Source organism: Rickettsia rickettsii, from assembly GCF_001951015.1.
Lineage (GTDB): Bacteria > Pseudomonadota > Alphaproteobacteria > Rickettsiales > Rickettsiaceae > Rickettsia > Rickettsia rickettsii.
The window spans coordinates 346028-403698 of the sequence record NZ_CP018914.1 but is presented as its reverse complement, the minus strand read 5'-3'; the positions used below and the strand labels follow the sequence as shown (position 1 = coordinate 403698).

The window sequence follows — 57671 nt, the reverse complement described above, 5'->3', positions numbered from 1 at the left end:
ATGCGAGTTTAGCAGTGCCTGCGTGGATCAGTTTTTTCATCATTGCAAGGAAAAACTGCAAGTTTTGACAAAGCAATCTCAGGATTTTGTTATTATTTCATGAGATTACCACGCAGCCTACTGCTGCTTGCAATGACAATCTAGTATCTATGCAACCTTGCCTCCCTTTCCAACCAATATTTACTACAGGCAAAAAAATTAGGATTAGCGAAACTTTCTTTACCGTAAGTAATTTCTTGTCCATGCGTATCTAAAATATTACCACCGCCGGCTTTAATTAAAGCATGACCTGCCGCTATGTCCCATTCCATAGTTTGACCGAATTTTGGATATATATCAGCTGCTCCTTCAGCAATTAAGCATAGTTTCATTGAACTGCCTATTGCATTTATTTGACCGAATGAATACTTACTTAAAAATTCTTTAGTAGCTTTATTTGAATTATAAAAACCTATTACCGCATGAAGCTCTTCATGTTTAGGTTCATTATTAACAAATATTTCTTTAGAATTCTGTTCGATTTTTAACCGACCGTTTACATCAGTATAATATAGCTTTGCTGTTTCAGGGTGATATATCAAGCCGATGGTTGGAAAACCGTTTTCAATAAGCCCTATATTGACCGTATATGTACTTTTACCGTTTACATAGCTCCATGTCCCATCAATAGGATCGATTAACCAAAAAGTATCACTGCTGAATATAGGTAGCGGCTGCTCTTCACATACTATAGCTATTTGAGAGGTTAAGGTTTGTAGAGTTTGATAAATTATTTTACTAATTTCCTTATCGGCATTAGTGACTACTGACCCATCTGATTTAATATCAGTCAACATTCCTGCCTTTTTTATATCTAGTGCAATCTTGCCGGTATTAATAATTAAATCTTTTAAAGCATTAATTAAATTGTCATTCATAATTATTTATTTAACATCTTTGCAGCTGTATCATCTTCTAACCACTGACCGGTATTTAAAAACGTAGATTGCTGCAACTCAGCGATTTGATGATCAGGTGACCCCGGTAACATTTGCCACCCCAAATATTCAATTCCATAATATCCTATATCAACCATACTTAAATAAGAGTCCATATTTTCTAAATCTTTTTTATTATTTGCAAAAATTACTATTTTTTTAGGTTGTTTCGGTATAATTTTTAAGAACTCTATAAGAGCTTTTACTCTATTTATATTACCGGTAAATATTATACCTAAATAAAAAATAGGGGATTCAGCATCGCTTGGATTAAATCTAAATACATCTTTATCATTCACTTTATTAGTAAAATTAATATTGAGTCCGTAAAGTAAGGTATATAACCATCCTTCATAATTTTCAATTAAATTACATGGGGCCGTTATTTCCTGAAGACCTAAAACCGTTGCACCTTGCTGTTTCATCTTATTAATTAAATCTACCCATTTAGATTCAACAAGCATCATCTGACGCTGCACTATCAATTTTGCAATAGTTTTATTAACTGATGCGTTATCCGCTGCAAGACTATATAAATATTTAGTAAAATTTATATAAGAATTATCCTGATATCGAAATAATTTGGATTTCGGTGTTATGATAGTATTATCTATATTTATAAGTACCAGCGTATCTGCATCTATCTTCGGTAATAAGTTTTTCATTGTTACTGAATCTACGGAGTAAGTAGGAATAATTTGACCGTAGCCCGCATACGAAATAGCTAAGCAAAGTAAACTCAATAAAACTTTATTTATTCGTGTCATAAGGATTTTTACCTTTTGCATTATTATTCTTTAAAGGTGGATTATTTCTTTTTAGCTTATTTATTTGAGATATTAAATCATTAATCAGTTTAGTATAATATGCAACATCTTTATTTTTCTGAGTATTTTTATTATTATAATGATAACCAATAAATAATATATTAGAACTATAACTACTAAGTTGCAATTCCATTGAGCTTAGTAATTCTAAGCTACTACTAATCATTATAAAGCATTTCGGTATAAAATTCACTTGAATAAGGAAATTGAGTATCATTTCCGCTTCTGATATATTATTACTCGTCAATATACCCTTATAAAATACCGGATAAGTATTAGCAAAACTGTCGAAATTATTAAAAATAATATAATTATTGTTTGGAAAACTATTTGAAAAATCAATATCAAAATTTTTCTTTAAATAATCGGCAAACCATATCTCAAATTTAGGAATATTATTAAAATTACCGGTAAACCCATCATTTACTGCTATTATGGGGATTTTACTATTACTCATTTCATTTACAAAATTTGGAAAATCAGATTCTTGTAATTCTTTCTTATAACTATCATTAGTTAAAACCAATTGCTTTATATAAATAGCTTTTGAATTTTTATTAATATTAAGTAAAAGAGGAGTTAGTGTAAGATAAATGTCTTTATCAAGCTGTGTAACGATAGGCACTAAAGACTTAAACAAAAAATCATCTAGAACCGTTACTACTAATAAATCCTGAGGTACATAATTTTTATTATAATTTTCTTTAAAATCTTGTTTTATTTTATTTAAACTATCCACTTCTATAATTTCTGCACGAGCTATAGAAGCAATAAATAATATTAGAATAAATATATATTTTTTAAACATTTATGATTTCCATTTTTTTAAAGGCAGCATATCACCCTGTGATTTTCTATGTAATTCCTGCGAAAGCGGGAATCCAGAAAAAATAACCTTAATAATTGGTACATGTTTGACAAAATAAACATATAAAAGCTTGTTTTTTTATATGTTTTCCTAGATTCCCGCTTTCGCAGGAATTACATATATTAGTGTTATCACATCATACTGCTAATATCAATCCATATTAAATTATAATATGGTAAATATGTTTGGAAGTTTTTTTAGTTCGCTTGGCGGTACTGTTAGAAATGCATTTGGCGGCGGCATATTTTCAAGCGTGGGAAGATTTGTCGGCAAAATGCTTGGTGAGTATTTAGATCAACTAAATCACGAACCGATAGAATATGACAATATTAAAAATTTCAAAGAAAGTTTTAAATATGTAACAGTTAATTACGGTGAACCTATACCGCTAATTTTCGGTACTGCAAGAGTTAACAGACAAATAATTTCAAATCAAAATAAGCAACTAAATTGTTATGTGCTATAACCAGTTCCGTAACAAGAGCCGGTAGTAAGTAAATCTCTTTAGGGTACAAGTCTAGAGCTGATAAAATATAACTATTACCGCATAATAATTTGCTTGCAATTAGCTCACTAACAAAATCCGCTCCGGCTTTTTTGGGATTCGGTTTTTTTAGTAAATAATGCACCGGATAGTCTAAATATTACTGCTCCGGTTTTACTTTTAAGCACTTTCCACGGAACATGTCCCGCCGATTGTGCAATTAAATTAATACATCTATATACTATAACATTTTCGCGATAAGCTTCTATGTCGACTCTGATTAAATTACCATATGCAATGTCGTTTAGTTCAATAAAATTTTGTGATTTGGTAGTACTATTCTTCCAAAACTTTTTCCAATAATTTTTTATCATATATCCTAATATATTTATTGTTTTCAGGATTATATAATGATTTGGGAGGTAGACTAAGAGAGCTTAATTAAGATGTTCATGTTCGTTAATGTAATTAAAATTATTTCTTTACAAATAGAAAGATATACTATTTATTATAAAACATATTACCATGAAATATAGCAACTTGATAGGATATAAAACATGTCTTTACCATCTGAATATTATTCACAATGACCCATAACAGCTTTGAATAAGCTAATAAAATTTTATAAAAACTAAAAAATATGACGAAATAAAATCAATTTTAGCCTCTAAGAACAGCTATAATTTGTTAGGGTTACATCATGCCATTACGTCATTTGATCTAGAAGCATATACACTTATTCTTTCTTATGCTAACCCTAGCCACTTTACTTCTGCTGAATACGATAGATATATACATAACATCGATGATACATCTATGCTTGATGTAGCAGCATTTATAAATTTTGATACTATACAATATAGAGATACAAAAAGCAGCATGTTGCAAGAGTTGATTAAGTTTAAGAAGAGAACGATTGAGTAGCACAATAACAATGCAATTAGTGAATTTAAAATAGAAGGATTTGAATTAAAAAATTAGCTAGTTATTTAAGTTTTCAAGAGTTTAAAAGCTTTATTGAATATAATAAAATTGAGATAAATATTGAAGAACTTAATATTGCAAAATTTAAAATAGAAAAATTATCACCGATTGCATATAGCGAAAACTCTGATATTACTATTTTAATGACAAGGACTTACAATGTAAGCGATTTAAATGACAATATAATTCTTCATAACTATACAAAGCTTTTGCAATAGGGGCCTACAAATAAGTTATTAGCCTATAATAGCAGCGGTTAATATTAAAGTGCAAGATAGCCTAAAAATAATATTTGATAATAAATCATTTTCTCATTACGATTGAGACAATAACCTAATATGTATAGGCGCAGAAAAATTAAATTTAGAATCAATAATAGCACATAAATTTGGACATTATGCAATAGAGAAAACTTTGTACAATGCAAGTATCCCACTAAATAATAGTTTTCAAATTTTAAAAACAGATTTCGTAAAAAATGTACCATATCAAAATGATGATAAAATATTTTTGCCTAAAAATTTTGACAGCTTAAAGCGTTTAATTAATAGTTCATATTAATATAGTAGAGCGGCAAAACCAATACTTGATTTAACGGCACATTTAATATTTAACACCAGAGGAAAAAAATGAAATTAGTAGTAAATATAACAATAGTAAAGCATTGATTAAATATTTAAAAAACGAGACTATATTACCTATATTTTACTTTAATAATTATAGACCGGAACAGATACAAGAGCATTAGAGGAAGTTATAAAAACTAATTCTCATACCCATATTATGTGACCAATTTAATTATTAATTTACTAAAATTACTTTGTGTAAAAGAACAGGATTATTATGAATAATTTGCAACTGATCAAAAAGTTCAATTGCAATGTATATTAACCAAGATTCTACCACAAATAATAAAAGATAAAGATCTTACTAGCGAGCAAGTTTACTACTTAGAAAGAATTGGAAATCTTATACACAGAGAATCAGATGATAGCGCTGCAGAATTCATAGTTAGGTATCTAGAAATTAGTATAGATAATTTATTGCATCCCATCGAAGACTTACTTATTATTAATGCAATGCAACTTTTGGTAGATTTTTGGGCGGAACACATAGTTCCTAAAATGGAATCTACTATTATAGGATGTACAAAGGAATATAATTGTGACACATTTGATGGAGCGTAATTAATTTAGCTATTGTTGTGTGGCGCTTTTTATGTCATACCTACGCAAGCAGGAATCCAGTACTTTAAAGCTTTTTAAAGATTTTACTTTAAAAGTGAAACAATATAATAAAAAAATCTTTGCAATCAAGATTTTTTTAACCTGTATCCCTGCTTTCGCAGGTATGACATCATTGGCTTTTCGAAAACTATCCAGCACTATAACAAAAAAACCCTAATCACTAAAATTATACCTAATATTTTTTCTAGCAGAACTTATATCTTTTAAACGTTCACAAACCTTTTCAAAGACTTGTTTAGGCAAGATATTTGAAGCATTAATTTGTAAAAATTTATCGTCTTTTAATTTAATCGAAAAAGAAGGCTCTTGAAATTCTGGCCCATCAATTTCTCTAGCAATTTTTATATAATAACCGATTATATGACTGTTGTAATAATCACTTTTACTAATCATTTTCTTAGCTATTTTATTAATATGCATGTCAGTTTTAGCAGTATAAGTAACCGTAAGGGCAATACCTAGCATAAGACGCTGTCTATGACTAAAAGGAATGTCTGAAGATAATATAAATTCCGAAACAAAATTTGCTCTAAGCGTTTTATCAATATTTTTATTATATTGTGCTAGCATTATAGCGAGTTCAATAATAATAAGAGTCGTGGCATCGGCATTAATTAAAAGATATTGTACTGCTTCAATATATTTTTCAATTTTACATATATTTCTATCAAATTTTACTAATCTCTTCACCCTCTCATAAATAATATCTTTTTCTGTTTCATGAGACGGCAACGAGTCAAATCTTACTCCTTCTTTTAAACCGTAATTTGAGATAATAATTTTTTCCGGTGAAAATACCTTAATCATTGCTTTTATTACTAAAACTGCATTATAATTTATGACTTTCTGCTCGTAATAACTCAGTTTTAATTTATCGATTTGCGATAATTTCTCTAAATATAACTCAAACTCTACACGATTTATTTCAAAATTATGTAAATTTTTAAGGGGATAATTTATAGACTCCATGTATATACGGCTCATTAGACGTAATGCACCGCCAATTAAATATAAATTAGGATAATGTGCAGCTCCAAATTCTTCCTCTAGCATTTTAGTAATCAGCCCGACATCACCAAAATTGCTACTAACAATAATTTTTGTACCAAGCGGCAATGATTTTAATTTACCGACTTTTTTATTTCCAATCTGTGCAAGCTCAAGACTTCCACCTCCAAGATCAGCTACAATACCGAAAGCATCACTAATACCGGAGATTAATCCGGCAGCAGTTAAATAAGCTTCACGTTCACCTGAGATAATTTCAATATCAATATTGAATCTCTTTTTAATTATAGCTTTGAATTCATCTGCTTTAGGATGCCCCCTAAGTATAGCTGTTGCAACACATCGAATATTAGTAACAGACAGTTTGGTAAAAATATGAATAAGATATTGTAGAGATAAATATGTTTGATGTTTTACGTCTAAATTATCTAAATTAAGTAAATTTGTAAGATAATTTCTAAATTTATAATTAAAAATTTCCGGCGCTCCAAGCTCATCACTTTCATAAACTACAGCTCTTAAAGCATTTGAACCGATATCAATAATAGCTGAACGCATTTTACTCATTATTTTCCGGAACAGTTATTGTTTCGGTCTCTTCCGAAGCCTCATTATTATTTGCCCTAGGGTCAAAAGGTACTTGAGTAGGTACAAAAGTCGGCGGTAATAATCTACTAGTAAAAAACTTATCTTCATAATACTTAATTTTACGCGATTTTATAGGCGGAAAGGATTCTATTAAAACAATTTGCTCATCTCTCGGTAACTGTATTACTTCTTGAGGTAAAAGTAAAGCTCTTTGAACCTGAGAAACGTTTTGGGTTCTAGTAGCAATATTAAGATCAAAAAATAAAGGTTTACTAAATGATCTTTGTTCTACCGTCTTATTACCGACAAGCTGCGATATTAAATTTGCCGTTTCATAGTTATTAGCGGCAAAAGTAATACGATATGTTGCATTAGATAAGAAAGAATTCATCCCGGCATCTTCATATGTTCCTTTTAACTGCTGTGTATCTTGGATAATTAAAAATAAACGAACTCTATAACCTCTAAAATAAGCTATACCGGCTTTAAAAGTATCCATCTTCCCGAGCGTCGGGAACTCGTCAAGTAAGAACATTACTCCATACGGCTCTTCCTTTAAATCCGGCATTTTGCGGCTTAAAAATTCTGTCGCCTGCTGATAAAACACCTGCATTAATTTTTGTAAACGCTGTATATTATCGGGTGTTAACCCTACATATACGGTTGTTTTGACTTTTTTAAATTCTTGTATATTGAAATCAGAAGATGCTGTAGCTGAATCAATAAGTGGATTTGCCCATAATTCAAGCGATGAGTTCATTGTAGATATTACGCCGGAACGCTCTTTATCGGCTTTTTGCAAAAATGCAGCAATATTCATATATGCAACAGGATGTATTACACCACCAAGCGTATCGAGTACGACCGCTAGATTATAAACTACGTCGTCACTCCTCATAGTACGCACTACTTCACCGAAAGATTTAGTTTTAGTAGGATCGGCTATTAAATATAGAGTTACGCCTAAAAATAAGCTTCGTGCCTCATTATTCCAAAAATCCTTTTCCGGCATTATAAGATTTGAAATTTTTTGAACGTCATCAACCATTTGCCCAGGCTTAGTACTAACCCAATCAATCGGATTATAACAATGAGTAACACCATCAGGATTAGAAGGCTCCCATACAAAAACTTTCTGCCCTTGCTTCTCACGCCAACCACTTGTCAACCCGTGATTTTCAAGTTTTATGTCATGCACTACTACCGAATCACTCCAAAATAACAAGTTAGGTATCACAAACCCTACACCTTTACCTGAACCGGTAGGAGCAAATAATAAAGCATGCTGGAACCCGTCTGCAACAAAATATCCACCGGCATCAACACCGATCAGCATACCTTTCTTAGATCTAAGACCTGCAGCCTCTATATCTGACGGATTAGCCCAGCTTGCATCTCCATATACTTTTTCATCTTGTTTGAAAAATTGTAATGATTTTATTCTTTCAAAATTTTTAATGTAAAATATTATAACAATAATAGCCGGACTGAGAAAAGAGGCAAGTAGCTTCAATTTTAAATAATTATAGTCGGAAATTTTTAACTGCCCCCAAACGTTAATAAGCCAATAAGCCCACTTATAAGCAATATTTATAGCATTTATATTTACACCTAAAGCTCCAACCTCATTAGTAAAAATTGCAACAAATGCACCGCTTATCCAAATGGTACAAAAAATAACAACCGGATGAATTATAGCATGACCGAATATATTTCTAGTAACTTTAAGTATCTTATGCCATTCCATGAATTGATATTCCTAGTTTATGCTTATATATTAGTTTTTGCGTGGAGTAATTTTTACGTCATTGCGCGCAACTAAAAGGAGCGTGGCCTGAGATTGTGCTTAGTCAATTACTTCTTTCCTCGCAATGACGTTTTTAAACCATCCCCTCAGCGTTCTTGTTCTTCTTATAATATACTTCCGAAACATATCTTTTCCCGCCGCTACCGCGTTTTAACTGCACAACGATATCTACAACGGTTAAAATATACTTCTTTACTTCTTCAGGCGGCATACCAAGATCTGCTTGCATAACCATAAGCTTTAACTGCTCAATAGCCATAGCGGGACTATCAGCATGCAGTGTGGATATTGAACCGGGATGACCTGTATTAATAGCACGCAAAAAACTAAAAGCTTCCTTACCTCGAAGCTCACCTACTATAATCCTATCTGGTCTTAAACGCAAACAGGCCTCTATTAAATCTTGAGTAGTAACATTTGCACGCCCCTGTCCTCCTTTGGAAGCCAGCAAATGCACTCTGTTAGGATGACGTGATAGCACAACCTCACGAGCATCTTCTACAGTAATTAATCTTTCTATTGAAGGTATTTCAGTGAGTGCCGCATTAGTAAAAGTAGTTTTACCGGTTGAAGTACCGCCGCTAATTATGATATTTTTCTTTGAAACAACTGCATGTCTAATAAATTCTTTAATCTTTTTTTCAGCTAAGAAATTATTTAAAATTACTGCATCTTCATCTACTAAACTCTCTGTTGCAGTATCATCAAATGCCCCCATTTTAGCATATTCATCTAAAGTTAGATTCATACCGTTAGGCTTTCTTATAGCATAAATGATTTGTCCTATCTCACAAGCAGGAGGAAATACTATTTGAATACGGTAGCCATTCGGCAAAGTTGCCGAAAGAAGCGGTTTTTCTTCTGAAATCATCTGTTCGGTAGATTGAGCGACTAAACTCCCTAATGCAAGTAGATGTTCGCTATCCAGTTCCGGTATTTGCTTAGAATATATATCGCCTTTTTTTTCAACCCATACTTCTCCAGGCTTATTAACCATAATTTCGTTAATACCGTCTTCAGCAAATAAATTTTTAAAAGGAAGTAAAAACGTCTCTAAGGCTGCAAATTCTTCACTCATTTCATTACCTTCGATTTTAATAAAACGGCTTTTGGGAATTTATAATCCTTATTAACGTATATTCTAACCGGCGTACCTTGATTAACCGTTGTCGTCGGCTTAAACTGCTCCTGAGTTATCATATTTTTTACAACATGCGTTACATCCGTAAAAGCTTGAGTAGAAGCTTGTTGTGCTTGCGTCGGAGTTGATGCTATAGAGGTAGTAGTAAGCAAACTTGAAGCTGCCGTATTAACTGCCTGTACTAAGGTTTGAAGTCTCTGCTCAGCAGTATTCGCTGAAGAAGCAGTTTGTGCGGTTGTACATGCTTGAGTCATAGTAGTATAAGCAGTCGAAGTTTTATCAGTAATAGCAGCAAGTATATTAGTACAAATTGTAACTATCCTAGTATTTGCATCCATAGCGGTATTAGACGCAATAGTTTGAGCAGTATTTAACAATTGTTTTGCCGTAGCACTATTGGTAGCCGCTGCCTGAGACGCTATAGGAGGCGGCACTAACTTATCAAGGACTTTAGCAAGCCCTATATTAAAGCCGGATTGTAATACGGCATTTGCAAATTGTTCTTTATATTTATTATCAACTCTTCCTTGTAATCCCGGTCTACCTAAATTATCAACTGCAGGTGAGTCGAATTCTATAGTATAACCGCTCGTTAAATCGATTCTATCCCATATTATAGAAACTCTACCATAACTATTGGACGAAGTTGAGGTTGCATATTTACCGAATATTTTTGACCCTTTCGGTATCAATATCACTTTATCTTTCTCAGAAAATACGTCTCTACTAATAATGGCTCTTATTTCACCGCCGAGCTCACTATTTATTGCCGTCTCAAGGACTGCATCAATTAATTTACCGCGTCCGAGAACCAAAGACATATCACCGCGATCTTTAAAGGTCGTTTCTGCTGTAATCTGTTCCGGTGTTTTTTTAGGCTCTACACCACCAATTAACACTATAGCTGATTTTCTTTTTGCTTCACGACGTTGCTTCTCTGCATCGCTCTCAACTAACGTTCCTGAAGTCGAAGGCAACGAAACCGGCGGCAATGGAAGCGTTTTGTCTTTATTCTCTTCTACAGGAGTAGTAGGAGGTAAGACCGGCGGAACTTTTACTACCGGAGGGAGAGGCGGTGGAGGCGCGGTGGGCGTCTCAAGCTTAGGCGGATCAGGTAACTTTGGAATCTCCGGAATATTATCATCAACCTCCATAACAGGTTTTACAATATTACTCGGTATCTGAGTCTCCGGTATTTCTTCTTTTTCAGTACCGAAAAAAAGAGTATAAAAAATATATATAAAAATACCACAAATTACGACTACTATCGCAATACTCTTATTAAAGCTAACCGCAACTTTTGATAATTCTCTTTGTACTTCAGGAGAATCTGCTCCTGATAAAGCACCGGTATTATGATTGTTATTTTGCTCTTCAGCCATATCTAAATTATATTAGTTAAAGTGTTTATTGTCATTGTTGCGTGGATCGATTTTTCCGTCATTGCAAGGAATTTGCATAGCAATTGTACGTCCGCAATCTCAGGAGTTTGTATTATTTCATAAGATTGCCACGCAGCCTACGGCTTGCTCGCAATGACATATCCACGCAGAAATGACATCGATTAAAATCTTGCCATGTAATTACTATTTTTCTTAGGGTAGTAAAATTTAATTACATATACTAAATCCCTTTCGTTACCCATCATAAGTTCCGTAGAAGCGATATCAAATTCATATATTCTTTTATTAGTTATAATAGTCATATTTGTACGAATATCTTTTTCAAGAGGCTTAATAAATAATCTATTTGCCAAAGGAGTTATTTTCCAAGCATAAGCATCCCCAAGAATTATATTTTGGACTTCTTCGTTTTTAGCAAATTCTATATGTGATTGAAAGCCAAAATGCAAAACTAATAAATAAACTTCATTTGGATTATATATATAAGTTTTTATCCTATTATCTTTAGTTATAGATAAATCATCTACATAATTATTACTACTATTACATGGAGCATCTACAAGTGGACATTCTCGTTGTACTGTAAAACCGCTTAATAATATAAAAACTAAAAAATAAAATCTAACTATTGTCATCGTCTACCCTATATCCGTTCACTTGAAACCCTACCGGATTTACATCAAGTTCTGAATCTGTTAATTGCATAGGCACATAAGCATAACTTACTACCGCTATTTTATTATAAACTAATTGGTTTCCTGATGTTTCATTTACGGAAAATCTAACTATATATTTATCTGCTGCGATTTTTGACCATGATTTTATTACTAAAAATGTAGTATTTGCTTCTTTATATTTTAAAGTAGGATCAAAATCTTTATTTCTTATATAGCCAAGATAATTGTAATAAACACTGCTTGTTGAAAATAATCTTATTGTCGTACGAGCTATCGTTGCAAAATCAACCGGATTATATGTTTCCCGTGCCGTTATGTATTTCTTTATAAAATACCTTGTAAGAGACTCATCCGCCGTTAACACTGGTGATGAAATAGGTTCTACCACTGAGGCACGTCCGGTATTACTATTAAGCTGAATAACAAAAGGCTCAAACTGTTTAGATTTCACTACAAAGGCTATTACTAAAGTTGCTATAACCATAAAAATGGTTAGTAGTATTATTAATATGATAAGCAAGTTACGTTGAACAAGTAACTTATCAGATCGCTCTTCATACCAATTCTGAGTCATTTTTAAAGGATTAGCCGATTTAATACTTTCTTGCGTTTGTGTATCTCCTGAACCGCTTTGCGAGTTATTACTTGATTTAAAGAAGCCAAATATATTATTCATATCAAAGGTATTTTTCTTATTACATTGTTATTGTGTAAAACTATTACTTTTATACTATATTTACTGAATTAACAGGTCTTCTTATACAAGGATTTACGCTTACACTCGAACCATCATCTATATCAGCAGAAACGCACGGGCTTTTAATTTCATAAGGAGCTGAAGGGGTACATGACAACAATTGAGCAAGCATAATTAATACTAATAGAAGCTTTAATGATTTTAACATTCTAATTATACATTATTAAATTATCTTGTTACTATTTTAAAATTACCTTACTATACAATAGTTCACAAGCATTTTTTAAAAAAATCTATTTATAAATATAAAAAAATATTAAAAAGATTGTAAACGATTATACTCTGAAGTAAATAAATAGTAGTTATACGAAGTTCAGCTTAGGAGAAGAGCGTATACTTAATACGTGGCTACCTGCGGACTTATAAAGACATTGTCGCCAATTTTTCAAGTGGGATGAGTATAACATAATAACTACCATCAATAATTGTTATTGTATAATTTTAATTTATAATTTATTTATTTTAATTTTAAAGTTAAACAATATTTGGTATTGTAGCAACAATATAAACTTATTTTATAGCTTAAATAACATTAAATTCAATCATAATCATATTATAATAATTATGATAGAGTGTTAAAACAGAATAAAATGAGATATTAATCTAGTAATTATGGACCCATTAACCAACGCAATACAAGAATATATAAAATCCGGCGAATATTTTATTGATGCAAGAAAATGGTATAATTTTAAGTATATCTTACCGTTCAGTCATAGAAGTCTTCTGCTTTTAATATGCACGATTTTTACCTTATTATTAACCTTAGTTTGTATAAATATCAACATATTGCTTCCTATAAATAAAAAAGTAAATTATTTAATAAAAGATGATGCCGAAAAACAAGCTGCCATTACTAATACTAAACATTCAACATTAGTAAAGCCTTATACCTCTATTGCAAATATTATGCTTCAGAATTATGTAAACCAACGAGAAGAATACAATTACGATATATTAAAAGAACAATTTACCTTTATCAAAAATGCTTCTACGCGTATTGTGTATATGCAATTTGCTAATTTTATGAATATTGATAACCCATTATCACCGGTCATAAGATATCAAAAACTATATAGACGCTCAATTAATATATTATCAATTAAAAATATAAACGATAACGAGGCAGTTGTTACTTTTGAATCACTGGCAAAAAATAGTACGGGTGCAATTTTAGAAAATATGGTATGGGAAGCAAGAATCGGATTTATAATGGATTCTATCAGTACCAATACATCACCTGATATGCCGTTCAATTTTACCGTTACTAGTTACAAGCTAAAGTTATTAAGGAATAAAAATCAGAAATAATATGAAGCAACTAATAATATTTTGTACTTTTATAATACTTACATTAGATGTATTGGCTCTTACTGTATCACGACCTCTAGGTCGAGACCCACGTCTCAGAGTTATGACTTATAACCCTGACGATGTTTTCAAATTCACAGGATATTACGGCTATCAAGCAAGTATAGAACTAGCAAGAGACGAGGAAATAGTAAGTATTTCTATGGGAGATACTACTTCATGGCAAATAGTACCTGCCGGTCATAGGATTTTTATTAAACCGATGGAACCGGATGCTACTACTAATATGACTTTAATTACTAATAAACGGACGTACTTCTTTGAACTATATGCCGCCGAAACTCTTGATATGCGTGATCCTGAAATGGTCTTTAACGTAAAGTTTCTTTATCCGGATGACGAAAATGACAATATGAGCGGTCATATGCAAACTTTTTCTGCTACCCTAGCAAGTCCCGACCTGACTCATCCTGAAAAATATAACTTTAATTACTATATTAGCGGCAGCGAAGAAATAGCTCCTATTAAAATTTTTGATGACGGCGAGTTTACTTATCTGCAATTTAGAGATAAAAACGCTGAAATTTCCGGTATTTTTGCTGTAGATGATTCACTTCGAGAATCTTTAGTAAATTATCGCCTTGCTCAAGATAATCCTAATATGGTGATCCTTGAACAGGTTTTTCCTAAGCTCGCTATACGTAAGGGCAAAAAAGTCACATGCGTATTTAATCAGTCTTTCAAAGCGTATTAATGTCTACCAACGTCACTGCGGCAATGATGATGAAACTGATTCACGTAACAATACTTTTCTTACAATAACAATATAATTATGCATAATTTAATATATTTCTTTGCCTTGATCTTACTCACTAGCGGCTTATTTATAATGCTTACAAGTCGTAATTATATTCATAAAATTATCGGGCTTGGAATCTTTCAAAGTTCGGTGTTAGTATTGTATGTAAGTATCGGAAAAATTAAAACAGGCGGTGTACCTATTTTCCAAGAGGGCATCACTACTTACACTAGCCCTTTGCCTCATGTATTAATGCTAACTGCTATAGTAGTTGGGTTTGCTACTCTTAGCGTAGCTTTAAGTTTAATATATCAAATTTATAAACATTGTGGTACAATATCAGAAAATGAAATTAATTTTGATAAATGATTCTAGCTCACCATGTCCCTATCATACAAATATTATTCCCTTTATTTGGGGCTTTACTCTCAATAATATCTTTTCGCTTTATTACCTTTGCACGAATAATTACTACGATTTGTATTTTATCTAGCCTTTTGGTCAGTGTTTATGGATATAGCATTATACAAAATACGGAGCTATCTTACACCATGGGAGGATGGACTTCAAAAATAGGAATAGAATATCGGCTAAATGCACTAAACCAAGCTATTATTGTTTATCTTAACTTGGTTTTATTATTCTTTTTAGTTTTTTGTCATAAGATTACTAATCAAACTATCTTAAAATATATAAACAATAATAGAAAATCTTTATTTTACGGTATATTATTATTCGCTCATACGGGCTATTTAGGGATGATGGCTACTCACGATTTTTTTAATCTATATATATTTATAGAGATTTCGGCACTTAGTAGCTATGTACTGATAGCCTCAGGTAATAATCCAAAATCTTTAATCGGAGCGTTTGATTATTTGATAATAGGTAGTATTGGTGCAACTCTTATTCTTATATCTATAGGATTTTTGCTAAGCATTACGGGTAGTTTGAATATGGCAGAAATTGCAGCGTATTTACAAGCACATACTAATTCCCGTATAATCACTATAGCTATCGGTTTTTTCTTAATAGGTGCTATTTTAAAAACAGCTTTTTTCCCTATGCATTTTTGGATGATGAGAGCTTATAATAACACGGCTTCAGTTATTTTAGTATATTTAGCAGGGATTTCTACTATAATAGGAATATATATAATATATAAATTTACTTATATTATTATAGGCTATGAGACAATTAAAACGGCTATTACAAATTTTATAAAACCTATCGCTTTAGCTACTCTTATTATAGCTCCATATTTTGCTTACCAAACAAAAGATTTCAAGAATATTATAATTTATTCATGTTGCACTCAAATAGGTTACGTATTTTTATTATACGTAACCGAAAACGGTATAATAGTTTTACCAAGTTTATTACTTGCGGATAGTATAAATAAAATAGCTCTTTTCTTGATAGATGCTTATAATGGAAGCTATAAAAGAGAGCCTAACAAAGTTTTAATAATAATTGCTATTATGTGCAGCTGTGGCTTACCTATCAGTCCATTATTTTTTATCAAAGTAAATATTCTTGAATTATTATTAACACAAAATCTACTATTAGATTTTATTATAATTTTACTTAGCTCCGTAGGATCGTTATTTTACCATTATAAAATGGTACTATTGTCATTCCCGCGAAAGCGGGAATCCAGTAATTAAAAAATATAAACACAGTAAGTTTTTAAAACTAAAAGCACGATTTATCTCGCTTTTTCTGGATTTCCCCACTTTTAGCTAGGCATGACATAGAAAACCATACAGGTAATGCTTTAACCATACTATCAAAAAAAGTATAACAGCTTATCATGATTACACAATTTACTACTCCGAGTCTTTTGATTCTATCAACTTTGCTAGTTGGTGCATTAAACTTAACTAGCCCGTATGCCACTCAAAAAGATAGCTTTATACGTAATTTTTTACTTATTACTATCGCTATTTTTTTCTTCGGTAATATTTTAATTATAGACGGGTTGTTTTTAAAAGGTATTAGAGCAGGGTTTGAATTTAATATATGCGGTAATTACTCTATAGGATTCCATCTTGAACCTTTAGGGCTTATTTTCTTAAGTTTAATAGGCTTTTTATGGATTTGTGCTTTACTTTACACTCCTAAATATCTTGCTATTAATAATATAGACTATTCTTCTAGATTCTTATTTTTCTTTAACTTCACTATTCTAATCGGTGTTTTAATTGCTTTATCTAGCAACTTATTCACGATGTTTATTTGCTATGAGCTTTTAACTATTTCTACAGCGTTTTTAATAGGACATACCAAAAATAATATAGTACTTAGAGGGTTATATAAATATCTAAAAATTCTGATGATTTCTGCCACAATATTATTTTTACCGGCAGTGATAATTATTTATACTAAAACCGGTAACGGAGATTTTGCAAGTGGGAGTTTAGTAGAAAATTATTTTTCCAAAAACCAGTCAATTATTTTATTGTTAATGTTTATTTGCGGTATTGCTAAAACTGCAATTTTTCCGGTGCATTCATGGCTTCCTGCTGCAATGGTTGCACATTACCCCATTAGTAGTTTGCTGCATGCCGTAATAGTGGTTAAAACCGGATTATTTTGTATTTACAAAATCCTATTATATATATTCGGTTTATCGTATTTACAAATGATATTTGCCGAGTTTAACTGGTTAATTTTTATACCGATAGTAAGCATATTTTATAGCTCAATCAAAGCCCTAGACACGGATAATATCAAAAAAATACTCGCCTACTCCACTATGAACCAATTAAGCCTTGCATTGCTTAGTGCTTTCATGTTAACACCTAAGGCACTTGGAGCCGCAATACTCCATTTAGTTTCACATTCTTTTACAAAAATCTGCTTATTTTATAGTATGGGCAGTATTTACAGTTTAAAGAAAGCCGATCAAGTACAGAATTTACATGGTACATCCAAAGAATTTCCTTTAATTTCTTTTATTATATCTATTGCTTCATTATCATTAATCGGTATGCCTATCTTTAGCGGATTTATTAGCAAATTCTCAATATTACTTGCCGCAAGCGAACAAAATCAAATCATTGTTATGATTGTCGTAATAGCTAGTAGTATATTCTCAAGCCTTTACCTGCTCAAAATATTAAGCTCTATTTATAAACCTTCTTTAGTAGAATCTAACGTAACAAAACCACTCCCCTACTCTATGCAAATTAGTATAATAATGTGCTGCTGTGCCATAACTCTTTTCTATTTTATTCAAATCTTAATCAGAGAATTTTTAGCTTATATTACATAAACATATTTACATAATCTACACATAATCATATAATATGTATACCGTAGATACTTCAAAAGTTGGAAGTCAAATAAGCAGTGCACCTACACAGCGTACAATAGTGAGCACAGGCAAATCCCGAAATTTGACGTACCAAATCTTGAAGTATCAAAGGTATAAATATGGTAATTATTTTTGAGGATAAATATGGCACAAATTATTAGAGCAACAGAATTTGTACGATCTTTTTCAGATATTATGAATAGAGTTTACTATAAAGGCGAAAGCTTTGACGTTCAAAAAGGTAATCATATCGTAGCAAGGATTACGCCTGCAGAAATCAAGCCTTCTGTAGCAGTAAGAGACTTAGAGGAAGCTTTTAAAAATGGTCCACATCTTGATCCTGAAGATGCTGATCAATTCATGAAAAATCGCGAAGAAATAAGACACAATACTAAACAAGATATTAAAAAATTGGTTGAAAGATGGGATTAATTATTGATACTGCTATAATCATAGCTTTAGAAAGAGAAAAGGTAAGTACTAAGCAATGGTCACCTTACGGTCAGACTTATATTAGCCCTATTGTGTTAACTGAACTATTAATAGGAGTAGATAGAGTCAAGAATGAGAATAAACGTATAAAATGTTTAGCTTTTATAGAATACGTAAAAAGTCTGTTTACTATATTACCTTTCGGTATTGAAGAAGTATATACATATGCACGTATTACTCATGATTTATACACACAACGTATAACTATAGGAACTCATGATATGCTTATTGCAGCAACGGCTATTACAAAAGGTTTTCTGATATTAACTCTAAATGTAAAAGACTTTAAAAGAATCCAGGAACTAGAGGTTTTAACAGTTTCTTCTAAGGATTAAAATGTTTATTCAAAATACCAAGTGTACATTTCCGCTTACTAATTTTGAGCTTATTTTTGATTTTCACCCACAAAATCAGCTAATAGCTCTAGCATTTCTAATTGTTACTGCTATCTTAAATCTTTATACAATTTCCCAAAATAGAAAATTAGAATGCTTAATCGGTAGTTTATACTGTTTATCCTCTATTATATGCGTATTTGCAGCTGATTTTATTTCCATGATAATCTCGCTTGAATTCATGACGATTTTTGCCTGCATAATTATTTTTTGTGACCAATTAAAGATAAAACCGGCACGTCAATATTTCCTCACTCATTTATTCAGCAGCGGGCTAATCTTAATCGGTATGACTCTTCTAATCCAAACAACAAGTAATACGACTTTTACTTCTTTAACGGCATCAGTAAATAATTTTGAGTTACCAGCAATATTCATACTTGCAGGTTGTTTAATTAATGCCTCGGCTATTTTTGTAAACGGCTGGGTGGTTCATTGCTATCCTATAGCTTCAAGTAGCGGTATTGTATATTTAATTAGTTTTACTACTAAAGTTATTTTAATTATCATTTTAAAATTATTTAGCGGTCTTGAGATATTAAAGTTTTTTGGGATATCAATGATCATTTACGGATTAGTATTGTCTCTAATTGAAAAAAAACTTAAACGATTAATATGTTATCTTACCGTATCACAGCTTGGTTTTATATTAACGGCTATTAGCATAAACTCTCCAAATATAGCTTATCTTATTACAAGCTTTATATTCATACATATATTATATAACGGATTATTTGCTTTATATTTCGCTTATATAGAAGATGAGTATGATATTAAAAATTACCAAGATCTTCAGAATACTCAAATTAATTTTATTTTATTAAGCGGATTTGTTATTAGTATATTGATCTATACATCTATACTGCCTATTAGTTCTTCTTATATTAAAGATGAAATAGCTAATATTTTAAACGAGAATAGTGTAATGCTATTTTCCAAGATAGCGACTTGTACCATATTATTTGGGTTGTTGATGGAGAGTTCTAAGTCATTCCCATCTCGCTTTATGTCATTCCTGCGAAAGCGGGAATCCAGAAATATTATAAAGCTTTTATTTTTAAGGTTTTTACTGGATTCCTGCTTTCGCAGGAATGACATAAGAACTATAACCTACCTCTCTTTCTGCATCATAACTTTATGCATATGTTTATTCTACCCTATTCAAATATCACATACTGCTAACTTTAAGCTAGTGATCCTTGCCATCTCACTGTTATTGGCTTTAATATTTAGAAAAATACCACGCATTTCGACAGAAAACATAAACCTTGACCTATACCAATATATTGAAAAATTTATATATTTCAGTATCGATAAATATAAAGAAACAGCAGACAATAACGAAGATGCGGCAGAATATCTTAATTTTAAGGTTATTTGGGATAATATTTTCAGTAAAATATCTGCTTGGCATAATCAACAAACTGCTATATTGATTGTATTATTCCTATTAATTAGTTTGATTTTAACACTACAATAATTCGATGTCATTGTTGTATAGATACCAAAATCGTCATTGCGAGAAGAAACTGTAAGTTTCAACGAAGCAATCTAGTAAACAATTCTGATTACAGAATTTTTGTATTATTTTACTAGATTGCCGCGTCGCCTACGGCTCCGCGCAATGACGATTTTAGGCATAACAACACAAAAAAATAAAAAAACATGAAACCACCAATAACAGACAAACAAAATTACAGCTTTGAAGTTCACGAAGCAACAATAAACGATGATTATCACTGGCTGCGTGATCCTAAGTGGCCAAATGTAGAAGACTCTAAAATTTTAGATTATTTAAAAGCTGAGAATCAATATACCGAAAATTTCTTTGCCGATCTGCAAAATGATAAGGAAAAGATTTTTGAAGAATTAAAAGGACGGGTTAAATTAGACGATGAATCGGTTTATGTTAAGAACAAAGATTATTACTATTACCATAGAGTAGAGGAGAATAAAAATTATCCGATATATTGCAGAAAGCATAATAATATGGATTCAGCAGAAGAAGTAATATTAGATGTCAACCTTCTTGCTCCAAATAGCAGTTTTACTGATGTTGCTACAGTTGCAATGTCACCTGATCACAATTTAATGGCTTATAGTGTTAATTTTACAGGTAATGAACAATACAATATCAAAATATATAACCTTAAAGAACAAAAATACTTACATGATGAATTAGGCAATGTACAGCTAAATCTCGATCGCTTCAGACAAGATGAATTTCAGGACAAGCCTGCGGAACGTACAAATGTACGTGAGCCTAGGCGAATGCCGCAAAATTCGCTTGTATCAAGCGATCGAGATTTAGCTGTAGCTCCTACTATAATTTGGCATGAACACTTAAACGGCTTTTTCTATATTACTATTAATGAGAATCAACGCTGGGATAAGGTAATGTTTCACCGTATAGGTGAAGAGGTCACTCAGGATAAATTAATATTCGAGGTCAAAAACCCTCTTCATTTTATCAGCTGCAAGAAATCAGCAAGTCATGAATATATTTTTATAAATTCAGGCGATCATAATGAAAATGAAATTTACGTAATTTCTATGCAGGATGATAGTTTTACGCCTAAATTAGTACGAGCTGCAGAAAACAAAATATTCTATGAAATAGAATATAATGGCGATTATTTTTATATTAAAACTAATTATAAAGCTAAAAATTTCCATGTTATAAAACTGCCGGTAAATAATTTTGAAAATACTAGCTGGGATGATATTTATATTAAGGAAGAACAAGACAAATATTTAAAAAGCTTTAATGTTACAAATAATTATTTAATCTTAAACTATCGTGACCAAGGTTTACCGCTAATTAAAATAAAGCGATTTAAAGATTTACAAGAAAATACAATTCATTTTCCCGACGAAAGTTTCCAAGCAAGTAGTTTTTCTACAAACTTTGAGGAAGACGATATCAGAATAGAGTACTCTTCTCTAGCAAGACCCAATACCACTTATAGCTACGATTTTAATAGCGATAAATTAACGATATTAAAGAGCCACGAAATACCTTCAGGCTTTAACCCGGAGGAGTATAAAGTAGAGAGAATATTTGCAGATAATGAAGATGTAAAAGTACCTATAACCTTGTTTTATAAAAAATCTTTATTTAAAAAAGACGGTTCAAATCCTTTATATCTAATGGGTTACGGTGCTTATGGCATCGCTATGCCCGTCAATTTTAGAAATACAGCAGTAACACTTGCCGATCGCGGTTTTATTTACGCAGTTGCGCATATTAGAGGTGGCGATGATCTAGGTCATGATTGGTATGAAGCTGCTAAGTTTTTAACCAAAAAAAGAACATTTGAAGACTTCATAGCCTGTAGTAGAGCTTTAATTAACAAGCAATATACAAGTAACAACAATATAGTAATAATGGGCGGTAGTGCCGGCGGTATGTTAATCGGTTACATACTCAACGAAAAACCGGAAATCTATAGAGCAGCAATCGCGCATGTACCGTTTGTTGATGTTTTGAGTACCATGCTTGACGAAAGCTTACCGTTAACTCTCTTGGAATATAATGAGTGGGGTAATCCGAAAGAGAAAGAATATTTTGAATATATTAAATCATATTCCCCTTATGATAACGTAAAAGCACAAAACTACCCTGCTCTATTCGTTACTTGCGGTATATCCGACCCACGTGTAGGTTACTGGGAACCTGCTAAATGGGTAGCAAAATTACGAGCACTAAAAATGGACAATAATCCCTTATTATTAAAAACAAATATGGATACGGGACATAAAGGTTCTGCCGGTCGTTTTGATTATCTGAAAGAGATAGCTGACGAATTAGTATTTATTTTTAAGGTGTTTGATGTTGAGGTTTAGTTAGCAGATTTGTGGCTGGAATCCTGTTATGTCATTCCTGCGAAAGCAGGAAGCCAGGAACAAGCGCAATAAATTGAGATTTTAAAAAGCTTTAAAGTACTGGATTCCTGCTTTTGCAGGAATGACATACAACACCTCTACTGAATACAAAAACAATGCATAAAAATTATCTAGAACAATTACAAAAATTACCGATTACTTTAATTTTACTAATTAGCTTAATTTGCTGTATTGGTTTCATTGTGCTTTATTCTGCAGCAAATAGTAATTTGCAGCCCTGGGCTTACAAACAAATTATAAATTTTTGTATATTCTTGCCTTTAGCTATTATTATTGCATTAATTGATTTACGCATAATATTTAGGTTATCGTATATCTTTTATTTGTGCGTACTCGCTTTACTAGTAGCCGTGGAGCTTTGTGGCTCAACTGCCATGGGCGGTAAAAGATGGATTGATATCGGTATAGTTAAGCTTCAACCTTCCGAACCGATAAAAATCGCCGTTGTAGTAATGCTTGCTAGATATTTCCATTCACTAACAATTGATGATCTTACAAAATTTCATAAAGTTATTATACCGATTATAGGAGTTTTAATACCGGCTTTTCTAATAATTAGAGAACCAGATTTAGGTACGGGAATGATTGTTTTAATTGTTTCGGCAATTATATTTTTTGCGGCAGGTCTTAGAATAAAATATTTTATAATACTAGGTCTTGCTGCTCTTATTAGCCTACCTATTGCTTGGAATATGATGTATGATTATCAAAAAAAACGGGTAATGGTTTTTTTAGATCCCGAACATGATCCGCTCGGTGCTAGTTATAATATTATTCAGTCTAAAATCGCTATAGGTTCAGGTAGCCTATTTGGACGCGGTTTAAATCAAGGTAGCCAAAGCCATTTGGATTTTCTTCCCGAACATCAAACTGACTTTATCTTTGCTACCTTCGCTGAAGAGTTCGGCTTTATAGGAGGAATGTTTTTACTAATATTATATTTTGCACTTATAACTATTTCTTTATTAATTGCCGTAAATTGCCGAGAGATTTTTAGTAAATTAATAGTAATAGGTATTACTTCAATCTTATTTACTCACGTATTTATTAATATAGCTATGGTTATGGGCTTGCTTCCCGTAGTAGGCGTACCGCTACCGTTTATTTCTTACGGCGGAACAATGATCGCATCCATGCTAATCGGCTTTGGGCTTGTGATGAATGCTCAGGTACACAGACATACCGCTTTAAACTAGTGCAATTATATTGACAAAATGGATAACATAAATTAATAATAAGTTGCACTTCACTTTCTGGTTTTCGTATAAAGCGAAATTTCCTATTGACTTTTATATAAAACAGTATAGATTTCTTTACAATTTAATTTTTTATAAAGAATTTATGCTCGGCTATGAGAAAGCACAAACAAGTTTAAATAGAGAACCAAAACAAGCATGAGATATTTTGTCTATTGGCACTTTTCTTGAATATTTTGATTTATATTTATATGTACATATGGCAGCAGTGCTTCTCAACGAGCTTTTCCTCAAGTTGATCCTCAGACTGCTCTAATCTATGAAGAAGCTGCATTATGTTCAACATATGTATTTAGACCGATAGGAGCATTAATCTCTGGTTGGCTTGGTGATAATATAGGAAGAAAATCAACTATAATAATAACTACTTTGCTTATGACTATAGCTTGTTTTATTATGGCAAATCTTCAGCTTATGATGAAATAGGAATTGTAGCCACATGGGTTATGATAGCATGCCTTATGGCACAAGGCATGTCCTCAATGGGGAAAGTAATAGGAGCAGATGTATATTTAACTAAATTTATTAAACCACCTGTACAATATCCAACTGTAGCAACTTTAGATAGTTTTTGTATATTAGGTGGTTTTGGAGCATTATGCTTAGCTTCTTTAGTTACTTCATTTGGTTTTAGTTGGCGTATAGCTTTTTTAATCTGTGCTGGAATCACTATAGTAGGAGTCATCGGGAGAACTTCGCTTAGAGAGACACCGGAGTTTGTGGATGCTAAACGATATTTAAGAAAAACTTTAGAACAAGCTAATATTGATCCTAAGAAGATAAAAGTAATATTAAAACTATTATAGCGTTTTTTTTATTAGATTGTACAGGTCCTGTAGCATTTTATGTATCATATATTTATTGTTAATATATTAAAAATACTGTTAATTATAGCCCTGCAGAAATTATTCATCAAAATTTATTTGTAGCACAGTTTAATTAATTGTTGTTTTATTTCATGTGCCTCTATATACACAGCAATTTTTACAACACTAATTAAACTTTCCGTATTTTTTCAGGTGATTTAGCACCTCAAGTTTGTAAATTATACATTCTGTCAAAGAACTTTATTAAAAAAGTATCATATCTTTTTTGTCTAACTAGCACATTCAGACCTTTCTCACTACTTATTTTTCCGTAAGGTTTTATTCTAGTTAAACCCTCTACGTGCTTTGCTACTTCTGGTCCAATAGTTATTACTTCTTCAGTCAGTGCTATATCTTCAATAGTATCATGCAGTAAAGCAGCTTGCAGCATAATAGCATTATAAAGCTTAGGAGCTTCTTCGGCTACAAACTCTGCAAGCATAATCGCTACTTCAATCGGGTGAAAATAATAAGGATCACCTAATTGACGTATTTGTAAGTCGTGATATTTGCGAGCGTAGTAGATACCTTTTGTAACTTCTTCTATATCAACAGGATTTTTTACTTTAGCATTTAAATATTCGATGTTGTCTAATAGTTTTTTAGCGTAAACGCAAGTTTCAAACTTTTCTTTCCAAGAGCTTAAATCTTCTATAAAAGTCATTTCTTATTTTTATTAATAATAGTTGATTACAATTAAAAATTGTAGTAATAAATTACTTTTTAAGCCTAAAGAAGCATAATAATTTTAACCTTTTGGTATTGAAGCAACTTCATTATGTTTTATTAGTGCTGTTATTGCTTATCCCGTATAAAGCTTATCTGCCAAAAACTTTCTTCTTTATATTATCTTCTTCTAAAAAATATATCACTTTTTTCATTCAATATATCATCACTGTTTGTATATAAAGATTCAATAAATAAAATAGAGTCCTTTAAAGCTAGTTGCACAGCTATATTATCCTGATCATGTCTTTCTATAGTTTTAGAAAAGCCCAAATTCTTTAACTACATTACCTAATTCTTTTATATTAGCTCGAAATCTAGTAGAATCAGAATGTGACATAGGTGTTTTTGAGAGCTTTATTATTTCGTTTCTACGTTCTTGTGTTTTAATAATAACTATTTTCTTTAAGTTATCGTCTAAATCTTCCATTCCAATTTTATTGCGAATAATATCGTTTATACTAATTACTTTATTTCCATGCTTTCTCTCATGCGTTGCTGCTACTATACTGCAAGCCAAATCTGTTAATATATCTATTAAGAAACTTTGCGTTATTAAACCTATACCTTTTACTAAAATTTTTATTATACCCTCTTGCTCATTAATATTATTTTTATAGTTTCAGCAATACAGCAAGCATTTATGATATTTTTATATTCCAATAAAATGCATTACAGTAATCGTATAATAATGGGCTTTCTTGTGCTAAACTTTCAATTTCTCAAAGATTTCTGCTTTTTGTATTGTTCCACTATAGTATTTTATTGTGGCTATCTATCTTAATTGCATAGGCATCTAATCTTTTATTTGCCCCAGCATCTAGTAATTTAAAATTACTGGTTTTCAACCTTATTTTTGCATCTTATTATCTGTTAACTGATTTTTTAAATAACATGCGGCTAAAAATTCTTGAATAGTTGCCCTCTTAGTTCTGTGTTAATTTCTGCTGGATAAATAGTGGCTATTTTCTTTAAATTATCCTCACCAAATTTATATAGGTTTATTTTATATTGTTCTGCTAACGGATCGTCTGTTTCTGCAAGTAATTTAGTTATAAACTCCTCTAAACTTACTATTTTGCTTGCTGAATTATCGGTTGTAAATATTTCATAGTTTCTATCTTCAAATATTATCTTGCCTTCTATTCCTGATGCTTTACTAACCGATACCGTAAAAGTAAAATTATATTTCTTTATACCATTTAAAATAAACTTACACTCAACTCATTTATCACACCGCTTTTTAATATGCTTTTACATACTTCTTTTAAAAAGATTTGTGTTTCGCTTATATTCGGTAATTCGTTAAAACTCGCAATAAACCATTCTATTACTTCAGGATTTTTACTTTTTTCATATTCTTGAGTGATGTAATCGGTTATTGTGTGTAGAGGGTTTGGGCGTCTATTTCTAAATATAAATCCTTAGCAAAATTTTGAGTTCTATGTAGATCAATTATTTTTATTAACCTATTAACTTGTTTATAACTAGCTTTATCAAATGATCTTAAATTTATTATATTAATTAAACTTACAGCAACTGCATACTTAGCATATCTGTCAACATAAGGGTCACTGAGTATATCTTTGAACACTTTAAATGCTTCTTCTACCGGTTTTACCTTTCCTAATTCAACTAAACTTAAAGCAGACTCCGACTTGTCAGAATTACTAAATAAATTTTTCAGTATTGTAGATGCGTCATGTGATATATTGGGGTTTATTTGTATTATCCAACCTAGGATTTTGGCGATTGTGAATTCAATATAATTACTAGGGTTATTAATTAGTGTATTCAATATTTTTAATGTCTCTTGGGCTAAACTAGGATTTATACGTACTGGTTCAGTTAAGCTCCAAATAACTACAATTTTGACTTCGTTGCCGGAATCGTTTAATACTTCTTTCAATATACTAAATATTGCTAATGTTAAACTTGGTACAATATATATTAACTATAAACTTACAACAGCCGTAACCTTAATATAAATATTAGAATCATTTAGTAGATCTTGCAGTGTATTTAAAGCTTATTGTTCATATATTACACTTAGCATTTCAGTTAAGCTTCTCAAGTAGCTTTATATAAAATTTCATTATTAGGGTTACCAAATAGTTATTCTGATTTTAAACATCGCACAGTATCAAATTTGACATAATTAGGCATTACGGATTAGTGTTTTCAATATGTTCAATGCTTCTTTTACTAAACTAGACTTTGCCTTTACTATTTCAACTAAAACTGAAACTGCCTCGTACTTGAAATTTTCTATAGGATCATTAAATAATGCTTGCAGTGCATTAAATTGCCTTGGGTGCTATATTAGGTGTTGTATTTACTATCTTAACTAAGCTTTTAGTAACTAAGTATTTGTTGTATAATTTTTTTTACCTGATTTAATATTTTTATATCTAAATTAGGCATAATATTAATTATTTCAATCAATATTATATTTATATATTCATTTAATACCTTTTTATTTAATAACTGTATTATTTTTTTAAACTTTCCTGTAATACTGTCTTATCTAATATTTGGGCTAATTTTTGTAATTGTTCATCTTTAATTTCTAATAGGCTTGTTAACTTCTTATAAATTTTTGTTTTACTGCCCCATTCATTTCTTATTTGCTAATCCTGTGATGATTCCTATAACTTTTTTCAATTCTTGAGGTTACTGTTTTAACAATCGCTTCCGATAAATAACCACTGTCTATTATATGTTGTTCCCAACCTGTAATATCTTTTAGCACAACTTCATCTATTAAATATTGTATTTGTTTTAAATTCGGTATTCTACTATCAAATTTTCCGTTAATGTTGCTTTGAGCTAATAAATGCATTAATAGTATAATCTTTCTTTCAATCCCTAACTCTAATATCCTATCCACATTACATGTTACAGCTTTCCAAAATATTGCTATTAACTCTTGATTATTTTCATTACTTACCATCCCTGCTAGACACTTCAGAGTCATTAGATATTTCGGATCGTTTCGATGCGCACCTATAAAATTTGCTGCTGTATATTTTGTGTTGTTATCTGCTAACTGATTTTTTAAATAACATGCAGCTAGATATTCTTGAAATGTTAAATGAATAAATTGAAAATTTTGCCCTTCTATTCTTAATAGCCCTTGTTCCGTCTATATCTATATATCTTTCTTGCTTTCGACTACTTTGTTCTCTACTCACTTCCCTGTTGCAACAAATGACTCATAAGCTATTTGCTCTAAAAAACTCATTTTGTTTTTTAAGTGATTATTAGCTTCAGTTTGATTTTAATATAAGTCGTTTATATAGTGAAATAATAATTTGTTTTTTTCTAAATGCCTATTATTAAGCCAGTTTATTATTTCACTATATAAACGACTTATATTAAAATCTTGATTACTGTTTTTTTTGAAATTTATCCCTTATTGCTTGAGCGCTCCAAACCAAACATATTAATGCAGTATTGATAGGAACTGCACATATTTCTTTTATTTGGCCATGAGTATCCAAAAAGATTTTTAATGGTGTTCCAAGCTCTTTATCATACTCAAAATTTTTATGTACATATTGCTCTATTCCCTCACTATAACCGCATTAGGACTAGAACTCATTACGACATTTTTATACTGAAATACCGAATCCATAATATCTCGGTAATCACGATTACTCTGTGATAAAAACGCTACCTCATCATAACCATCCAGTATTAATAATATCCTATCTTTATCTTGTATGCTTTTTATATCTTCAAGTTTTATATCGTTAGAATCTAAACAATAATGGACAAAACAACTTAGTATATCGTCATCTATATTAGTACCATAACGTACTATCCAGCTTAACCATTCCTTTAACCTGATTCTAAATACATAATCAAATTTGTTGTTCCATAGTTTTTCTTTTCCCCATTTATAAGATAGATAATGCATTAACGTGGTTTTACCTATTCCTGCACTACCGAATCACAATACTTTACCTATATCAACTTGCATTCTGTTTATTTTCTCAACTATATTTTTTATTTCTGAGGTACTTTTATTAGTTAGATTTCTGCGAAGTATCGCAAACTTATTTTCTTCATTTAGTGACTTAACTATATTATCAATTTTTTCTTCTTGAACTTGATAATTTTTATCAAACAACTCCCTTATCTTTTCTTCCGTATCTATGGCTTTAAAAATATTCTCTATTTCTGCCGGTGATGAGACAGCAGTAGATTTCGGTACGTGGGCTAGTCCTTTTGTCGGCAATAGTCCTCAAAAGGCACAAAATAATCTAAGCGGTTATAAATCTAACTCAACCAGCAGTACTGTCGGTTTTGATAGTTGAATAGGCGATGATTTCTTACTTAGCGTTGCTAGTGCATGGCAAACGAACTCTTACTACTGATATGGCACTGAGATTAGGTAAATATTTTCACACTTCAGCCCAGTTATGGATTAATTTACAAGCAAGATATGATTTAAAATTAACCTAGCGTAATGAATGGCCTCATATTAAAATCGTATTCGTACTATGGAAACAGCAAGAAAAGCTAGTTGATCATTTCCTAGCAACGGCAAAAGATTCAGGATGTCTTATGGCAATATCGATATCCTACATAAATCTTATTCTTATACTGTCGCTTGTACCAAGTGCATAAGGGTTAACTAACACATCTAATACGCCCCATTGCCTGACATAAAATATTAAATAATACTTTTTATCACGGAGTAATACATTATAAAAAAGGCAACAAATACTACCCTCATATTTACACGCCTATTGTTACTCAAGAATTATAGAACAAATAGAAAAAGTTTTTGCATCAATGTATATTGAGCCTGATTTATTGAGCAAAATAATTAAAAGTGTTAAAGAATCGGCAAAATATGAAAAAGATTATTATAACACAAGAATAACAGAATGAAATAAAGAGCTTATCAGTGTAAAAAATAGCCTTGATAAGCTTAGAAGTAAACTTTTAGACGGTATATTTACAAATGAAGAATACGAAGAAGATAAATATAAATTAACAACACGTCGTGATAAAGTAATGTTAGAGATAGCAGAGCATAATAAAGGTTATGATTGTTTTACGGACAAAATGATAGATGTACTAAATTTAGTTGCCAATGCACATCAATATTGTGTTTTGTCGAATGCTGAGGGAAAAAGATGCCTAATAAAAACTGTGTTTTCAATTAAATTAACAGGCAAAAAGCTTCACTTTATGCTGCATTCGCCGTTTGATTCATTCGTAAAGTTGTCAAAAATTGAGGGATGGCTCCCCGGGCCGGACTCGAACCAGCGACCGAACGGTTAACAGCCGTTTGCTCTACCACTAAGCTACCGAGGAACATTAGAAGCATCTGGAAGATTCAGATACTTCCTTATAACAAATCTTTATTATAACGTCTAGCGTTTTCTTTATATAAAATAAAAAAGTTTTATTCATCACCTATTTTTAAAGCTGCAATAAACGCAGATTGCGGAATTTCGATATTACCGTACTGTCTCATTCTCTTTTTACCTGCTTTTTGTTTCTCAAGTAATTTACGTTTACGACTTATATCACCACCGTAACATTTAGATAACACATCTTTACGTAGGGCTTTAATAGTCTCACGAGCGATAATACGACTACCTATACTTGCTTGAATTGCTATATCAATCTGCTGTCTCGGTATTAAATCCTTTAACCTTACGCATAATGCCCTCCCCCTTTGCTCGGCACGTGAGCGGTGTACGATTGTGGATAGTGCATCAACCACCTCTGCGTTAACCAAAATCCCAAGCTTAACAAGTTCGGAAGGTTCATAAACATCCATTTGCCATTCAAAACTTGCATAACCTTTAGAACAGCTTTTTAAACGATCGTAGAAATCGTAAACTATCTCATTTAGCGGTAATTTATAAATTATTTTAGCCCTATTTGCTATATAGCTATGATCAAGCTGCATCCCTCTCTTTTCCGTACAAAGCGATAGTACCGCACCTAAAAACTCATCAGGTACCATTATAGTTGCCTTAATCCAAGGCTCTTCCATTGATTCGATTTTTTGTAAATCAGGCAAATCTGCTGGGTTATGTATCTCTAAGTTCTCACCGTCCCGCATATGAATTTTATACACCACGCTTGGAGCGGTAGTGATTAAATCTAAATTGAATTCCCTACTTAAACGTTCTTGGATTATCTCTAAATGTAACAGCCCTAAAAAGCCGCATCTAAAACCTACTCCGAGTGCCGAAGAACTTTCCATTTCATACTCAAAACTAGCATCATTAAGGCGTAATTTAGCCAGTGAATCCTTTAGATGCTCAAATTCCGAGCTATCCGTTGGATAAAGACCACAAAACACTACGGGTAATTGTGGTTTAAAACCCGGTAGAGCTTGCTCACAAGGCTTTTTTTCATCAGTGATAGTATCCCCAACTTTACAATCCGCTACTTGCTTTATAGCCGCAGTAAAGAAGCCGATTTCGCCTGCATGCAGAACATCCGAAATATGTTTTTTCGGAGTAAAATAGCCAACATTTTCAACGGTATAAACTGAGTTAGTAGCCATCATTTTAATACGCATATTCTTACGTAGGTAGCCATCAATAACACGTACTAAAATAACCACGCCAAGATATGGGTCATACCAACTATCAACAAGCAAAGCTTTCAAAATATCAGAACTACTTTCTTTTGGCGGAGGTAATTTACTTACTATAGCCTCTAAAACTAAATCAATCCCTATACCACTTTTAGCAGAGATTAGCACAGCCTCACTTGTATCGATTCCGATTATATCCTCTATTTGCTGCTTAACCTGTTCAGGTTCTGACGCCGGTAGGTCAAGCTTATTAAGCACCAGTACAATCTCATGATCATTCTCGATTGCTTGGTAAACATTGGCAAGCGTTTGTGCTTCTACTCCTTGCGTACTATCAACTACCAATAACGAGCCTTCACAAGCAGCAAGTGACCTACTAACTTCATAAGCAAAATCGACATGCCCGGGAGTGTCCATTAGATTCAAATAGTAGGTGTTACCGTCTTTAGCTTTATATACAAGCCGCACGGTTTGTGCCTTAATAGTTATACCTCTCTCTTTTTCAATATCCATCGAATCTAGCACTTGTTGGCTCATTTCCCTAGCCTGCAAGCCGCCGCAATGTTCAATTAACCTATCGGCTAACGTAGATTTACCGTGATCAATATGGGCAATTATTGAGAAGTTCCTTATATATTTTTGATGATTCATAATTATTGTGATATAATTTGCATTTGTTTATTGTCTGTTATCCCGCGATCAAGTCGCAGCATGACACTAAACCACGATAATATATAACAAAATCGAAATTTATAACAGGAAAAAATAATGCGAGCTGAAATAGAAAATTATGTAAAAAAAATTGAGCAGTCTTTAGAACTACTTTGGAGGTCACTTTGACGTTGAAGCATCAACTGAAAGACTGAACGAGTTAGAAGAGTTAACAGCCGATCCTAGTTTATGGAATGATCAGGCTAATGCTCAAAAATTACTGCGAGAAAAAAGTAATCTAGAAGAAAAACTAAACGCTTTTAATAAACTCAAATCCAATTTAAAAGATGCTTTAGAACTTGAAGAAATGGCTGAAGCTGAAAACGATTTAGAAACACTTTCACAAATTGAACAGGACTTAAAAAATTTAAGCATCATTGCTGCCAAATTTGAAACGGAATGTTTGTTTTCAGGTGAAGCAGACGGTAATAATTGCTTTTTAGAGATTAATGCTGGAGCCGGGGGAACTGAAAGCCATGACTGGGCGTCTATTATGATGCGTATGTATTTGCGTTTTGCCGAAAGACTCGGCTTTAAAACCGAAATAATCAATATGATTAACGGCGAAGAGGCAGGCATTAAATCATGCACGATTAGGATAATAGGAAAGCGTGCTTACGGCTGGTTTAAGACCGAAGCTGGCGTTCACAGATTAGTGCGTATTTCTCCGTTTAATGCAGCCGGTAAAAGAATGACTAGCTTTGCAAGTAGCTGGATATATCCCGAAATTGATGATAATATAGCAATTACTATTGAGGATAAAGATTTAAGAATCGATACTTTTAGAGCATCGGGAGCCGGCGGGCAGCACGTTAATACTACCGATTCAGCTGTACGTATCACTCATATACCGACCGGTACGGTAACACAATGCCAAAGCGATAGATCGCAGCATAAAAATAAAGCTCAAGCTATGAAAATGCTTCAAGCCAAACTCTATGAGCTTGAAATGCAAAAACGTACTGATAGCGTTAACGAGCAGAATGCCGCTAAAACCGATAATAGCTGGGGGCATCAAATTAGATCATATGTTTTGCAACCTTATCAAATGGTAAAAGATTTACGTACCGATTATGAAACTTCCGATACTAAAGGAGTGCTTGACGGTGACCTTGAAGAATTTGTTTCCGCAAACCTTGCTATGAATGCAGGTGGTAAGAAGTAGTGAAAATCAATGAGCAATACTTTAAGTAATGAATCATATACTAATTTAATCAAAAATTTAAAACAAGAAATTAGCAAAGCTCGTATTAGAGGCCATTTAGCAGCAAATAAAGAATTGATAGTTCTTTATTGGCATATAGGAAAATTAATTTTAGTACGTCAGAATAAAGAAAAATGGGGATCAAAAGTGATTCAAAATATTTCTGATGATTTGTGTAAAGAATTTCCTAAAATGCAAGGATTATCATATCAAAACCTTTCTTATATGCGTCAGTTTTTTGCAGCATATAATAATGACCAAATTCTCCAACCGCCTGTTGGAGAAATCGCATGGAGTCATAATATTATTATTTTTTCAAAACTAAAAAATATAAATCAAAGAATTTGGTATGCACAACAAACCATCGAAAATGCTTGGTCAAGAAATGTATTATTTTTGCAAATTAAAAGTAACTTACATGAAAGGTCAGCGAAAGGTATAAATAACTTTTCCAATACTTTACCTGAGCTATAGTCCGATTTAGCCAGGTCGATTATAAAAGAACCGTATAACTTAGAATTTTTAGATATTCAAGGTAAAATAATAGAACGAGATTTAGAAAATAAATTGATAGATAATATTAAAAACTTTTTATTAGAGTTAGGACAAGGTTTTGTATTTGTTGGCAATCAGTATCATATAGAACTTGAGGGAGAAGATTATTATTTGGATTTAGTTTTTTATCACATAAAACTCAAATGCTATGTATGTTGTTATTGAATTAAAAACCGGCAAGTTTAAGCCGGAATATGCCGGTACACTAAATTTTTATCTTAATTTAATGGAGTGCACAATTAAAGATAATTCAGACAATCCTACAATTGGATTAATTTTGTGCGAAGAAAAACAAGGTATTACTGTAGAATACGCTATAGAAGGCATCCAAAAACCAATAGGAGTATCACAATTTAAGCTTACAGCAACATTACCTAAAAAGCTTGAAAAATTCCTGCCTACCCCTCAAGATCTAGCAAAGCTAAAAAGCGAATAAATTACTAAAAGTTATCTTGATACCATGGTCAAGCTTTGGCATGACCTTTTCATATTTCAATCTTATTATTTTTATCGCAACATGAAAAACGAGAAAAACTTTACTACTGCTATTTCTATATTTATTATAGCTATAGCCTCGATCTAGGATTTCAGAGTTATCAAAAATTTACTCAAGATAAACATTTTGAGCAGGTAATAACCGTAAATAATCTAGAGTTTGAGCCTGCTAATGAAAAAATCCACAAGACATTCTTATATCAAAATACCTATCAATTCCGATACTCAAAATATAGAGGCTGCAGATAAAGAGGATGGATATAATAGGATGAGGCGTGGCATAGATAGAGATTGCAAGAGAAGTAGCAAATAAAAAACTTGATAAGCAAATATCTAGCCTAACATATGAAGAATTGAAAAAATACGGACCGATGATTTTGTTTAACGGCGGAGCGTATGATAATAAATTACTACAAGAAGCGCTTGATAAAAATATTATTACCGATTATCCAAAAGAAAATTTTTATATTTTTACGCTGCCGGAATACCAAACCAATACCGGCGCGGACAATTTAACACTCTATATAAAGAGCATGAAAACGGTAATATTGACTTAAGCAATGCCGAAATTGCTATTGTTACTCATGCTTATCATTGTTCTCGTGTTAATCGATATTTTGATAACAAACCGAATTTTGACTTCTTCTTTATTCATAACACTAAACCTATAATTTTCTTAGTCGATCGAAAATTTGAAACCATAGGAGTAGATAATGAACTAAAGCATGAGCTAATAAAATTACCTAACTATATAGAGAAAGGTTTTGTTTCAGAAAAATTAAATGCTAATATTTAGCAATGTTTGATTAATCAATGACTATCTCTCTTGCTTCTTGTTCTTTAATCTCAATACGAGGTAGAATAATAGTAAGTATTCCATTCTTAAGGCTTGAAGAGATATTTGCCTTATCTACATCTTCATATAATGATATTACATAATTAAAATTTTTATTCATATAATTATCTGAATCATCAGCTTTATTTTTTTCTTCTATATTCCCTGTAATAAATAATTTATTACCGTTTACTTTAACCTTAATTTGACTTTTATCAAAGCCAGGTACTTCCATAACAATAATATACTGCTTATCTTTAGTAATAAAATTGCTTTTTATGCTATTAGATTCATAAAGCAGCAATCTATTTTTAAATAAATTATCAATATTTGTAATTTGATTATCTATTAAATCTGCTACCTGACGCAGTGGCGTTGCATTACCGGAATCATAATTCTTATTAGCTATTGCAATATTACTAGATAAAATCATAGCTGCTATAGACGGAATATATAATCTTACGCTCTTTAACATAAAACCACCATTAATTTTGTTAGTTATATATTTAAATATATAAAATTATCTATTTAAAATTCAAGTCTTATATTTCCATAATTTGCTGAAAGTACTCTGCCCAAAATAAAAACTAATAATCTCCGCAAAAATAGTTTGATCTTCTATGCCCAATAATATATCTAGATATTCAACTAGCAGAGCAGAACTTTTTAACGATTTATATTGAACATATTTAACTCCTCCATACATTGCAAAAAAGCTATAGGCAAGCACTGGTCTTACCGAGCAATTTAAAGCATCAACCCAACTAACACCTGATTTATAAGTGGAGTAAAGAGAATATTACTCTGCCATTTCTTGTGATATGGTCAGCTCTGTAAAAGTTTTAGACTGATTAAGTTTTTGTTATTAGCAATTTGACGGTCTAAAATATTTATCTCGTGTTTTGTGTCGTTAATATCTTTATATATTTTCAAAATTTCAGGAATTATTGAACTCATAAATCCTGTTATCGCCACAAGTAAAGTAATCATAAATACCTATCTATATAAATTTTAGGATAAGTATAGCAAAGATAAGTCATTATACTAAGAAAGAGGCAAAAAGGGGCAGCATGGACTGATTATTTATGTCATTTCTGCGAAAGCAGGAATCCAGTAAAAAATGATAAAAACACAGCAAACTATATAAAAATTTAGTATATAATTAGATTAAAAAACTAGATTCCTGCTTTCACAGAAATGACATTGAACATGTTTAATGATTCATGCAATAACGCCAATAATAGGAAAACTGATCCACTCAACAATTACTTTAAATTAGACCAAATGCGGTTTTTTGCAATATAGAAAAAGATAGTAAATACCGCTAAAAACATCATAACTTTAAGACCCATAGATTTACGATGTTCCATTTCCGGCTCAGCTGCCCATTGTAGAAATACCACAATATCTTGCGACATCTGCTCTACACTTGCGTTAGTACCGTCCATATAGGTTACCTGCCCATCTGTAAGCGGCGGCGGCATTGCTATTTGCTCGCCAGGGAAATAGGGATTATAATGAGTTCCCTGCATCAGCTTAAAATCTGCCGGCGGTTCGGTATAGCCGGTAAGTAGCGAATATATATAATTAGCTCCGTCATGACGTGCTTTTATTATCAACGATAAATCAGGAGGATGGGCACCGTTATTAGCTGCTCTTGCTGCTTGCTCATTAGGGTAAGGAGGTACAAAACGATCAGAGGGAAGAGCGGGGCGGTCAAACATTTCACCATCATCATTAGGTCCGTCTTGTATCATATAGCCTTTGGCAATCTCTTTTATCTCATCATCCGAAAAGCCGATATCTTTAAGATTACGGTAATATAAATTGTTTAAACCGTGGCAGACACTACAAACTTCTTTATAGACCTGAAAACCTCTTTGTGCTGCTTCACGATTAACTGTACCAAATATGCCGTCAAACGACCATGTCATCTTTTTTGGATGTAATACTTCTTCGTTGGCTAAACTTAAGCACGAAGTTAGTAGTATGATGATAGAGATCAGTAGTTTAGTTTTCATAAATTTTTTTGAGTCGTCATTGCAAGGACAAATTGCAAATGTTGACGAAGCAATCTCACGAATTTATATATTATTTTATAAGATTGTTGTGTTGAGATTTTGTCTTTCCTTGCAATTTATTCTATTAATTTAATTTTTTTATTTCTTAAACCGGCTTTAATTTGTTTTTCTCTATTTATTGCTGAATTCATAGTTGATGAATTTCATAAAATACTAAAATTTTGCAATTTTTACTAAACTCCTTAATTGTATCATTTTTGTGTTGATATATTCTTTTTATTCAATTAAAAGTAACACCAGTATAGAGTATACCATTTTGCTTATTAGTTACTATAATATACTATTGGTTACTTCATAAATGCGAGCAGCCATAGGCTGCAAGGCAATCTCATGAAATAATAACAAACTCCTGAGATTGCTTCGTCAATTGCTATGCAATTTCCTCGCAATGACATCTCTTTGCAATGACTTAACTCTTACAACTCCTCCGGCAATGGCAGAGGTTTTTCATATTTACCTATCAGCGGCAGAGCTACTAAGACATGAAAAAAGTAATAACAAGCAGCAAAACGGCTAATGGTAATATACGGCTCTTCTGCCGGTTGCCCACCTAAATAACCAAGCAATAAACAATCTGCCATAAATATCCAAAAAGCCATTCGGTATATCGGTCTATAATTGCTACTTCTAACTTTTGAAGTATCAAGCCAAGGTAGTAACAATAACACAAATATACTTCCGAACATTAATAGCACCCCACCGAGCTTAGACGGCACGGCTCTAAGTATTGCATAAAACGGCAGAAAATACCATTCAGGGACAATGTGGGCAGGCGTTACTAACGGATTTGCTGGAATGTAATTATCGGGATGTCCTAAATAATTAGGTTCGTAAAAAATAAAATAGGCAAATATTATGAAATAAACTCCGAAACCGACAAAATCCTTTACGGTATAATAAGGGTGGAACGGAATAGTATCTTTAGGGCTTTTAACATCTATACCTTTTGGGTTATTTGAACCATGCTGATGCAAGGCCACTAAATGCAGCATCACTAAAGCAACAATAATAAACGGCAATAAATAATGTAGTGAGAAGAACCTATTTAATGTCGGGTTATCAACAGAAAAACCACCCCATAACCACGTAACTATGAATTCCCCTATTAACGGAATAGCGGAAAATAAATTAGTAATAACCGTTGCTCCCCAGTAGCTCATCTGCCCCCAAGGAAGCACGTAACCCATGAAAGCAGTAGCCATCATGGTTAGAAAAATGATGATACCGATATGCCAAAGCAGTTCTCTAGGTGCTTTATAAGAGCCGTAATACAAACCTCTTGCTATGTGTAAGTATACGGCAGCAAAAAACATCGATGCACCTACCGCATGAGTATAACGCAGTAACCAACCGTAATTCACGTTACGCATGATTCGCTCAACACTATCGAAAGCATGATCAACATGCGGAGTATAATGCATAGCAAGTATGACGCCGGTGATTATCTGAATCACTAACGCAATACCGGCAATAGAGCCTAAATTCCACAAATAGCTAAGATTTTTCGGAGTTTGATAATGACTAAAATGCTTTAGGAACGCAAAAATAGGAAGACGATAATCTATCCATTCTATAATAGCATTAGGCTTTTTAGGGGTAATATCTTCATTCATAAATAATTACCCGATTCTAATTTTTTTGTCGCTAATAAAAGTGTAAGGCGGCACAGCTAAATTTAAAGGAGCAGGACCTCTTCTAACTCTACCTGAAGAATCATATTGTGAACCATGGCACGGACAGAACCATCCATCATATTCACCTTGATTAGCAAGCGGTACACAACCTAAATGCGTGCAGATCCCGATCGTCACCAGCCAATTATCATGCCCTGCTTTCACACGTGCTTCATCTGCTTCAGGATCAATCAGCTCTGACATTTTCACGGCTCTTGCTTCAGCTATTTTGTCAGACGTACGGTTAGTGATAAAAACCGGTTTACCTTGCCATTTAACCGTAACTGTTTGACCTACCGCAATATTTGATAAATCAACCTCAATTGATGATAAAGCTAGCACGTCTGCAGAAGGATTCAAAGAATCAACGAGAGGCCAAAGAGTACATGCTGCCCCAATTGCTGCAACACTACTAGCCGTTAGAACCATAAAATCACGACGTGTTGTTTGTTTGTTTTTATTATCTTCAGTATCCGACATATAATATTAAAGTGACATAAATTAATTATTATTACTACCGCTTGGGGTATTATTAAGATTATTTGGATTTTCTCGTGCTTCATAAGGATTTATTATAGGACGTTCAGCATCTGCAACACTATCTGCTTGTTTTGGCGTAAGTTTATTTATTTTATCTTCTAACACTCGTGCTCCTGTCCCTTCTTCATGCTTATATTCGCCAGGATCACTTAAGCAATTCCAAAAACTAACTAAACGATTCCAATTAGGACCGAGTTTTGTAGTACAATTTTGAGCAACTGCTTTAGTTGTATCTAATATCTCGACTGTAGTTTCAGTAAAATAATCTATAAACCCAATTTTTTTTAAGCCCAATACTGTATAATATAAAGTAATTAAGGAAGCAACCGCTATAATTAAATACCATTTAGTGATAATAGACCACAGAAAAAATCCCATAGGATTTGCTGCCATTAACCTTCGTAAAGCCTGCCACATATATTTTGCTCAAAAAATTTATTAATAATATTCATCTTATTTTATATCACTACATTAGTAAAAATAAAGCAAAATCACGTAATATTATAAATATTTTTAATTAAACAGGAACTCAAGAAGAATGAAATCGGTAAAAATACTAAATTAATTCCTATCATAATAAAAATTAATTGTAAGTTATTATCCTGTAATATTAAACCTGTCATTATAATATTCGGAATTAATAACGGCATGATAAACGTACCGACAAAGTTAGCATTCTTCTTAAAATAACATTGCACGCTACCGGATAACACTACTAAACTACTTGATAACACTAATATCATCCATACACTAATAAAGAAAAATATTATCTCAAGCAAAGTTTTATCAAACAAGACATAAATAATGGGTAAAACAAAAACCAGCCCTATCGTACTACTGATAAATATAGCAAAAAATTTAGCCAATATAATTTTTTCATGACTAACAATTGATAATAATAACTCTAAGCTTCCGTCTTCCAAATCAGATTTAAATATAACCGAAGAAAAACCGATTAATGAAATTAATAAACAAATGACCGAAAAAATTAAACCGAATTTGTTAATATCCCTTTCACTGTTAATTAAAACAGTACTAATTATGCAAAATAAAAAAAATATAACTAGATATTTTATTATATTATTAATGCGATTCTGCACTATCAATTCACGCTTAATTAGTACAAATAGACTATTCATAATTATTAAATACGTTGTAAATTAAGTACATAATAGCTGCAACAGTTAAACCTATACCAATTTCAACAATAACTATCGCAATATGCTGAGCAAGTAGCTTATCATTGATAAAATTTGTTAGTGAATAATAATTTAAATAATTATCGTTAAAAAAGAGTGATATTGTTCCTACAATTGCATATATTGCTACACCTAAAACCGCAATACAAACTAGCACGTTAGGAGGAAAATATCGGCTTAATTTTCGATTACCGTAAACTAAATCATAAGCAATAAGGCTAGATGCAAATATAACACCTGCTTGAAACCCACCACCCGGCGAAGACTCACCGTTAAGCTGAATATATATACTATATAAAATTATATAAGGTATTATAAAACTAGTAATATATTTTATTATTGGATTTGTCATCCCGTGGCTTGACCACGGGATCTTGTATCGCCTGCTGTGTCCTGAGATACCGAGATCAAGTCGCGGTATGGCATCATCAGACTTTCTTGAAAATATCAACAGCACGGCAATTCCTGCAATTAAAATTACGCTAGTTTCACCTAAAGTATCATATCCACGATAACTTGCAAGAATAGCCGCAACAAAAGAAGGTATACCTATATCTCTAGAGGTATTTTCGATATAATATTTACTTGAATGCATATGAATAGGAGCATTATCATCACCGTAATTCGGTAATTCTAGCCCCATATAAGCAAGAGTTACTACAAACAATAAACATATTAAACTTGCTGGAATAATATTAGTTCTCTCAATATTCTTTAAATCCGAAGGTAATTTACGCAACAAATTCAAATATACGCATGTTGATAAGCAAGCTCCAAGTGCTGCCTCGGTCATTGCGACATCAGGAGCATCCATAATAAGATAGGATACACCAATTAATAAGCTAAATACAGAAGCAACAATCACTGCATTTAGTAAATCTTTAGCAAAAATTATTTTTATCGAGATTAAGATCAATAAAAAAGCAATTAAGTTAAGTAGGTAATTGCCGAGATCAAAATTTAAAGCTGTCTTTACTGTCATATGGTTATTAAAATTTAACGTCATTGCGAGGAGAAACGTAATTTCGACGTGGCAATTTTATCAAGTATCCTGAGATTGCTTCGTCAATTACTTCGTAATTTTCCTTGCAATGACGGTACTATCAGCTCTAATTTTCATAAATAAAGATGCTTTACCAAGTGCATGAGTTGCTACCGGATTTAGTATAAAAATCAATAAAGCCGCTAAAATTAATTTAACAGAGTTCACAATATCTGCTTCAATGCACGCAAAACCTATTAAGCAAATAGGCACGCCGAAACTCTCAATAACACTTGCTGCATGTAATTTAGTATAAAAATCAGGAAATCTAAAAAAACCGATTATTCCTGAAAATATAGCAAATAATCCAATAATTACTAATAAAATTCCTATATAGTATAGTGTCATTGTGTTTATCCTTTTTTCATCATTGCGAGGAAATTATAAAATAATTGACGAAGCAATCTCATGCACAAGTCCTGAGATTGCCTCACGAACTAAAGTTCACTCGCAATGACGTTTTTACTCACCTTGAGCCAAGCTATAACCTGCAACCCCGTCAAATTCAAACAGATTCTCTACTTTGATAAAATCGATATTTGCTGTGCTTAAAGCTTCAAGCAATCTTGTTATATCTAAATGCTTTATTTCGGTGCCGTCTTTATTCATAAAACGACAACACCAATGATCGGAAACAGTTTCAAACCTTGTATCACGAGGCCACAGCTTTAATCCTTTTGACGAGATTGTTTTTAACTCAAAATTACCAAGATCAAGTTTATTAATTTTATCTGCTATATCATGAGCCGAAGATACATTCATATTCACAAATATATCCGTACCAACCAATTTCTTAACTTCTTTAGTATCAATTTTATAATCTATATTGCTTTCTTGCTTCTCAGCAATTAAGGGATAATCTGCTTTAGGTAGCTTTGTCGGTAACTGTCCTAATCTTTTTGTTACTTCTTCGGCAAATTCTTTTGTACCGACTTTTTTACTAGAACTCTGCTCGTTATATATATCGGCTGTATGAACGCCATCCTCTATAGTTTTTTTCCAAGCATTTTCGATTAATGTAGCGATATCACCCTGCCCTATATGTACTAGCATCATTATTGCAGCATTTAAAAGCCCTGACGGATTTGCGATATCTTTACCGGCAATATCGGGAGCACTTCCATGTACCGCTTCAAACATCGCATAATGCTGCCCAATATTTGCAGAACCTGCAAGACCTACCGAGCCTGAAATTTCAGCAGCTACGTCAGATATGATATCACCGTATAAATTAGAAGTTACGATAACGTCAAATATTTCCGGTTTGGTAGCAAGCCTTGCCGTCCCGATATCGATAATATAATGCGCGTTATTAATTTGCGGGTATTCTTTTGCAATCTCATTAAATACTTTATGCAAAACCCCATCGGAAAATTTCATAATATTATCTTTGCTTAAACACATGACTTTTTTACGGTTATTTTTTACTGCATATTCAAAAGCATATCTAATAATCTTCTCACATCCTGTATGACTTATCAACTTCATTGACTCATACATATTATGCGTTTGACGGTATTCTATACCTGCGTATAAATCTTCCTCATTCTCACGTATAATAGTTAGGTTCAAATTTGGATGTAATGTTCTAGTAAAAGGATGAAACGAAACGGCAGGACGAATATTAGCAAAAAGCTGTAATGTTTTACGAATCGTGACATTTAAACTTTTATATCCTCCACCTTGCGGAGTAGTAATCGGGGCTTTAAGTATAATACCGGTGCGTTGTATTGATTCCCAGCTTTCCTCGCTTATGCCTGAAGTATAATGCTTCTTGTAAAGCTTTTCACCTACTTCAATGGTTTCTAAACGAATACGAGCCTCGGCTTTACGTAATATATAAAGCACTGCCTCCATTATTTCAGGACCTATACCGTCCCCGTATGCAATTGTAATCGGTGTAAATTCTGCCATATTAAATACTCTCTTGTTTATATCATTCCCGCGTAGACGGGAATCCAGTAAAATCTATAAAAACTAGTTTTTATAGATTTATTTTATCAAATATGTAACTTCTGTATCAATATTGAAGTTATTTTTCTGGATTACCACCTACGCGGGCATGACACACCAAAATCCATACAACACTATCAATAGTTTATCGTTACTTCTTTTAATCTCTCATTCAACATAAAAGTCACTTCGGAAGTTATATTCAAATTATTTTTGGCATATAAGACTTGAGCACTTGGAATTACCAAATTAAGGTTATATTTCTCAGCAAGTTCACTAATTATTGTAATAGTTGTTTCATGGACTCTACTCATAGCCTCAGCGTGGGCTTGTTCAAGTTTTGTTTTCTTAATCTGAATTTCTTTTCTCACATGGCTAACTTTTGCATTAAATTCGTTTACTTTATGCTCAAATTCAGTTTCACTTAAATGAGAACGCTCATTTAGCAGCTTCTCTTCCAGCGGTTTAAATTCTGCTTCTTTTGCAGCAATATTCTCTTGAATTTTATGATTAAGCTTTTCGATTTTATTACGCAAATCTTTTATAGCGATCGAACCTTCCAATATAGATTGTACATCAGCAACAGCTACTCTAACTTTAAAATTATCTTCTTTAATTGGCACATTTTGTGCCTCCGTAATCGTTGAGCAATTTATTATGAATATGCATAAAAATAATATCCGGTATATCATCCTTGATCCTTTTAGGTTAAACGGTATCGGCTAGAATTGTCATCCCATGGCTTGACCACGGGATCTTGTGTCACAGGCAGTATCCTGAGATTCCGCGATCAAGTCGCGGGATGACATTCAAGATGACTGGATTCCCGCCTACGTGGGAATGACACTGGAGCAACACCCTTATTAATCTAAGAATAAATAACATCAAGCAATTTGTCTATAATTAAAAACTTAACCTTTACCTAACATTGGCACATTCCCGCCTCCCCATGGTATATATTCGCCATCCGAATAATAATAACTAGAAATAGGTTCAAACGAAATAGCTTTTATTGCTTCAGGACTTAAATAGGTACTCTCTCCATCACTAAACAAAGGTTCAGTAGATGGTTCTTCTAGCTCAATATAAATTTCATGCTGTTCATTTCATTAAATTCATATAAAAAAAGCTTCATGAATATGCTCTGTTCCTTTGTTCTTAACCAAAACTACTGTAATACCATAGTCTTTTGCAGCATTGACAGTTATTTCGGTATTATTAATTATTTCTCTTATATATTCTTTTTTAGTACAATTTTGTATTTCTTCAAAATTATTATAAGGTAAAGGTGATTTGATATAAATTTTTGCTGCATCTTCCTTTCCTAGTAACATTGCTAATGCATATTTTACAGCATGAGGATAATCATTAAATGATGCTATAGCTATTTTATATAATATTCTTAAAAAGGCGTGCTATTTGCTCTTCATTTTCCAACCTAAATTTTCATTATCTAGGAATTTCTCCATCAGCTCTATAGAAAATTTTTGCTCAAGCCTAACTTTTTCTTGCTCTCGTTCTTCATAGGAGCTAAAAAAGCGATGTTGTATATTACGTGCTATTAAACCTCCTAACCTCTCTCCGATATAATTATGCGAATGTCCAACTAAAGTATTGTCACAATCAAATATAAATAAAACTGTATTATCGTTCATTAATTTCTCTTATTTTAAAGTTTAAAAATTCTTAGTAATTTACAGTTAAATCAATTTCTTTTTCAAGAACTTATATTCCAATTTTTGGTATTTTAGTGTATAATACGAAAAACTATTGTAAACTTGTGAGAATTTTTAAAGATGACATCTATTCGTAATATAGCAATTATTGCCCACGTTGATCATGGAAAAACTACGCTTGTTGATAACATGCTTAAACAAAGCGGAACATTTAGAGCTAACCAAGCAGTTGCTGAGCGTGCTATGGACTCTAACGATCTTGAGCGTGAGCGTGGAATCACGATACTTGCCAAATGCACTGCTCTTATGTGGAACGATATCCGTATCAATATAGTGGATACGCCAGGACACGCCGATTTTGGCGGTGAAGTAGAACGCATCCTTAGCATGGTTGACGGTGTAGTGCTACTTGTCGATGCATCGGAAGGACCAATGCCGCAAACAAAATTCGTGCTTTCTAAAGCGTTAAATCTCGGCTTAAAACCTATTGTCGTTATTAATAAAATCGATAGAGATGACCAAAGAATTAAAGAAGTTATCGATGAAGTATTTGAGCTATTTGTGGCACTTGAAGCAAACAACGATCAGCTTGACTTCCCTATAGTTTATGCATCAGGTAGAGCAGGTAGAGCATCTTTAACATTTGATGATAAAATTAATCCTTTAGACAATTTAGCAGATGATTTAACACCGCTTTTCGACCTTATAGTACAGCATGTACCAAAACCCTTAGCCAATGACAAAGCACCGTTTTCTATGCTTGTTACTACTAGAGAATATAACTCTTTCTTCGGTAGGGTTTTAACAGGTCGTGTACAAAGCGGCACTGTTAAAATTAACCAAAACGTAAAAGTATTAAATCGTGAGAATAAAGTACTTGAAACCGGACGTATCACTAAAATATTAGCCTTTAGAGGCTTAGAGCGAATCGCTATAAATGATGCTACAGCCGGCGATATTATTGCCGTAGCAGGCGTTGAAAACGCCAACGTTGCCGATACTATCTGCTCCCCTGATGTAACCGAGGCCGTACCGTCTCTACCTATCGATCCGCCGACTTTATCCATGACTTTTAGCGTTAATGACTCACCGCTTGCAGGAAGCGAAGGGACAAAAGTTACGTCGAGCTTAATTGGAGCTAGGTTAATGCGTGAGCTTGAAAGTAACGTGGCCTTAAAAGTTACTGAAGCTGCGGAGAAAAATGCTTTCCAAGTTGCAGGGCGTGGTGAGTTACAACTTGGGATCTTAATTGAAACTATGCGTCGTGAAGGATTTGAGCTATCTATTAGCAGACCCGAAGTATTATTCCAAACTGATGAGAAAGGTAATAAGCAAGAACCGATGGAAGAAATCCAAGTTGACGTTGATGATGATTATGTTGGAGTAGTCGTAAAATCTTTAGCACTGAGAAAAGCCGAAATGACTGATATGAGGCCGTCAGGCGGCGGTAAAAGCCGTGTTACGTTTATCGGACCGTCTAGAGGGTTAATCGGCTATCACAGCCAGTTTTTAACCGAAACACGAGGCACAGGGATTATGAATCGTATTTTCCATGGATATGCTGATTATAAAGGAAATATCGAGGGAAGACGTAACGGTGTGCTTATCTCTAACGGTGACGGGGCAGCAGTCGCATATGCTCTATGGAATCTAGAAGAAAGGGGGAAAATGTTTATAAACCCTAGTGACAAAGTATATAGAGGCATGATTATCGGCGAACATAATCGTGATAATGATTTAGAGGTAAACCCACTAAAAGCGAAACAACTGAGCAACGTTAGAGCAACAGGTAAAGACGAAGCCATAAGGCTAACTCCGCCAATGCTTTTAACGTTAGAGCAGGCAATCAGCTATATACAAGATGACGAGCGAGTTGAAGTCACACCGAAATCTATTCGTTTACGTAAAGCTCTACTTGACCCTAACGACCGTAAAAGAGCTGCAAAGTAGATATGCCTAAACAAGTTGACATCGTCATTGCGAGGGAAAACTGTAAGTTTTGACAAAGCAATCTCTGGAATCTTGCTTTATGAGATTGCCAAGCTCCTTTCAGTTGCTCGCAATGACGAAAAAACTAAGCTAATGCATTAAATACTATAATAACAAACCTTTTTAACGGCTTCTATTACATCGCTCTCACTCGGCAGAGCTAGTGTTTCTAAATTAACAGCATAAGGAAGGGGAAGATCTTTACCGCTTACAATCTCTATCGGAGCATCTAAATAATCAAATGCTTCTTTCATAACAATAGAAGCTATACTTGCACCAACACCTGCAAAAAACCACCCTTCTTCCACTACAACTAAACGATTAGTTTTTTTCACTGATTCTATTATTGTCTCAGTATCAAGCGGTTTAATAGTGCGAAGATCAATCACCTCACAATCAATATTATCATTCTGCACAACATTTGCAGCATCTAAGGCAAGTTTTACTTGAATCGAGAAAGTTACTATAGTGACACTACTACCCTCTCTTAAAATTTTTGCCTGACCAAAGGGTATAGGCTCGATTGTTTGCGGCACGTCAAAACTATGACCGTATAAAATTTCATTTTCTAAAAAAACAACGGGATTATCGTCCCTAATAGCTGTAAGCATAAGTCCTTTATGATCTGCTGCACTATAAGGAGCTACTACTTTTAATCCCGGAATGTGGGAATAGCAAGCTGTATAATTTTGGCTATGTTGTGCAGCTACTCTACTTGCTGCTCCGTTTGGTCCTCTAAATACTATCGGACATTTGACCTGCCCGCCTGACATGTAATGTGTTTTTGCCGCTGAATTAACTATGTGATCGAATGCTTGCATAGCAAAGTTAAAGGTCATAAACTCTACGATCGGGCGAAGTCCTGCAAAAGCTGCTCCGACTGCAAGCCCTGCAAAACCATATTCCGTTATCGGTGTATCAATTACCCTCTTAGGACCAAATCGCTCTAGTAATCCTTGAGTTACCTTGTAAGCTCCTTGATATTCTGCAACTTCCTCGCCTATGACAAAAACCTTGTCGTCTCTTATCATCTCTTCTTGCATGGCATCACGCAATGCTTCACGTACCGTTATTTGCATTTTTCTTTTTTATTTGATCAAATTAAACGTTATTGCAAGGAGGCTTGCCTGCGTGAACGTCATTGCGAGCAGCCGTAGGCTGCGTGACAATCTCATGAAATAATAACAAATTTCTGAGATTGCGTCGTCAAAACTTATAGTTTTTCCTCGCAATGACGCCTTAACAGTACACCTGTGTATACAACTCCCCTTCATCAGGTAGCGGTGAATTTTCTGAGAATTCTACTGCTTCTTTCACAATTTCTTTTACCGACTGTTCTATTGCTTTTAAATCCGCTTCGGTTACATATTTATTGTCGAGTATCGTTTTTCTTATTATTACCAACGGATCACGCTCTTTATATTGCTCAACTTCTTCTTTACTACGATATTTTGCCGGGTCGGACATCGAATGCCCACGATAACGATAAGTTTTTACCTCTAATATCAGAGGAAAGCTATTTTCTCTAACATACTCGGCTGCTTGCTTAGAGCCGTCATACATTTCTTTAAAATCCATACCGTCTAGCTGAAATCCTTTAATCCCAAACGATGCCCCTTTCTTATATAAATCACGCATAAAGGTAGAACGTGCTACAGACGTCCCCATCGAATATTCGTTATTTTCAATAATATAAACTACCGGCAAACCCCATAAAGCAGCCATATTAAAAGCTTCATATACCTGACCTTGATTAACGGCACCGTCACCTAAAAAAGTAAAACAGATATTATGCGTATCGTTATATTTTTCAGCAAACGCAAGCCCTGTACCTATCGGTACTTGAGCCCCTACTATACCGTGTCCACCGTAAAATTTGTGGGGTACATTAAATAAATGCATCGAGCCACCCTTACCTTTCGAGCAACCTGTAGCACGCCCCATAAGCTCGGCAAGAACATACTTAGGCTCAGTTCCTGCTAAAATAATATGAGCATGGTCACGATAGCTAGTAATAGTGCTATCACCTTTTTGTTTAACCATATCTACTGCAGAAATTACTGCTTCTTGCCCTATATATAAATGACAAAAACCACCGATTTCTCCCATTCCGTATAACTGACCGCATTTTTCTTCAAAACGACGCAGTAGGAGCATATCTTTAAAGCTTTTTATATATTCTTCCTTTGTCGGCTTATATTTTCCTAACTTAATATCCACTAATTACTCCTTAAGACTATTGTTATCCCGTGGCTTGACCACGGGATGACATCTGTAAATTAAAAGTCACAAAATATGGTACATGATCCGAAGGTGAAAACCAATCACGTGCTTCTGATAGTAAATGCATAGAAAATAATGCACCTTTTAAATTATCGCTAACCCAAATATGATCAAGTCTTCTACCTCTGTTAGATTTTTTCCAATCTATATTTCTATAACTCCACCAAGTATAAAATTTTTCGTCAAGCGATACGAAATGTCTGCTACTATCAATAAAACCTAACGCATTTTGTAGCTCTACCAATAACGAGCGTTCAATATCGGTATGGCTGATAACATTTCGCAACTGCTTACTAGACCATACATCATGTTCATGCGGAGCAATGTTCAAGTCCCCAACAATAATCATTTTATCGTTTTTAGTACGGTTAGTCGTTAACCATTCCTGCATTAACCTTATATATTCAAGCTTATGCTTAAATTTTGTATTTACCTCGATATCAGGTATATCACCGCCGGCAGGAACATAAAAATTATGTATTTCTATATCATTAACCATAGCTGCTATATGCCTTTTATCACTATTATATAACTCCAATGAAAAAACATTATTCAAAGGAAATTTTGAAATAATAGCAACACCGTTATATGATTTCTGCCCTGAATATATTACATGTTCATAGCCTATATTTTTAATAACTTCAAGAGGAAATAATGAGTCAGCTACCTTTGTTTCTTGAAGTAAAATAATATCCGGCTGATGTTCATATGCTAATTTTCTTAATAAATCGATCCGTAGACGCAATGAATTAATATTCCAAGTAACTATCTGCATTAGACTTGTTGTATAACCCCTCCTTCTCTCTAAAATAAATTATTCCAAGTTGATTTAAAGGATTTTTCATGTCAATTTTATCTTTTTCTTCTTCAGGAATTTTTATCATAGTATTACTGAGTATAGCAAAATAAAGATTATCAGGCAAAACACATCCTACTTCACTTTGTATTCCAAGGGCTTTTCCCGTATAATGAATCATTAAACGCTTAGAATCAAGATCAGTAAGAAAAATACCGTAACCCATATAAGACTTACGCCCTTCTATATCTTGTGCTAAAAAATATTTAGTAGTCATAAGTTTATACGACTTCTTAGAAAGAATTTTCTCCTCATTTAATGCCCTATACCATCTAATAAGATCAACCGGTGTTGATATTATACCACCGTCAGCACAAGGAACTGCTAAAAAATCAGCAGTTACAGGAGTAAATATAGGTTTATTACTAATTATTAGGCGTTAAAAAATATCTTACCGGATAATTAGAACTAATAATGTTTTTTGGATTCTAGCGGCTTCACTATATGAAGCAAAACTAGTAGATTTCATATTAAGCGGTTTAAAAAATTCATCATAAAAAAAGTTAGCTAAATCTTTTTTAGCCACCTTTTCTATCATCATACCGAGTATAACAAAATTAGTATTACTATATTTAAATTTTTTCCCTATAGATATTTCTAAAGGCTTAGAAGAAACAAATTGTAATATTTTCTTATTAATCTCTTTCTTAGGCATATTTAAATCAAGTTTAACAAAACTAAAATATTCAGCAATACCTCTACTATGCGTTAATAAATTATGGATAGATATTTTATATTCCCAATCCGGCACTTTTCCACCCCACATTTCCGGATCAAGATATTTATAAAATATTTAATAATGCCTGTTCTTGTAATTTTAAGATTCCAGCTGCTGTAAAAGGCTTTGTAGCAGAAACAATAGGCATCATTTCATTTGCTTTTAATTGCTCACCATTTAAAGCAAAAATTCCTTTAGCACCGGTGAATAAAGGTTTATAATCATCGGCAAACATAAAAACGGCATTTAAAAACCTATTACTGAAATATTCTTTTTCTGCTTCATTGATTCTTTGCTGTATATCTGCACAACAATCAATACAATTAGTAATAAAAAAAAGCAACAATAAAAAATATCTACGCATCATAACTGCAACACTCCACAAACTTATCAATAGACGTCTTACATAACGCAGCTAATAAAAAGAAATTTGAAGGAGACACGGAACGCAGAACCACAGCGTACACTTGACATGAGGATTCGAGTACCGGATCGACGTACAAATTACCTTTAGAAGCAATTTATGTAAGACGTCTAGTAAAATAAAACGGTAATTTTGCTTCTAACTTAATCTCTTGACCAAAAATTTTTTCAGATAAACATATATTATGAGCATGCAAGAACATATATTTACTATACGGCATTATTGCTTTATTACCATATTTATCATCTCCAAGTATCGGACAACCTAATAATTTAGCATGCAACCTTAATTGATGCATTCTACCTGTAACCGGCGTAAATTCAATTAAAAATAAGTTATTATCAAGTGATTTAAGTACTTTATAATAAGTAATGGCAAGTTTACCATTTTCACTATCAATATCAGTAATTTTAGGTGTACTTCCTTTACTTTTTTCTATATTACTTCTAACTTCGCCTACATTTTTAATTGGCTTCCCATAGGTTACGGCAAAATATGTTTTTACAACCAATTTTTCTTTAAAAGCATCATGAAGTTTTACACTACTTAAATAATTTTTGGCTATTAAGAGCAAACCGCTTGTTTTTTTATCTAATCTATGTACTAGCTTAAAATCAGTACCTTTATAATTCAAATATTTTAATGCAGAGTCAATAGATAAATTTATTTTAGTGCCGCCTTGAGTAGCAAGACCTGCAGGTTTATTTATAGCTATTAAATTATCATCTGCATATATCAAATAATCGGTAGTAATTTTCTTCGCTAGCTTAATTTCAGCGTCGGTAAAAACTAATTTTTCAGGTTGCTTAACAGGTAAATTAAACTTATCGTTAATAAAAATTTTATCGCCGCCCTTTACGCTTAAACTCGCTTCTGCTTTCTGAGAATTAACGGTAATTTGTTTTTGACGTAATGCTTTCTCTATTACTCCTTGAGTCAATAAGGGATATAGACGTTTTAAATATTTATCTAATCTAGAAGAAATAGGAGTATTGACATCGATGATCATATTTTTAATAAATTAGAAACTTTTTATTAAAAAATAGCACCAAATTATTACAGATAACAGGATTATAGCAAAAAGCTGATGTATAGAGGCAATTATTATAGGTACAGAGTATAAAAGAGTAATGATGCCGGTAGATACCTGCATAAATAATGCAATCATTAGAAAATACGCTATCTTATTTAATTTCGGATGCTCTATTTTTAATAAGCAAATTATCAAAACTACAACAACCAAAAATACGCTATAGCCGACTAAACGATGTATGAATTGTATAAAAACCGGATCATACCAATTTTTAAGATCAAAGAAATTATCTTTTATCTCCATCGGGATAAATCTATCATCCATTAGCGGAAAACTATTATATATCAGCCCTGCATCAAGCCCTGCAACTAAAGCACCTAAAAAAATTTGCACATATACTACAGTAATAGCAATACCGGAAAATATTAATGGTAATTTAAAATCTGTTTGTGACGGGATTAACAAAATATCACAACGATTTTTTATTAGTTGATAAAAAAGTATGTGATAAATAATTACGGCGATAATTAAATGAAAAGCAAGTCGAAAATGACTAACATACGGGCTATTCAACAAGCCGCTTTTAACCATATACCACCCTATAAAGCCTTGTACGCAAAATAACAACAAAGCAATTATATAAGGTAACATGTCACGATTTTTTATAACATCTTTAAAATAAAAATATATTACAGGTACAATATATATTAAAGCTGTAATTCTACCGAGTAATCGATGTATAAACTCTAACAGATAAATAAACTTAAACTGTGATAAAGTAATTCCGTAATTAACGGAGTTATATTCAGGAAAAGCTTTATATTTAGCAAATTCCGATTGCCAGCTTTCAAAACTAAAAGGCGGCAAAATACCGGTTACCGGACGCCACTCAACTATAGATAAACCAGAACCGGTAAGCCTTGTTATCCCCCCTATAACAATCGTCGCTATGACCATTATACAATTTATACACAACCATTTTGTAATTAAACTTTTCTGCACTTTTATTTTAAGTTTATGTTTTTTATCGCGTCATTACAGCATTGCTATGTCATCCCCGTGTAGGCCTTGTGGCGTGGATAGGTTCATCCCGCGACTTGATCGCGGGATCCAGCTAAAAATACTAATATTATTAGTATTTTTTATTATTTTTATGGACCCCGTGGTCAAGCCCACGGGGTGACATTAAGGATTACTGGATTCCTGCTTTCGCAGGAATGACATTATTATAGCCCTCAAATCAAGACTCTGCATTCTTTTCCGTATCTTCGACGGTATTAGAAGGACATTTCTTATTTGATGTTTTATTACGATATCTACGTTTTGTCTTTTTTGGAGCAGCTTGTGCTTCTTCTAAGCCGGCATTACTTTCTACAACTTTCACCTCTTCCACAACGCTTACGGTTTGCTCCACCGATTCTTCTGCCTCTAAACTCTTATCTTTTACTTCATTAGCAACATTATTACTATTATTAGCTGTTTTCCATTTATGTTTATTTTTGCGTAACTGTTCTTTTTTCAGCTCTTCTTCAGTATAATCGGAATTATGATTCTGAATTACCGGCTTAACAGAATTAAAATTATTGTTATTTTTCTTGAACAACTTCACTTTTTCAATCGAATAACTATCTGATGTAGCATGAGGATCGGAATAAAAATTAAGTTTTATATTATATTTTTCTTCAATAAATTTTATCTCAGCACGTTTATTATTAAGTAGATAAATAACTGAAACGATATTGGTAAAAACATTTATTACATCAATTCTTTCTTCAAAAATTTCATTCTCTATAGTACGTAAAATTAACATAGCATTAGCGTCACTTGCTCTAATGACTCCTTTACCGTTACAATGAGAACAAATTGCCGAATTAGTTTCTAAGAAAGAAGAACGTAATCTCTGCCTTGAGAATTCAAGTAGTCCAAACTGACTAATATTACCGGTTTGTATACGAGCACGATCACGACTTAAAAACTCTTTAAAGGATCGTTCAATAATTTTACGATTCTTAGCTTCGCTCATGTCTATAAAATCAACAACTATCAAACCTGATAGATCTCTAAGCTTTACTTGCTTTGCTACTTCTTGGGCTGCTTCTAAATTAGTTTTTAGTGCCGTTTCTTCAATATTTTGTTCAGAAGTTGATTTACCGGAATTTACATCAATTGCAATAAGAGCTTCCGTAGGATTAATAACGATATATCCTCCTGAAGGTAACGTCACTACAGGCTGATATAATTTAACTAATTGCTCTTCTACTTGAAACTTAGTAAATATAGGAGTTTTACTTTTATGCTCTTTCAGCTTTACAAGCTCTGAAGGTAATAAATCCTGCATAAATTTTGAAGCGTCTTCATAACCCTCTTGTCCTTGAATTACCACCTCTTTAACATTGTGATCGCACATATCACGTATGGTTTTACGTATTATACCATCTTCCTCATGAATAAAACACGGAGCCGGAAATTTAATAGTACTTTTACGAATTTTATTCCATAACCTTGCTAAATAATTATAGTCTTTCTTTAAATCTAAGGTGCTACTTCCTCTACCTGCGGTTCTAACAATGACGCTATAAGCATTTTTGTCACCGCTTACTATTTTATTTAAAATATCTTTCAGTCTTTTTCTTTCTTCCCCGTTTGATATTTTACGCGATATACCGTTTTGCGAACCTTTATTAGGCATTAAAACACAATATTTACCAGCCAAGGATATATAAGTAGTAAAAGCGGCGCACTTACTTCCTCGTTCTTCCTTAGTAACCTGCACTAATAATATTTGGTTTTTTCTTATTACTTCTTGAACTTTATATTGTTTATATTGCGGAATATTTGACTCAGGGGTACCGCTTTGAATCATTTCAATATCATCAGCCGCTTCTAAATTAAGTTCTGACTGGAATTTACTCTCTACTAAATCTTCTATGGTTTTTAGGTCAATTTCTTCACTATCAACCAAAGCATCATATATAGCAGCTGGTTTCTCTTTATCATCCTCAACCGTAATATTTGAAAGAGCTATTTCAGGAAAAGCATTAACCGGAAAATTTCTCTCCGAGGTAGGCAAATTGTAATAGTTAGGATGGATTTCACTAAACGGTAAAAAACCGCTTTTATCCATTCCGTACTCTATAAAAACAGCTTGTAGCGACGGTTCTATTCTTGTAACTTTTGCTAAATAAATGTTACCTTTATTTTGTTGTCTTACGGTTGTTTGAAATTCAATATCTTCTATATTGTTGCTTTGTCCTAATAAAACTACTCTTGTTTCGCTTGGAAAATTAGCATCAATTATAATCTTTTTATTCATTTATCTTGCTCACTAACTTGAAGAACAAATAATTAATATAATGCTTGTATCTTAAGAAAAATCATTGTTTATCTTGTATTAATTTATTTAAATAGATAATTTATCTATGAGTAAAGAGCAAAAATGAAATTCTAGATAAACTTCAAATAACACCTCTTTAAAATACTAAAAAATATATTATTATTTTTCTTACATTAAAATATTTTCATATTATTTAATTCATTAATTTTTTTAAAATTCAACAATAATTATATACAAATTACAAATAAGACTACCATACTTGATTAAAAGCTGATAATATAATAACTATCCATATATACTTAAAATAATGGAATTATGAATCTCTTTAATTTTTAAGATAATAATCTTAATCATTATAATTATGAGTTATATACCATGTATTGATGTTTAGCAAACACTTAATTTATGACTTTAAAAAACGATTACAAAACTATTTTTTTCTCACTTTTGGGAATATTTATTTTTTCCTGTATCAATGCTATAAATTTTTATAATTTTAAAATCTTTTTACTGCTAAATAAAAATCTAGGCGGAGAACAAATAAATCATATCAATCAAACTAAATTTATAGGTTCGATAATCGCAGGCTTTGCCTTAACACAGTTAATTAATAAGTTAAGTAATAAAAAAATTATTTTAATTAGCTTATCTTTATTAA

General features: G+C 32.5%; 63 protein-coding genes, 1 tRNA gene and 5 pseudogenes (2 of these 69 running past the window's edge). 28 read left to right on the top strand and 41 right to left on the bottom strand.

The annotated features are described in order from the left end of the window. Window position 1, top strand: partial view of a DNA mismatch repair protein MutS gene (mutS, locus tag BTU51_RS02310; protein WP_012150610.1) — a 1-nt sliver only. The gene continues 2660 nt to the left of window position 1, outside the view; a 1-nt sliver of its 2661-nt coding sequence is all that appears in the window; the start codon falls outside the window, past its left edge; the stop codon is cut by the window's left edge — 1 of its three bases falls inside, at window position 1. A 139-nt stretch (window positions 2-140) separates the two neighbouring features. Here mutS and BTU51_RS02300 read toward each other — a convergent pair whose 3' ends face one another. Genes BTU51_RS02300 through BTU51_RS02290 form a run of 3 tightly spaced genes read right to left on the bottom strand, consistent with a single transcriptional unit; the run spans window position 141 to window position 2612 of the window. Next, window positions 141-917, bottom strand: a complete 777-nt coding sequence (locus BTU51_RS02300) for a 3'(2'),5'-bisphosphate nucleotidase CysQ family protein (protein ID WP_012150609.1) — start codon at window positions 915-917, stop codon at window positions 141-143. Between the two features lie 2 nt (window positions 918-919). Next, the gene (locus BTU51_RS02295) at window positions 920-1765 is read right to left on the bottom strand and encodes a DUF2608 domain-containing protein (RefSeq protein ID WP_012150608.1); all 846 of its coding nucleotides are present in this window, start codon (window positions 1763-1765) and stop codon (window positions 920-922) included. Beyond that, on the bottom strand, window positions 1728-2612 hold the full coding sequence (locus BTU51_RS02290) for a DUF2608 domain-containing protein (RefSeq protein WP_012262301.1): 885 nt from the start codon (window positions 2610-2612) through the stop codon (window positions 1728-1730). Before BTU51_RS02290 ends, BTU51_RS02295 begins: the two co-directional genes overlap by 38 nt. 241 nt (window positions 2613-2853) lie before the next feature. Here BTU51_RS02290 and BTU51_RS02285 point away from each other — a divergent pair, with 241 nt between their 5' ends. Next, window positions 2854-3138, top strand: a complete 285-nt coding sequence (locus BTU51_RS02285) for a hypothetical protein (protein ID WP_012150606.1) — start codon at window positions 2854-2856, stop codon at window positions 3136-3138. A 107-nt stretch (window positions 3139-3245) separates the two neighbouring features. Here the strand turns inward: BTU51_RS02285 and BTU51_RS02275 are convergent, their stop codons facing one another. Then, entirely contained in the window at window positions 3246-3530 is a 285-nt protein-coding gene (locus tag BTU51_RS02275) for a hypothetical protein (protein ID WP_012262299.1), read from the bottom strand. Window positions 3531-3840: 310 nt separating this feature from the next. Between BTU51_RS02275 and BTU51_RS02270 the strand changes: the two genes are divergently transcribed. Beyond that, window positions 3841-4080: a hypothetical protein gene (locus BTU51_RS02270; RefSeq protein WP_012150605.1), complete on the top strand. Its 240-nt coding sequence runs from the start codon at window positions 3841-3843 to the stop codon at window positions 4078-4080. Between the two features lie 1278 nt (window positions 4081-5358). Next, entirely contained in the window at window positions 5359-5544 is a 186-nt protein-coding gene (locus tag BTU51_RS09900; protein WP_041472426.1) for a hypothetical protein, read from the top strand. Here the strand turns inward: BTU51_RS09900 and BTU51_RS02255 are convergent. From BTU51_RS02255 to BTU51_RS02225, 7 genes are all read right to left on the bottom strand, one after another. After that, the gene (locus BTU51_RS02255) at window positions 5541-6953 is read right to left on the bottom strand and encodes a Ppx/GppA phosphatase family protein (protein ID WP_014362315.1); all 1413 of its coding nucleotides are present in this window, start codon (window positions 6951-6953) and stop codon (window positions 5541-5543) included. The genes BTU51_RS09900 and BTU51_RS02255 overlap by 4 nt on opposite strands. Before the next feature lies 1 nt (window position 6954). After that, a complete protein-coding gene (locus BTU51_RS02250; RefSeq protein ID WP_012150602.1) occupies window positions 6955-8730 on the bottom strand; it encodes a type IV secretory system conjugative DNA transfer family protein in 1776 nt (591 codons plus the stop codon). A 133-nt stretch (window positions 8731-8863) separates the two neighbouring features. Further along, a complete protein-coding gene (virB11, locus tag BTU51_RS02245; RefSeq protein WP_012150601.1) occupies window positions 8864-9868 on the bottom strand; it encodes a P-type DNA transfer ATPase VirB11 in 1005 nt (334 codons plus the stop codon). Next, entirely contained in the window at window positions 9865-11313 is a 1449-nt protein-coding gene (locus BTU51_RS02240; protein ID WP_012150600.1) for a TraB/TrbI/VirB10 family type IV secretion system protein, read from the bottom strand. The genes virB11 and BTU51_RS02240 overlap by 4 nt, the downstream gene beginning before the upstream one ends. 182 nt (window positions 11314-11495) lie before the next feature. Further along, on the bottom strand, window positions 11496-11969 hold the full coding sequence (locus BTU51_RS02235) for a TrbG/VirB9 family P-type conjugative transfer protein (protein ID WP_012150599.1): 474 nt from the start codon (window positions 11967-11969) through the stop codon (window positions 11496-11498). Continuing rightward, a complete protein-coding gene (locus BTU51_RS02230; protein WP_012150598.1) occupies window positions 11956-12687 on the bottom strand; it encodes a VirB8 family type IV secretion system protein in 732 nt (243 codons plus the stop codon). The genes BTU51_RS02235 and BTU51_RS02230 overlap by 14 nt, the downstream gene beginning before the upstream one ends. A gap of 49 nt (window positions 12688-12736) precedes the next feature. Beyond that, window positions 12737-12916 (bottom strand): DUF2706 domain-containing protein, encoded by a 180-nt coding sequence (locus tag BTU51_RS02225; protein WP_010977041.1) that lies wholly within the window; start codon window positions 12914-12916, stop codon window positions 12737-12739. A 464-nt stretch (window positions 12917-13380) separates the two neighbouring features. Here BTU51_RS02225 and BTU51_RS02220 point away from each other — a divergent pair, with 464 nt between their 5' ends. From BTU51_RS02220 to BTU51_RS02165, 13 genes and pseudogenes are all read left to right on the top strand, one after another. Next, on the top strand, window positions 13381-14079 hold the full coding sequence (locus tag BTU51_RS02220) for a VirB8 family type IV secretion system protein (protein ID WP_012150597.1): 699 nt from the start codon (window positions 13381-13383) through the stop codon (window positions 14077-14079). 1 nt (window position 14080) lies between these two features. Then, entirely contained in the window at window positions 14081-14833 is a 753-nt protein-coding gene (virB9, locus tag BTU51_RS02215) for a P-type conjugative transfer protein VirB9 (RefSeq protein WP_012150596.1), read from the top strand. Window positions 14834-14911: 78 nt separating this feature from the next. After that, the gene (locus BTU51_RS02210) at window positions 14912-15247 is read left to right on the top strand and encodes a Na+/H+ antiporter subunit C (RefSeq protein ID WP_012150595.1); all 336 of its coding nucleotides are present in this window, start codon (window positions 14912-14914) and stop codon (window positions 15245-15247) included. Further along, window positions 15244-16545: a proton-conducting transporter transmembrane domain-containing protein gene (locus BTU51_RS02205; protein WP_012262296.1), complete on the top strand. Its 1302-nt coding sequence runs from the start codon at window positions 15244-15246 to the stop codon at window positions 16543-16545. The genes BTU51_RS02210 and BTU51_RS02205 overlap by 4 nt, the downstream gene beginning before the upstream one ends. Window positions 16546-16691: 146 nt before the next feature. Beyond that, window positions 16692-18155 carry a proton-conducting transporter transmembrane domain-containing protein gene (locus tag BTU51_RS02200; RefSeq protein ID WP_012150593.1) on the top strand — a complete coding sequence of 488 codons (1464 nt, stop codon included), beginning with the start codon at window positions 16692-16694 and terminating at the stop codon, window positions 18153-18155. 31 nt (window positions 18156-18186) lie between these two features. Further along, a pseudogene (locus BTU51_RS08115) lies at window positions 18187-18311 on the top strand (palindromic element RPE5 domain-containing protein); the annotation flags it as partial. Window positions 18312-18341: 30 nt separating this feature from the next. Further along, the gene (gene vapB, locus BTU51_RS02195) at window positions 18342-18629 is read left to right on the top strand and encodes a type II toxin-antitoxin system antitoxin VapB (protein ID WP_012150592.1); all 288 of its coding nucleotides are present in this window, start codon (window positions 18342-18344) and stop codon (window positions 18627-18629) included. After that, entirely contained in the window at window positions 18620-19024 is a 405-nt protein-coding gene (vapC, locus tag BTU51_RS02190; protein WP_012150591.1) for a ribonuclease VapC, read from the top strand. Before vapB ends, vapC begins: the two co-directional genes overlap by 10 nt. 1 nt (window position 19025) lies before the next feature. Beyond that, on the top strand, window positions 19026-20564 hold the full coding sequence (locus BTU51_RS02185) for a proton-conducting transporter transmembrane domain-containing protein (protein WP_012262294.1): 1539 nt from the start codon (window positions 19026-19028) through the stop codon (window positions 20562-20564). 185 nt (window positions 20565-20749) lie between these two features. Then, window positions 20750-22930, top strand: a complete 2181-nt coding sequence (locus BTU51_RS02180; protein ID WP_012150588.1) for a prolyl oligopeptidase family serine peptidase — start codon at window positions 20750-20752, stop codon at window positions 22928-22930. A 155-nt stretch (window positions 22931-23085) separates the two neighbouring features. Then, entirely contained in the window at window positions 23086-24186 is a 1101-nt protein-coding gene (gene rodA / locus BTU51_RS02175; protein WP_012150587.1) for a rod shape-determining protein RodA, read from the top strand. A gap of 243 nt (window positions 24187-24429) precedes the next feature. Continuing rightward, on the top strand, window positions 24430-24672 hold the full coding sequence (locus BTU51_RS09895) for an MFS transporter (protein ID WP_329517956.1): 243 nt from the start codon (window positions 24430-24432) through the stop codon (window positions 24670-24672). Further along, window positions 24633-25052: an MFS transporter gene (locus BTU51_RS02165; RefSeq protein ID WP_012150586.1), complete on the top strand. Its 420-nt coding sequence runs from the start codon at window positions 24633-24635 to the stop codon at window positions 25050-25052. Before BTU51_RS09895 ends, BTU51_RS02165 begins: the two co-directional genes overlap by 40 nt. Window positions 25053-25278: 226 nt before the next feature. On the opposite strand, the gene BTU51_RS02160 is transcribed toward BTU51_RS02165, so the two are convergent. From BTU51_RS02160 to BTU51_RS09055, 6 genes are all read right to left on the bottom strand, one after another. Beyond that, window positions 25279-25767, bottom strand: coding sequence for an HD domain-containing protein (locus tag BTU51_RS02160; RefSeq protein ID WP_193385859.1), 489 nt, complete (start codon window positions 25765-25767; stop codon window positions 25279-25281). Window positions 25768-26097: 330 nt separating this feature from the next. Then, window positions 26098-26358, bottom strand: a complete 261-nt coding sequence (locus tag BTU51_RS02155; RefSeq protein ID WP_014364544.1) for a hypothetical protein — start codon at window positions 26356-26358, stop codon at window positions 26098-26100. A gap of 858 nt (window positions 26359-27216) precedes the next feature. After that, window positions 27217-27747 (bottom strand): hypothetical protein, encoded by a 531-nt coding sequence (locus BTU51_RS02150; RefSeq protein ID WP_012262293.1) that lies wholly within the window; start codon window positions 27745-27747, stop codon window positions 27217-27219. 714 nt (window positions 27748-28461) lie between these two features. After that, a complete protein-coding gene (locus tag BTU51_RS02140) occupies window positions 28462-28815 on the bottom strand; it encodes a hypothetical protein (protein ID WP_230453515.1) in 354 nt (117 codons plus the stop codon). Window positions 28816-29403: 588 nt separating this feature from the next. Further along, a complete protein-coding gene (locus BTU51_RS09060; protein ID WP_162839889.1) occupies window positions 29404-29760 on the bottom strand; it encodes a hypothetical protein in 357 nt (118 codons plus the stop codon). 33 nt (window positions 29761-29793) lie between these two features. After that, complete coding sequence (locus BTU51_RS09055; protein ID WP_230453513.1) at window positions 29794-30081, bottom strand: hypothetical protein; 288 nt, start codon at window positions 30079-30081, stop codon at window positions 29794-29796. On the opposite strand from BTU51_RS09055, the gene BTU51_RS09890 reads away from it, so the two are divergent. After that, on the top strand, window positions 30011-30160 hold the full coding sequence (locus BTU51_RS09890; protein ID WP_329517954.1) for an autotransporter outer membrane beta-barrel domain-containing protein: 150 nt from the start codon (window positions 30011-30013) through the stop codon (window positions 30158-30160). The genes BTU51_RS09055 and BTU51_RS09890 overlap by 71 nt on opposite strands. Window positions 30161-30167: 7 nt before the next feature. Then, on the top strand, window positions 30168-30308 hold the full coding sequence (locus BTU51_RS10145) for a HigA family addiction module antitoxin (protein WP_014362313.1): 141 nt from the start codon (window positions 30168-30170) through the stop codon (window positions 30306-30308). Window positions 30309-31094: 786 nt separating this feature from the next. On the opposite strand, the gene BTU51_RS02120 is transcribed toward BTU51_RS10145, so the two are convergent. Continuing rightward, a tRNA-Asn gene (locus tag BTU51_RS02120) sits at window positions 31095-31169 on the bottom strand. A 91-nt stretch (window positions 31170-31260) separates the two neighbouring features. Then, complete coding sequence (gene lepA / locus BTU51_RS02115; RefSeq protein WP_012150581.1) at window positions 31261-33063, bottom strand: translation elongation factor 4; 1803 nt, start codon at window positions 33061-33063, stop codon at window positions 31261-31263. Window positions 33064-33180: 117 nt separating this feature from the next. On the opposite strand from lepA, the gene prfB reads away from it, so the two are divergent. The 6 genes and pseudogenes from prfB to BTU51_RS02090 all read left to right on the top strand — a co-directional run bounded on the left by prfB (window position 33181) and on the right by BTU51_RS02090 (window position 35934). Then, window positions 33181-34288, top strand: a protein-coding gene (prfB, locus tag BTU51_RS02110; RefSeq protein ID WP_155105197.1) for a peptide chain release factor 2 whose coding sequence is annotated in 2 segments (ribosomal slippage) — window positions 33181-33249 and window positions 33251-34288 — 1107 coding nt in all. Because the reading frame shifts where the segments join, the coding sequence is not laid out codon by codon here. A gap of 9 nt (window positions 34289-34297) precedes the next feature. Next, a complete protein-coding gene (locus tag BTU51_RS02105; RefSeq protein ID WP_012150579.1) occupies window positions 34298-34801 on the top strand; it encodes a DUF1016 N-terminal domain-containing protein in 504 nt (167 codons plus the stop codon). Between the two features lie 18 nt (window positions 34802-34819). Further along, a pseudogene (locus tag BTU51_RS09885) lies at window positions 34820-34978 on the top strand (PDDEXK nuclease domain-containing protein); the annotation flags it as partial. A 15-nt stretch (window positions 34979-34993) separates the two neighbouring features. Next, a pseudogene (locus tag BTU51_RS02095) lies at window positions 34994-35318 on the top strand (PDDEXK nuclease domain-containing protein). 231 nt (window positions 35319-35549) lie between these two features. Then, entirely contained in the window at window positions 35550-35690 is a 141-nt protein-coding gene (locus BTU51_RS08500) for a hypothetical protein (protein ID WP_012150577.1), read from the top strand. A gap of 58 nt (window positions 35691-35748) precedes the next feature. After that, entirely contained in the window at window positions 35749-35934 is a 186-nt protein-coding gene (locus BTU51_RS02090) for a hypothetical protein (RefSeq protein ID WP_012150576.1), read from the top strand. Between the two features lie 249 nt (window positions 35935-36183). Here BTU51_RS02090 and BTU51_RS02085 read toward each other — a convergent pair whose 3' ends face one another. The 14 genes from BTU51_RS02085 to BTU51_RS02015 form a co-directional block, all read right to left on the bottom strand. Next, the gene (locus BTU51_RS02085) at window positions 36184-36687 is read right to left on the bottom strand and encodes an Hsp20/alpha crystallin family protein (RefSeq protein WP_012150575.1); all 504 of its coding nucleotides are present in this window, start codon (window positions 36685-36687) and stop codon (window positions 36184-36186) included. Window positions 36688-37037: 350 nt separating this feature from the next. Then, the gene (locus tag BTU51_RS02080; RefSeq protein ID WP_230453512.1) at window positions 37038-37202 is read right to left on the bottom strand and encodes a hypothetical protein; all 165 of its coding nucleotides are present in this window, start codon (window positions 37200-37202) and stop codon (window positions 37038-37040) included. A gap of 275 nt (window positions 37203-37477) precedes the next feature. After that, the gene (locus tag BTU51_RS02075) at window positions 37478-38233 is read right to left on the bottom strand and encodes a cytochrome c1 (RefSeq protein ID WP_012262290.1); all 756 of its coding nucleotides are present in this window, start codon (window positions 38231-38233) and stop codon (window positions 37478-37480) included. 476 nt (window positions 38234-38709) lie between these two features. Further along, window positions 38710-39906 (bottom strand): cytochrome b, encoded by a 1197-nt coding sequence (locus tag BTU51_RS02060; protein ID WP_012150571.1) that lies wholly within the window; start codon window positions 39904-39906, stop codon window positions 38710-38712. 6 nt (window positions 39907-39912) lie between these two features. Next, window positions 39913-40446 carry a ubiquinol-cytochrome c reductase iron-sulfur subunit gene (petA, locus tag BTU51_RS02055; protein WP_012150570.1) on the bottom strand — a complete coding sequence of 178 codons (534 nt, stop codon included), beginning with the start codon at window positions 40444-40446 and terminating at the stop codon, window positions 39913-39915. 21 nt (window positions 40447-40467) lie between these two features. Further along, the gene (locus BTU51_RS02050) at window positions 40468-40923 is read right to left on the bottom strand and encodes a DUF2670 domain-containing protein (protein ID WP_012150569.1); all 456 of its coding nucleotides are present in this window, start codon (window positions 40921-40923) and stop codon (window positions 40468-40470) included. 74 nt (window positions 40924-40997) lie between these two features. Further along, window positions 40998-41645 carry a heme exporter protein CcmB gene (locus tag BTU51_RS02045; protein WP_012150568.1) on the bottom strand — a complete coding sequence of 216 codons (648 nt, stop codon included), beginning with the start codon at window positions 41643-41645 and terminating at the stop codon, window positions 40998-41000. Continuing rightward, complete coding sequence (locus tag BTU51_RS02040; RefSeq protein ID WP_012150567.1) at window positions 41638-42711, bottom strand: DUF4040 domain-containing protein; 1074 nt, start codon at window positions 42709-42711, stop codon at window positions 41638-41640. Before BTU51_RS02040 ends, BTU51_RS02045 begins: the two co-directional genes overlap by 8 nt. Window positions 42712-42774: 63 nt before the next feature. Further along, complete coding sequence (locus tag BTU51_RS02035) at window positions 42775-43095, bottom strand: Na+/H+ antiporter subunit G (protein ID WP_004996272.1); 321 nt, start codon at window positions 43093-43095, stop codon at window positions 42775-42777. A 114-nt stretch (window positions 43096-43209) separates the two neighbouring features. Then, window positions 43210-44661, bottom strand: a complete 1452-nt coding sequence (locus tag BTU51_RS02030; RefSeq protein WP_012150566.1) for an NADP-dependent isocitrate dehydrogenase — start codon at window positions 44659-44661, stop codon at window positions 43210-43212. Between the two features lie 176 nt (window positions 44662-44837). Then, window positions 44838-45392, bottom strand: coding sequence for an OmpH family outer membrane protein (locus BTU51_RS02025; RefSeq protein ID WP_012262288.1), 555 nt, complete (start codon window positions 45390-45392; stop codon window positions 44838-44840). A gap of 219 nt (window positions 45393-45611) precedes the next feature. Continuing rightward, window positions 45612-45755 (bottom strand): hypothetical protein, encoded by a 144-nt coding sequence (locus tag BTU51_RS08495; RefSeq protein WP_012150565.1) that lies wholly within the window; start codon window positions 45753-45755, stop codon window positions 45612-45614. A 60-nt stretch (window positions 45756-45815) separates the two neighbouring features. Beyond that, window positions 45816-46034 carry a hypothetical protein gene (locus BTU51_RS02020; RefSeq protein ID WP_012150564.1) on the bottom strand — a complete coding sequence of 73 codons (219 nt, stop codon included), beginning with the start codon at window positions 46032-46034 and terminating at the stop codon, window positions 45816-45818. 81 nt (window positions 46035-46115) lie between these two features. Beyond that, on the bottom strand, window positions 46116-46355 hold the full coding sequence (locus tag BTU51_RS02015) for a hypothetical protein (RefSeq protein ID WP_012150563.1): 240 nt from the start codon (window positions 46353-46355) through the stop codon (window positions 46116-46118). Window positions 46356-46496: 141 nt separating this feature from the next. Here BTU51_RS02015 and typA point away from each other — a divergent pair, with 141 nt between their 5' ends. Further along, window positions 46497-48326 (top strand): translational GTPase TypA, encoded by a 1830-nt coding sequence (typA, locus tag BTU51_RS02010; protein ID WP_012150562.1) that lies wholly within the window; start codon window positions 46497-46499, stop codon window positions 48324-48326. Window positions 48327-48463: 137 nt separating this feature from the next. Here the strand turns inward: typA and BTU51_RS02005 are convergent, their stop codons facing one another. The 5 genes and pseudogenes from BTU51_RS02005 to BTU51_RS09680 all read right to left on the bottom strand — a co-directional run bounded on the left by BTU51_RS02005 (window position 48464) and on the right by BTU51_RS09680 (window position 52589). After that, window positions 48464-49444, bottom strand: coding sequence for a pyruvate dehydrogenase complex E1 component subunit beta (locus BTU51_RS02005; protein WP_012150561.1), 981 nt, complete (start codon window positions 49442-49444; stop codon window positions 48464-48466). A gap of 160 nt (window positions 49445-49604) precedes the next feature. Further along, window positions 49605-50585 carry a pyruvate dehydrogenase (acetyl-transferring) E1 component subunit alpha gene (pdhA, locus tag BTU51_RS01995; protein ID WP_012150560.1) on the bottom strand — a complete coding sequence of 327 codons (981 nt, stop codon included), beginning with the start codon at window positions 50583-50585 and terminating at the stop codon, window positions 49605-49607. A 22-nt stretch (window positions 50586-50607) separates the two neighbouring features. Then, window positions 50608-51423: an exodeoxyribonuclease III gene (gene xth, locus BTU51_RS01990; RefSeq protein WP_012150559.1), complete on the bottom strand. Its 816-nt coding sequence runs from the start codon at window positions 51421-51423 to the stop codon at window positions 50608-50610. Further along, a pseudogene (locus tag BTU51_RS01985) lies at window positions 51398-52270 on the bottom strand (serine hydrolase domain-containing protein). Before BTU51_RS01985 ends, xth begins: the two are co-directional and overlap by 26 nt. Window positions 52271-52286: 16 nt before the next feature. Beyond that, window positions 52287-52589: a beta-lactamase family protein gene (locus tag BTU51_RS09680; RefSeq protein ID WP_250637614.1), complete on the bottom strand. Its 303-nt coding sequence runs from the start codon at window positions 52587-52589 to the stop codon at window positions 52287-52289. Window positions 52590-52633: 44 nt separating this feature from the next. On the opposite strand from BTU51_RS09680, the pseudogene BTU51_RS09050 reads away from it, so the two are divergent. Then, window positions 52634-52762: pseudogene (locus tag BTU51_RS09050) on the top strand (palindromic element RPE1 domain-containing protein); the annotation flags it as partial. On the opposite strand, the gene BTU51_RS01970 reads toward BTU51_RS09050, so the two are convergent. From BTU51_RS01970 to BTU51_RS01960, 3 genes are all read right to left on the bottom strand, one after another. Next, window positions 52744-53655 (bottom strand): RluA family pseudouridine synthase, encoded by a 912-nt coding sequence (locus BTU51_RS01970; protein ID WP_012150558.1) that lies wholly within the window; start codon window positions 53653-53655, stop codon window positions 52744-52746. The pseudogene BTU51_RS09050 and the gene BTU51_RS01970 sit on opposite strands and share 19 nt — an antisense overlap. 12 nt (window positions 53656-53667) lie before the next feature. Beyond that, window positions 53668-54681, bottom strand: coding sequence for a COX15/CtaA family protein (locus BTU51_RS01965; protein WP_012262286.1), 1014 nt, complete (start codon window positions 54679-54681; stop codon window positions 53668-53670). Between the two features lie 238 nt (window positions 54682-54919). Next, window positions 54920-56992 (bottom strand): Rne/Rng family ribonuclease, encoded by a 2073-nt coding sequence (locus tag BTU51_RS01960; protein ID WP_012150556.1) that lies wholly within the window; start codon window positions 56990-56992, stop codon window positions 54920-54922. A gap of 426 nt (window positions 56993-57418) precedes the next feature. On the opposite strand from BTU51_RS01960, the gene BTU51_RS01955 reads away from it, so the two are divergent. After that, window positions 57419-57671 carry the beginning of an MFS transporter gene (locus tag BTU51_RS01955; protein WP_012150555.1) on the top strand. Its footprint extends 896 nt past the window's final position, so the window shows 253 of its 1149 coding nt (coding positions 1-253); it begins with the start codon at window positions 57419-57421; the stop codon falls past the right edge of the window.

Coding starts and splice junctions, on each gene's coding strand:
- BTU51_RS02300 (WP_012150609.1), bottom strand. CDS start 917: ATGAATGACAATTTAATTAATGCTTTAAAAGATTTAATTATTAATACC.
- BTU51_RS02295 (WP_012150608.1), bottom strand. CDS start 1,765: ATGCAAAAGGTAAAAATCCTTATGACACGAATAAATAAAGTTTTATTG.
- BTU51_RS02290 (WP_012262301.1), bottom strand. CDS start 2,612: ATGTTTAAAAAATATATATTTATTCTAATATTATTTATTGCTTCTATA.
- BTU51_RS02285 (WP_012150606.1), top strand. CDS start 2,854: ATGTTTGGAAGTTTTTTTAGTTCGCTTGGCGGTACTGTTAGAAATGCA.
- BTU51_RS02275 (WP_012262299.1), bottom strand. CDS start 3,530: ATGATAAAAAATTATTGGAAAAAGTTTTGGAAGAATAGTACTACCAAA.
- BTU51_RS09900 (WP_041472426.1), top strand. CDS start 5,359: ATGTCATACCTACGCAAGCAGGAATCCAGTACTTTAAAGCTTTTTAAA.
- BTU51_RS02255 (WP_014362315.1), bottom strand. CDS start 6,953: ATGCGTTCAGCTATTATTGATATCGGTTCAAATGCTTTAAGAGCTGTA.
- BTU51_RS02250 (WP_012150602.1), bottom strand. CDS start 8,730: ATGGAATGGCATAAGATACTTAAAGTTACTAGAAATATATTCGGTCAT.
- virB11 (WP_012150601.1), bottom strand. CDS start 9,868: ATGAGTGAAGAATTTGCAGCCTTAGAGACGTTTTTACTTCCTTTTAAA.
- BTU51_RS02240 (WP_012150600.1), bottom strand. CDS start 11,313: ATGGCTGAAGAGCAAAATAACAATCATAATACCGGTGCTTTATCAGGA.
- BTU51_RS02235 (WP_012150599.1), bottom strand. CDS start 11,969: ATGACAATAGTTAGATTTTATTTTTTAGTTTTTATATTATTAAGCGGT.
- BTU51_RS02230 (WP_012150598.1), bottom strand. CDS start 12,687: ATGAATAATATATTTGGCTTCTTTAAATCAAGTAATAACTCGCAAAGC.
- BTU51_RS02225 (WP_010977041.1), bottom strand. CDS start 12,916: ATGTTAAAATCATTAAAGCTTCTATTAGTATTAATTATGCTTGCTCAA.
- BTU51_RS02220 (WP_012150597.1), top strand. CDS start 13,381: ATGGACCCATTAACCAACGCAATACAAGAATATATAAAATCCGGCGAA.
- virB9 (WP_012150596.1), top strand. CDS start 14,081: ATGAAGCAACTAATAATATTTTGTACTTTTATAATACTTACATTAGAT.
- BTU51_RS02210 (WP_012150595.1), top strand. CDS start 14,912: ATGCATAATTTAATATATTTCTTTGCCTTGATCTTACTCACTAGCGGC.
- BTU51_RS02205 (WP_012262296.1), top strand. CDS start 15,244: ATGATTCTAGCTCACCATGTCCCTATCATACAAATATTATTCCCTTTA.
- BTU51_RS02200 (WP_012150593.1), top strand. CDS start 16,692: ATGATTACACAATTTACTACTCCGAGTCTTTTGATTCTATCAACTTTG.
- vapB (WP_012150592.1), top strand. CDS start 18,342: ATGGCACAAATTATTAGAGCAACAGAATTTGTACGATCTTTTTCAGAT.
- vapC (WP_012150591.1), top strand. CDS start 18,620: ATGGGATTAATTATTGATACTGCTATAATCATAGCTTTAGAAAGAGAA.
- BTU51_RS02185 (WP_012262294.1), top strand. CDS start 19,026: ATGTTTATTCAAAATACCAAGTGTACATTTCCGCTTACTAATTTTGAG.
- BTU51_RS02180 (WP_012150588.1), top strand. CDS start 20,750: ATGAAACCACCAATAACAGACAAACAAAATTACAGCTTTGAAGTTCAC.
- rodA (WP_012150587.1), top strand. CDS start 23,086: ATGCATAAAAATTATCTAGAACAATTACAAAAATTACCGATTACTTTA.
- BTU51_RS02140 (WP_230453515.1), bottom strand. CDS start 28,815: ATGACTCTGAAGTGTCTAGCAGGGATGGTAAGTAATGAAAATAATCAA.
- BTU51_RS09060 (WP_162839889.1), bottom strand. CDS start 29,760: ATGCATTATCTATCTTATAAATGGGGAAAAGAAAAACTATGGAACAAC.
- BTU51_RS10145 (WP_014362313.1), top strand. CDS start 30,168: ATGATTTCTTACTTAGCGTTGCTAGTGCATGGCAAACGAACTCTTACT.
- lepA (WP_012150581.1), bottom strand. CDS start 33,063: ATGAATCATCAAAAATATATAAGGAACTTCTCAATAATTGCCCATATT.
- BTU51_RS02105 (WP_012150579.1), top strand. CDS start 34,298: ATGAGCAATACTTTAAGTAATGAATCATATACTAATTTAATCAAAAAT.
- BTU51_RS08500 (WP_012150577.1), top strand. CDS start 35,550: ATGAAAAAATCCACAAGACATTCTTATATCAAAATACCTATCAATTCC.
- BTU51_RS02090 (WP_012150576.1), top strand. CDS start 35,749: ATGATTTTGTTTAACGGCGGAGCGTATGATAATAAATTACTACAAGAA.
- BTU51_RS02085 (WP_012150575.1), bottom strand. CDS start 36,687: ATGTTAAAGAGCGTAAGATTATATATTCCGTCTATAGCAGCTATGATT.
- BTU51_RS02080 (WP_230453512.1), bottom strand. CDS start 37,202: ATGATTACTTTACTTGTGGCGATAACAGGATTTATGAGTTCAATAATT.
- BTU51_RS02075 (WP_012262290.1), bottom strand. CDS start 38,233: ATGAAAACTAAACTACTGATCTCTATCATCATACTACTAACTTCGTGC.
- BTU51_RS02060 (WP_012150571.1), bottom strand. CDS start 39,906: ATGAATGAAGATATTACCCCTAAAAAGCCTAATGCTATTATAGAATGG.
- petA (WP_012150570.1), bottom strand. CDS start 40,446: ATGTCGGATACTGAAGATAATAAAAACAAACAAACAACACGTCGTGAT.
- BTU51_RS02050 (WP_012150569.1), bottom strand. CDS start 40,923: ATGTGGCAGGCTTTACGAAGGTTAATGGCAGCAAATCCTATGGGATTT.
- BTU51_RS02045 (WP_012150568.1), bottom strand. CDS start 41,645: ATGAATAGTCTATTTGTACTAATTAAGCGTGAATTGATAGTGCAGAAT.
- BTU51_RS02040 (WP_012150567.1), bottom strand. CDS start 42,711: ATGACGTTAAATTTTAATAACCATATGACAGTAAAGACAGCTTTAAAT.
- BTU51_RS02035 (WP_004996272.1), bottom strand. CDS start 43,095: ATGACACTATACTATATAGGAATTTTATTAGTAATTATTGGATTATTT.
- BTU51_RS02030 (WP_012150566.1), bottom strand. CDS start 44,661: ATGGCAGAATTTACACCGATTACAATTGCATACGGGGACGGTATAGGT.
- BTU51_RS02025 (WP_012262288.1), bottom strand. CDS start 45,392: ATGATATACCGGATATTATTTTTATGCATATTCATAATAAATTGCTCA.
- BTU51_RS02020 (WP_012150564.1), bottom strand. CDS start 46,034: ATGTTACTAGGAAAGGAAGATGCAGCAAAAATTTATATCAAATCACCT.
- BTU51_RS02015 (WP_012150563.1), bottom strand. CDS start 46,355: ATGAACGATAATACAGTTTTATTTATATTTGATTGTGACAATACTTTA.
- typA (WP_012150562.1), top strand. CDS start 46,497: ATGACATCTATTCGTAATATAGCAATTATTGCCCACGTTGATCATGGA.
- BTU51_RS02005 (WP_012150561.1), bottom strand. CDS start 49,444: ATGCAAATAACGGTACGTGAAGCATTGCGTGATGCCATGCAAGAAGAG.
- xth (WP_012150559.1), bottom strand. CDS start 51,423: ATGCAGATAGTTACTTGGAATATTAATTCATTGCGTCTACGGATCGAT.
- BTU51_RS09680 (WP_250637614.1), bottom strand. CDS start 52,589: ATGATGCGTAGATATTTTTTATTGTTGCTTTTTTTTATTACTAATTGT.
- BTU51_RS01970 (WP_012150558.1), bottom strand. CDS start 53,655: ATGATCATCGATGTCAATACTCCTATTTCTTCTAGATTAGATAAATAT.
- BTU51_RS01960 (WP_012150556.1), bottom strand. CDS start 56,992: ATGAATAAAAAGATTATAATTGATGCTAATTTTCCAAGCGAAACAAGA.